This is a genomic window from Streptomyces sp. NPDC014894 (assembly GCF_043080985.1).
Lineage (GTDB): Bacteria > Actinomycetota > Actinomycetes > Streptomycetales > Streptomycetaceae > Streptomyces.
Genome location: NZ_JBIBWD010000005.1, coordinates 1 through 56772, shown reverse-complemented (window position 1 = coordinate 56772; position 56772 = coordinate 1). Strand labels below are relative to the sequence as shown.

The window sequence follows — 56772 nt, the reverse complement described above, 5'->3', positions numbered from 1 at the left end:
GGCCGCCGCGGTCGCCGTCGCGGGCATCATCACCTTCGTGGGGCTGCTCGTACCGCATCTGCTGCGGATGGCGAACGGCCCCGGGCACCGCTTCCTGGTGCCCGGCTCCGCGCTCGGCGGCGCGCTGGTGCTCGCGGTCGGCGATCTCGCCGCCCGCACCGTGGCCGAGCCCGCCGAGCTGCCGCTCGGCGTGCTGACCGCGCTCTTCGGCAGCCCGTTCTTCTTCTGGCTGCTGCGCAGGACCCGTCGTAGGCAAGGTGGTTGGGCGTGAGGACTCTCTTCGGCATCCGCGGGCGCGAACTGCCCGTGCGTCCCTCGCCGGGCGAGGTGCTCGCCGAGGCGGCGGACCTCCATGTCCGGCTCGGGGGCCGCGAAGTGCTCGCCGGGATCGATCTGGCGGCGCGCGCGGGCGAGGTGCTCGCGCTGGTGGGACCCAATGGCGCGGGCAAGTCGACGCTGTTCGCGGCGCTCGCCGCGGATCTCTCGGCGGCGAGCGGCACGGTACGGATCGGGGGCCGCCCCGCCGGGTCGTGGAACGCCGCCGAACTGGCGCTGCGCCGGGCCGTGCTGCCGCAGTCCGCGGCGCTCTCCTTCCCCTTCCCGGTGGAGGAGGTCGTCCGGATGGGCCGGGCTCCCTGGGCCGGGACCGCGCTGGAGGACGAGGACGACGCGGCGGTCGCCGAGGCGATGGCGGCGACCGAGACGGCCGAGTTCGCGGGCCGCCCCTTCTCCGCGCTCTCCGGCGGCGAACGCGCCCGGGTGGCTCTCGCCCGGGCGCTCGCGCAGCGCACCGCGCTGCTGCTGCTGGACGAGCCGACCGCCGCGCTCGACCTGCGCCACCAGGAACTGGTGCTGCGCGTCTGCCGGGAGCGGGCCGGGGCCGGGGACGCGGTGGTGGTCGTCCTCCACGACCTCGGCCTCGCCGCCGCCTACGCGGACCGGGTCGCGGTCCTCCACGAGGGCCGGATCGCGGCGGACGGCCGGCCCGGCGAGGTCTTCGCCGACGAGCTGCTGAGCCGGGTCTACCGGCAGCCGGTGGAGGTCTTCCCGCACCCCCGCTCGGGGGACCCCGTGGTGCTCCCGCGCCGCGACTGACCGGCCCGGGCCGAACCGCGCCGCCCGCCCGGCCGGCGCCGCACCGCGCCGAACCGCCCGGACCGACCCGACGCGCGCCGGACCGGCCCGGGGGCCCGCGCCCGACTCCCCGGGCCGTGCGCGCCGCCGCGGAAATGCCCCCGGAACAGGCGGAGTCCGGCCCTCCGGGGTGATCACGTCCGGTGATCGGCCGGCGGAATGAACCGTCCCGGCGCACGGGCCGTCCTGGTGATCAGTGCTCCGTGCACGGATCACGGGAGAGGGCGGGCGTGTACGACAACTATCTCTTCGGGCTCGGGCAGGGACTTCAGGCCGGGCTCGCCGTCTCCGTCCTGATCGCCTGGCTGACGGGGACCGGCCGGAGGGGCCCGCTCCGGCCGGTGCTCGCCGGTGCGGCCGCCGCGGTCTGCTGGTGGTCGGCGGCCGGGCTCGCGGTCGAGTTCGGCTCGGCGGGGCTGACCGCCCGGGCGGCGGAGCTGGTCGGCGGGGTGACGGCGGTCGCGGCCGCGGCGATGGCGGGCCGGCTGGTGCTGCGGCTCGCGCTGCGCCCGGAGCGGGACCGGCCGGGACGGGACCGGCCGTGGGAGCGGGGCGCGCTCTTCGCGACCGTGTTTCTGCTGGTGGGCCGGGAGGGCCTGGACAGCGCGGTGTTCGGCTGGTCGGCGCTGCGCTCGGCGGCCGACCCGCAGGGCTCGGCCGCCCCGCCGCTGCTGCTGCTGCTCGGCGCGGCGACCGCCGGAGCGCTCTGTCTGCTCGTGCCGCGGGCCGTGACCCGGCTCCCCCGGGCCCGGCTGCTGCCCTGGACCGTGGGGGTGCTGGCGACGGTGACCGCCGGGGTGCTCGGTTCGGGCGTCCGCCGGCTCCAGGAGGCGCGGCTGCTGCCCGGCGCGGAGGAGAGCGCCTTCGACCTCGGCTCCGTACTCCCGGCGGACAGCTGGTACGGCGTGGTGTCGACGGCCGTCCTCGGGACGCCGCCGGACCCGACGGACCTTCAGTTCACGGTGTGGGCGCTCTGCCTGGTCCCGGCGCTCGCGCTGCCGCTCGCCCCGGTAGGCTTCGGGCGGTCAGCCGGGGGCGAGGGGAAGACGACGGATGAGAAGGCCGATTCCGGTGAGAGGTCAGCGAGTACGCGGCGGCCGGGGCCGGACCCGGCGGGCGCTGGTGGCCGCGGTGGCGCTGGGGCTGACGGCGAGCGGCTGTGTGACGGTCCACGGCGAGCGGGCCGTGGTGCCCTCGGCGACGAAGGCTGAAGCGGCCCGCGCCCTCAAGGAGTTCACCGACGCGTACAACGCGGCGGACAAGGCGTACGATCCGGCGCTCTCCGCCCCCCGGGTCACCGGCGCGCTCGGCTCGATCAATCAGGCGGGGCTGAAGTCGCGCGGCGTCACCTACCCGGACGGCAATCCGGAGCACGCGCCGCTGGAGCTGACCGACCCGGCGTTCACGATCCCCAAGAAGGCGGGCTGGCCCCGCTTCTTCGTCGCCGACGTCGACTCCAACCGCGACCGGGACGAGACCGCCGAGGACAACCGCTGGGTGATCGTCTTTCTGCGCAACGGCCCGGACGAGCTGTGGCGGGCGGCCTATCTGACGATTCTCCTGCCCGGCCAGATCCCGGAGCTGCGGACCGACGGGGACGGTTTCGCCGAGGCCGTGCCGGTGAGCACCACCGCGACGGCCCATCCGCCGGGCGGGCTGAGCGGCGCGTACGCCTCGTACATGCAGAAGGGCTCCCCCGCGTCGTTCGCGCAGGGCCCGCACACCTCCGGCTGGCGGGAGTCCCGTGAGAAGGAGTCGCGGCGGCCGGGGCGTTCGACGCAGTACCTGGACGAGCCGCTGGACCGGGGCGACTACGCGCCGCTGGGCCTGGCGACCGAGGACGGCGGGGCGCTGTTCTTCTTCACCGTGCGCAATTTCGAGCGGGAGACGGCCGCGAAGGGCGTGTCGATCAATGTCGCCCCCGATGTGCGGGCGCTGCTCGAAGGCGAGGTGAAGTCCTCCCTCACCAAGGAGCGCGTCTCCAGCCAGGCCGTGGTGGTGCCGTCGGCGGCGGACGGCGGGAAGGTCGAGGTGCTGGGCAGGCTGACGGGGCTGACGTCGGCGAAGGGCGCGTAACGACGCGGTCGGCCGGGGCGGCGGCGGTCCGGTCGGGTCGGGTCCGGGCTGGTCGGGTCGGGTCCGGGCTGGTCCGGGCGGCGGGCATCGGAATCGGTCCGGGGGCGGGCGGCGGCGCGGACCATCGGGCCAGGTCAGGACAGGCCGGGGCGGGCCCGCGGACCCCGCGGTGCGGCGGGGGCCGGAGGCCGTCAGCGGCGGCCCAGGGGCCAGGCGATGCGGTGGTCGGCGTGCTCGGCGCGGTGGGCGTACTCCTCCTCGTCCCGCGCCCGGCTCTCGCCCGCGTAACGGGCACAGGCGTCGGTCAGCGCCTCCAGCAGCGTGAGCGGGTCCGGGAGCGGATGCTCGGGGCCGCGCAGCCAGTGGACGTCGTTCTCGCCGGGGAGGCGGGCGGGCGGCACCAGGACATAGCTGCCCCGGCAGTGCCAGCGCAGGCCCGGGTGCTCGGCCATGGTCTCGGGGCGGCAGTCCAGCTCACAGGGCCACCACTCGTCCTCGTCCTCGGGGGTGCCCCGGGTGGCGGTGAAGAAGAGGGCCCGGCCCTCGTCCCCCGTACCGGTGGACTCGGCGACCGGGCCGATCTCGACGCCCTCGTCGAGCAGGCGCTCCAGGGCGGCGCGGCCGGCCTCCAGGGGGACGTCGAGGACGTCGTGGACCATGCCGGTGGCGGTGATGAAATTCGCCTCGGGATCGCCCTGGGCCCAGCGCAGGATCTGGGCCCGGTCGGTGGTGGACTGGGTCTGCCAGGCGAAGGAGACGGGGTGCCGTCCGGGTGTGGGACAGCCGATGCGCTCACAGGAGCACCGGTAGGCGGCCGGGTGGGCGGCGGGCGCCAGGGGCATTCCGGCCTCGGCGACAGCGAGCAGCAGCGACTCGCGGCGGGAGTCGTCGGCCTCGGTGTCCTTGGGACGCCTGCGCAGCCACTGAGGCAGCCGAGTCTCCCAGGTGAGCCTGTTCTCCGTGCCGCTGTGGCGGCCTTTACCGTCGCCCATCTATCCCCTCACACCTCACGCTCGCCCCAGGTGGTCTCTACCATCGTCCCACCATCCTGCTCTGTGAGCGGCCACGGATCCCCACCGGGGGGCGCACACGGGGGGCGGCCGGGGGCGGGACGGGGGTGGTCAGGAGCGCGGCGCGAGACCGCCGAGGGCGTAGTCGACCAGGGTGTCCGTGTACGCGTGGGTGAGCGGGAGGGTGCGCAGCATCCAGCGGTGGGTGAGCGGACCGACAAAGAGTTCGACGGCGATCCGGTGGTCGAGGCCCGGCCGCAGCCCGCCCGCGGCCTCGGCGGAGCGCAGCCGCTCGGTGTAGAGCCGGAGGGAGGGGTTCAGCAGCTTCTCGACGAACTGGGCCGCGAGGGCGGGGTCGACCACGCCTTCGGCGGTGAGGGCGCGGGTGGGCTCGTCGTAGGCCGGGTCGTTCATCTCGTCGACGGTGGCGCGGAGCACGAGCTTGAGGTCGGCCGCGAGGTCGCCGGTGTCCGGGAAGACGGTCTCCCCGGCCGCCGCCTGCTCGGCGAGGTCGAGGAAGGCCTCCAGGAGGACGGCGGACTTGGAGGGCCACCAGCGGTAGATCGTCTGCTTGCCGACCCCGGCGCGGGCGGCGATTCCCTCGATGGTGGTACGGGCGTATCCGGTCTCGACGACGAGCGCGAGGGCGGCGTCGTAGATGGCGCGGCGGGAGCGTTCGCTGCGGCGGGCGGCGTCGGGGGTCTTCGCGCCGGGGGCCCCCGGGCCCCGGGTGGTCTCGCCCGCGTCGGCGTCCCGCGCCTTGTCGTCGTTCATGGCGCTCAATCTAGCAACGACGGATCCGATACGTTTCGTCTCGATTCGGCCTCGGCCGCCTCCCGCCCCTGCGCGTATCGGCCCTTCCGGCCTCACCATGGCTTCCACGCACGCAGACCGCGTGCTGACTGTCGCAGTCGTCCGTGAGGAGCCCTCATTGCGCTCATCGCCTCATGACGCGTCGCCGCGGCGCTATCTGATGTGCCCACCCGCGCACTTCATGGTGTCGTACTCCATCAATCCGTGGATGGATCCGGCGAAACCCGTGGACCTGCCGCTGGCCATGACCCAGTGGGAGGATCTGCGGGACCGTTACCGCTCGCTCGGCCACACCGTCGAGCTGCTGGAACCGCGCCCCGGCCTGCCCGACATGGTGTACGCCGCGAACGGCGCGACCGTCGTCGACGGCCGGGTCCTGCTCGCCCGCTTCGCCCACCGGGAACGGGAGGCGGAGGCGGCGGCCCACCGGGACTGGTTCCGGTCGGCGGGCTGGACCGAGATCCATGAACCGGTCCACATCAACGAGGGCGAGGGGGACTTCGCGGTCACCTCGTCCTATGTGCTGGCGGGCCGGGGCTTCCGGTCCAGCCCGCTCTCGCACGGCGAGGCCCAGGAGTTCTTCGGCCGGCCGGTGATCGGCCTCGATCTGGTGGATCCGCGCTACTACCACCTGGATACGGCGCTCTCCGTGCTGGACGACGCCTCGGACGAGGTCATGTACTACCCGGGGGCGTTCTCGGCGGGCAGCCGCGCGGTGCTGGCCCGGCTCTTCCCGGACGCGCTGCTCGCCGGGGAGCCGGACGCGGCGGCGTTCGGGCTGAACGCGGTCAGCGACGGACTGCATGTGCTGCTGCCGCAGGCGGCGGTGGGGCTGTTCGGTCCGCTGCGGGACCGGGGGTACGAGCCGATCGGGATGGATCTGGGCGAGCTGCTGAAGGGGGGCGGCAGCGTGAAGTGCTGTACGCAGGAACTGCGGGAGTGAGCGGGGGCGCGGGCCCGGGGCCCGGGTCCGGGTCGCCTGCCCGGGGCCGGGCCCGCGCCGGCCGTCAGCCGTCCTGCGGCGGGGGCCAGGCGTCGCCCCACTCGGCGTCGCGGGCGGCCTTGTAGAGCGCGCCCTGCCGCTTGGTCACCGTCCGCCGGGTGAGGGTCTCGTCCGGCTCGCAGAGGTCCAGCAGCACCAGGCCCTTGCGGATCTGGGGCCTGCGGGTGATCCGCTCGGCGACCGGGGCGACCGGGAAGCGGGTGGCCACGACATAGCTGAACTTCTCGTCCTCGTACGGCAGCGAGCCGCCCTTCACCTGGCGGTGCAGCGAGGAGCGGCTGACGCGGGCCGAGAAGTGGCACCAGTCGGAGCCGGGCACGATGGGGCAGCCGGCGCTGTGGGGGCAGGGGGCGGCGATCGTCATCCCGGCCGCGATCAGCCGGTCGCGGGCGTCGATCACGCGCCGATAGCCGTCGGGGGTGCCGGGCTCGACGATCACCACGGCGCGGGCGGCCCGCGCGGCCTCGGCGACGACGGCGGCGCGGTCGCCCTCGGTCAGCTCCTTGAGGACGTACGAGACGGTGACGAGATCGGTGCTCTCGATCCGGATCGCCGCACTGATACGAGAGCGCTCCCAGCGGGCGGCGCGCAGTCCGGTCGATCCGGACGCCTCGGCCAGCTCCCGTCCGAGCGCGAGCGCCGGCTCGGCCCAGTCCAGCACGGTGGTACGCGGCCCCGCGCCCGCACCGCCGCCCGCGCCGGACCGGCCCGTACCGGAACCGCCCGTACCGGTTTCGTCGCCGTCGGACGGGCTCTCGCCCGCCCAGGCCTCGGCCACGGCCCAGCTCGCCGCGCCGGTGCCGCCGCCGACGTCGGTGTGGGAGCCGGGCGTCCAGCCGGGCGCGGCGTCGCGGAGGGCGGCGAGCGCGGACCGTACGGCCTCGAAGGTCGCGGGCATCCGGTACGCGGCGTACGCGGCCACGTCGGAGCGGTCCCGCAGCACCGGGGCGTCGGTCGGGGTGGTCCCGCGATAGTTCGCGATCAGCCGTTCGACGGCTCGCGCGGCCTGCGTGGGCGGCAGCCCGTCGAGCAGCCCGGAGAGGGCGGCGCGGAGAGCTTCCGAGGTGGGAGGGGTGTTCGACACCCGAAGAGTCTAGGCGTCCCGCCGCATCCGGGACGTCCCCGGCGGCGGGGGCCCGCCGCCGGGCCGCGTCACAGCGCCCGGGACCCCGCGACCCGCCGCCACGGGCGGCACAGCCCCAGGAAGCAGCCGATCGCCGCCAGCGCGCACACCAGCTGCACCACGGCCATCGGCACGGCGGTGTCCTCCCCCGCGACGCCGACCAGGGGCGAGGCGACGGCCCCGATGAGGAACGAGGAGGTGCCCAGCAGCGCGGAGGCGGAACCGGCCGCGTGCGCGGCGCGGGTCAGGGCCAGGGCGTTGGTGTTGGGCAGCCCCAGACCCATCGCGGCCATCAGGACGAAGAGCCCGGCGGCGATGCCGAAGAGCCCGACGTCCCCGAAGACGCCCAGCGTCATCAGCAGCAGCGCGAGCGCCGCGAGGGCGATCACCGTCAGCCCGAGCCCGAGCACCTTGTCCAGGCTGACCCGGCCGACCAGCAGTTTGCCGTTGATCTGCCCGACGATGACCAGCCCGATGGAGTTGACGCCGAAGAGCAGGCTGAACGTCTGCGGCGACGCCCCGTGGATCTCCTGCACGACGAACGGCGAGGCGGCGATGTACGCGAAGAGCGTGGCGAAGGCGAACCCGCCGGTGAGCATGTAGCCGGTGAACGCCCGGTCGGCGAGGAGTCCGCGCATCGTACGGAGGGCCGCGCCGACGCCTCCGCCCTGCCGCCGCTCCGGGGGCAGGGTCTCGGGCAGCCACTTCACCACCACGACGGTGAGCAGCAGGCCGACGGCGGCGAGGACGACGAAGATGCCGCGCCAGTCGGTCAGCCGCAGCACCTGCCCGCCGATCACGGGGGCGATGACGGGCGCGACGCCGGAGATCAGCATCAGCGTGGAGAAGAAGCGGGCCATCTCCACGCCGTCGTACAGGTCGCGGACCACGGCCCGGGCGATGACGATGCCGGCCGCGCCCGCCAGGCCCTGGAGCAGCCGGAAGCCGATGAGCAGTTCGGCGGTGGGGGCGAAGGCGCAGATGAGGGTGGCGACGACATAGACGGCCATACCGATGAGCAGCGGCCTGCGGCGGCCCCATTTGTCGCTCATCGGACCGACGACCAGCTGTCCGAGGGCCATGCCCATGAGGCAGGCGGTGAGGGTGAGCTGGATGGTGGCGGCGGGGGCGGAGAGGGATTCGGTGACGGCGGGGAGTGCCGGGAGGTACATGTCCATGGAGAGCGGCGGGAGCGCGGTGAGCCCGCCGAGGACCAGGGTCACGAGCAGCCCGACCCGGCGGGCGGCGGCCGCCGGGAGCCCGGGGTCGGGGAGCCCGGGCGCGGCGGAGGCGGGGAGCGCGGCGGCTTCGGGCAGCGCGGCGGGCTCGGGGACCTCGGCGGGGCCTGCGGTCTCGGCGGGGCCTGCGGGTCCGGCGGATCCGGCGGGCATGGGGGATCCGGCGGGCATGGCGGATCCGGCGGGCATGGCGGATCCGGCGGGCATGGCGGATCCGGCGGGCATGGCGGATCCGGGGGCCTCGGCCGGCCCGGCGGGCCCGGGGCGGTGACCGGGTCCGGGCCGGCCGGAGGACTCCGGACGACCGGAATGCCCCGGTCGGTCGGAATGCCCCGGGCGGTCGGCGAGCCCGACGCGGGCGGCCGGGATCGGGGGCCGGGCCCCCGGGTCGCCGCCGGACGCCGTCGGGCCCGGGGTCGCCGGACCGGGCGCGCTCGGTATGTGAACTTCTCCGCTGTCCGAGCCGCTCTCCGGCTTCCCCATGACATCTCCGTATCGTTGAATCCTGTCCCATGCTCTCAGTTGACGAAAAAGATCCGGACCGCCCGATCCGATGGGGCGTCCTGGCCACCGGGGGCATCGCCGCCGCCGTCACCGCCGATCTGCTCCGGATGCCGGACGCCGAGGTGGTGGCGGTCGCCTCGCGCACCACGGCCGCCGCCGAGAACTTCGCCGACCGCTTCGGGATCGGCCGGGCGTACGGCGACTGGGCCGCGCTCGCCGCCGACGACGAGGTCGATGTGGTGTACGTCGCCACCCCGCACTCCGCGCACCGGGCCGCCGCCGGTCTTCTCCTGGAGGCCGGGAGGGCGGTGCTGTGCGAGAAGGCGTTCACGCTCAACGCGGCCCAGGCGGCCGAGCTGGTCGCGATCGCCCGGCGCCGCGAGGTCTTTCTGATGGAGGCCATGTGGATGTACTGCAATCCGCTGATCCGCCGGATGACCGCCCTGGTGGCGGACGGCGCGATCGGCGCGATACGGACGGTGCACGCCGACTTCGGGCTGTCGGGCGGCTTCCCGCCGGAGCACCGGCTGCGCGATCCGGCGCTGGGCGGCGGGGCGCTGCTGGACCTCGGGGTCTATCCGGTGTCGTTCGCGCAGCTGCTGCTCGGCGAGCCCGATCACGTCCAGGCGCGGGGGACGCTCTCCCCGGAGGGGGTGGATCTGAACACGGGGATGCTGCTGGGCTGGGATTCGGGCGCGTCGGCGCTGCTGTCGTGCTCGATCGTCGCCGAGAGCCCGATGACGGCGTCGGTGAGCGGCACGGCGGGGCGGATCGAGTTCGACCGGGGCTTCTTCTACCCGGACCGGTTCGTACTGCGCCGCGACGGCCGGGAGCCGGAGGAGTTCGTGATCGAGGGCGACCGGGCCTCGTACCGGCATGAGGCGGCCGAGGTGACGCGCTGTCTGCGGGCGGGCGAGACGCAGTCGCCGCTGGTGCCGCTGGAGGGTTCGCTGGCGGTGATGCGGACGCTCGACGCGGTACGGGAGCGGATCGGCGTCCGCTACCCGGGGGAGGCGAGTGCGGGGGCGGGATCGGGGGCCGGTACGGGTACGGAGGTCTGAGCCGGGCGGCCCGGCGGCCCGCCGGAGCCCGGGGCCCAGTGCCCCGGGCCCACGGCAGCCCGGCCCACGACAGCCCGGCCCACGACAGCCCGGCCCAGGGCGGCCGGGCCCACGGCAGCCCGATCCCCGGCAGCCCCACGGCTCAGACCGGCCGGAGCCCCGGAGCCCCCGCCTCCGTGACGAAGGAGGCGGCCGTGGTGAGCGGCGCGCCGGGCTCGGTGACGGTGGCGACCGTCTTGAAGTCCGCGCGCGCCCGCCGCTCGCCGAGGGTCACGGTGGTGTAGCCCCGGCGGCCGTGGAAGAACCGCAGATGCGGATTGGCGCGGGTGATGCGGTCGTGCCGGGCGGGCCGGTCGGAGCCGTCGCCCCCGCTGCTGATGGAGGTGGTGGCGATCTCGGTGCCGAGGGTGCGGGAGGCGGGGTCGTCCCAGTCCGCCTTGAGGTCGAAGGCGTACGCCACATGCACATCGCCGGTGAGCACCATCAGATTGTCGACCCCGGCGGTGGCCGCCCCGGCGAGCAGCCGCCGCCGGGCGGCCGGATAGCCGTCCCAGGAGTCCATGTCGAGCCGGGCGTCGGCGGCGGGCGCGTCGCGCCGCCGGGCGAAGGTGACCTGCTGCGCCAGCACGTTCCAGGTGGCGGCGGAGTTCTGCCAGCCGTCCAGCAGCCAGCGTTCCTGCTCCGCGCCGGTCATCGTGCGCGCCGGGTCGTCCAGCTCCGGTCCGGGGAGCTGCCAGCCGTCCCCGTACAGCTGGTCCGAGCGGTACTGCCGGGTGTCGAGGACGTCGAACTGCGCGAGCCGCCCGTAGTGCAGCCGCCGGTAGAGCCGCATGTCGGGGCCCTTCGGCTTCTGGGGCAGGCGCAGGGGCTGGTTCTCCCAGTACGCCCGGTAGGCGGCGGCCCGCCGCAGCAGGAACTCCTCCGGCGGGACGCCGCCGCCCTCGGCCCGGCCCGCCGCGTAGTTGTTCTCGGTCTCGTGGTCGTCCCAGGTGAGGACGAAGGGGTGGGCGGCGTGCGCGGCCTGGAGGTCGGCGTCCGAGCGGTAGAGGGCGTAGCGGAGACGGTAGTCCTCCAGGGTGCGGGTCTCGCGGTCGAAGAGCGCGGGCAGGCCCCGGCCTGAGTACGCGCGGGCGCCGCCGGTCTTGTTCACCCGGTGCTCGTAGAGGTAGTCGCCGAGGTGGAGCACGAGGTGGAGGTCCTCGTCGGCGAGATGGCGGTACGCGGTGAAGTAGCCCTCGTGGTACGCCTGGCAGGAGACGGCGGCGAGCCGGACCTCGGTGACGCGCGCGGTGCGGGCGGGGGCGGTGCGGGTGCGTCCGGCGGGGCTGATCCAGTCTCCGGCCCGGAAGCGGTAGTGGTAGACGCGGTCGTTGTCGAGGCCCTTGACCTCCAGATGCACGCTGTGGTCCAGCTCGGAGTGGGCGGTGACCTCGCCGCGCCGGGCGACGCGGCCGAAGCGGGCGTCGTGGGCGATCTCCCACTGGAGCGTGACCCTGCCCTTCGGCAGTCCGCCCCCGGGCTCGTAGGGGCGGGTCGCGAGCCGGGTCCACAGCAGTACGGAGTCGGGCTTCGGGTCCCCGGAGGCGACGCCGAGGGTGAAGGGGTTCACGGTGAACTTCGGGGCCTCGGCGGCCGCGTCGGGGGCGGTGCCGGGGAGGTCGGTGGCGAAGGCGAGCGCGGCGACGGCGGCGGTGACGAGCCTGCGGCGCGGGAGGTACGGGGCCGTCCGCACGCCCCACCCCTCGGTGATGCGGCGGGCGGCGGCGCGCAGTTCGGGGGTGTGGGTCGCCGGGGTCATGGGCGGACTCCGGGGTGCGGGGCCTGCGGGGTGCGGGGGTGCGGTCCGGGGCGGGCCGCGTCCGGGAGCGCGTACGGGTCGAGGGGCGCGTCCGGGTCGGGGAGCGCGTCCGGGTCCGGCGGCGGGTCCTCGTTCACGTACGGGTACGGATGTGCGCATCGGCCGGAGCGTCGCCGTGACGCCGGCGGCGGGCTGGACGGTGTCGCGGTCGGGGTCGCGGTCGGGGTCGCGGTCACGGTCGCGGCCGGGATCACGGCCGGGATCACGGCCGGGATCACGGTCGGGGTCACGGCCGGGGGCACGGCCGGGGGCACGGCCGGGGTCATGACCGGTGCCGGGGCCTGTGCCGAGGCCCGTGTCGGCACCGAGAACACGAGCCGTGTCGGTGCGGGGGCCGAGGGCGTCGGGGCCGGGCCGCAGTGCCGGGGCGCTGGAGGAGACGGCGTCGCCGACCGCCGGGAGGGCCCTCCGCATCCCCACTGATGTGACGTCACCGACCGATGTGAACACGCTTTTTGCACCATTGTGTACGCATTTTGATCGTGTCGAGCTGTTGTTCAACAACGCGGGCGCGTCCGGGCCGCGCGCCCTCGGGGCGAATACGCGGTTCGCGGGGGCGACGGCGGCGGAGACGCCCGGTATCGGCCGGGGTCGGGGGGATCCGGGGCGGCGGCGGCCGTGGGACGCTGGCCGGTATGGATCACATCACCATCGACCCGATCTGGGACACGGTCGACCGCCTCCACACCTGGCTCGACGACCACAGCACCCGCCCGCCCCGGGAAGAACTCCTGCTGCGCGTGCTCAAGCTCTCCGAAGAGGTCGGCGAGGCGGCCCGGGCCGTGATCGGCGCGACCGGCCAGAACCCGCGCAAGGGCGTAACCCACGACTGGGAGGACGTCCAGTCCGAACTGTCGGACGTCATCATCACCGCCATGGTCGCCCTCCGGACCCTGACCCCGGACGCCCCCGCCGTCCTGGAGGACCGGGTGAGCGCGGTCGCGGCCAGGTCCCTGGTCTGAGCCCCGGGGCCGGGGAGGGTGCGGTCCGCCCCGGCCCGGCGCGGCCGACGCCGCCGGGGGGAGCCCGCCGCCGCGCTCCCCCGGCGCACGGATACCTTCACTGGCAAGGCCCCCCGGCACACCCCATCCGCGATCCACCGACGGGAAGGCGTATGAGCCAGCACCACCCCGCCCCCGAGCACCCCGGATCCGCCCCGCCCGGGCCCCGGAAGCAGCGGTTCTCCACGGGCGCGATCCTCGGGACCGTCCTGGTGACCGCCGTCGCCGGCTTCCTCGCCCTCGGCATCCTCGGCGCGGCCCTCAGCGCCGACAACCCCCCGCCGGTCGACCCGTCCGCGCCCGCCGCCCCCTACCCCGACGGCGACTACACCATCGGCAAGACCCTACCGCCCGGCACCTACACCACCCCCGGCGCCAAAAGCTCCCCCTTCGACCTCTGCACCCTCACCACGGACCCCACCCGCGACAAACCCCCACAGCTCAAGACCGCCAACGCGGACGAGCCCCTCGCCATAACCCTCACCGAGGCGGACGGGACGCTGAGGGTGCGCGGCTGCGAGCCGCTGACGCGGGGGGACTGAACACCCGCCGGCCGGGGCGGCCCCGCGGAGCGCGCCTCGACGGCGCGCTCCGGGCGATCGACGCGCTGGGGTGACCCGATCGGGCGCTAGTGCTGTCGGCGGCGAGCCCTTCTCATTTCGCGGTCGACGGCCCAGGCGTCCGCGACACGGCCGAGGTGGCCGAGCTTGTCGGGGTTGCTCACGCCGCGGACGGTCTGGATCCGGCCGTCGAGCACATCGAGGACGAGGACGTTCAGGATCAGGCCGTCCCGGTCGCGGGCGATCACCCCGGGCTGGCCGTTGATCTCGTGGTGCTCGAAGCTCACATCGACCAGGACGAGCCACGGGAAGACCGAGCTGAGCAGCCTGGCCACCTTCTCCGCGCCCGACACCGCGTTGGCCAGCTGCGGGACCTTCCCACCGCCGTCCCCGACGAGCTGGACATCGGCCGCGAGCAGCTCTTGCAGCCCGCCCACATCGCCGTCCTTGAGCGCCTGGAGGAACCGCGTCGCCAGCTCCCGCCGCTCCTCGCGGTCCGCCGCGAACCTCGGCCGCCCCGCCTCCATGTGCCGCCGCGCCCGCACCAGCAGCTGCCGGCACGCCGCCTCCGACCGCCCGACCGCCTCGGCGACCTCGTCGAACCCGAACGCGAACACCTCCCGCAGCAGAAAGACCGCCCGCTCCAGCGGGCTGAGCCGCTCCAGCAGCAGCAGCGCCGCCATCGACACCGAGTCGGCCAGCTCCACCGACCGCGCCGGGTCCTCGTACGGATCGTTCAGCAGCGGCTCCGGGAACCACGGGCCGACGTACTCCTCCCGCCGCACCCGCGCGGAACGCAGCACATCGATCGAGATCCGCGTCACCGTCGCCGACAGAAACGCCTTCGCCGACGCGGGCCGGGTCGCCGAGCCGTCGAAACGCAGCCAGGACTCCTGCACCGCGTCCTCGGCCTCGCTCACACTGCCCAGAATCCGGTACGCGATCGAGAACAGCAGCGGCCGCAGCTCTTCAAAATCCTCGACCTTGCTCACACCGGCACCTCTCCTCACACCCTTTCCGGAGGCCCGGAGCCCGCCCACCGGGCCCCGAGCCCCTCCGACGATCCCGCTCAGTGGAACTGTCCGGCCTTGTAGTTCCCCGCCGGCTGCTGGGCGATGACGTTCATCCGGTTCACCGCGTTCATGAACGAAACCAGCATCGCCAGAGCGATGAGCTGCTCCTCGTCATAGTGCTTCGCGGCCCTCGCCCACACCTCCTCGCTCACCCCTCCCGCCGCGTCCGCGACCCTCGTCCCCTCCTCCGCCAGCTCCAGCGCCGCCCTCTCCGCCTCCGTGAACACCGTGGCCTCCCGCCACGCCGCCACCAGATTCAGCCGCACCGCCGTCTCCCCCGCGGCCGCCGCCTCCTTCGTATGCATGTCGATGCACACGGCACACCCATTGATCTGACTCACCCTCAACGACACCAACTCCTGTGTCACCGCCGACAGCTCCGACTCCCGAAACGCCTTTCCCGCCGCCTTGATATGCGTGATGACCTTGTCGGCGGTCGGGCTCGTGAAGTAGTTCAGCCGCGCCTGCATGGGGTGTCCCTCCGTGGTCGTCATTGCCTACACCCCTGAGACGAGACAGCCCTCGCCCCTGTGACACGGCCGGGTGTGACCTGCGTCCCTGCGGCAACCCCGGAAGCAGGGGGGCGGGGGCGCGCCGCGAGCCACAGTGACGGTACGAATGGGGTACGGGGGCGAGTGGCTGCCCGCGCGAACGGCACCACGGATCCACCTCAGCCACGGTACGAGGCTTGTGCCCGAACCTCGGGGAGTGAGCAAGAATCGCCCGGGCGCCGATTGAAGCCCCGGGCCGGGCGGCGTGGTCCCCGCGCGGGCGGGGGTGGCCCCATGATCGCGCCGGTGTTGTCCTGGATGACGGCGTGGTCCCCGCGCACGCGGGGGTGGTCCCGAGCCGACGCCCGGCTACCCGCGGTGGCCCCCCAGCTCCCCGCCCACGCGGGGCTCGCCCCGCAGCACCCCCACCGCCACCCGCACCAGCACCTCGTCCGTCTCCGCCGAAGGCGTCCCCGCGATGCCTGAGCGGAGGAGGGAGCTGCCTTCCATGAGGGCGATGAAGACCTCGGCGCGGGCGTGGCGTTGGGCCGGGGAGAGGTCGGGGGCGTGGGTGGTGATGTGGGCGGTGATGAGGGCAGCGTATTGGCGGTAGAAGGAGCGGAGGGTGGCGGCGGTGGCCTCGTCGTGGGCGGCGAGGGCCCAGAGTTCGACGAAGACGCGGACGAGTTGTTCGTCGGTCTGCTGGGAGAGGAGGAGTTGGACGGTGTCGTCGAGGCGGGCGGAGGGGATCTCGGTGACGCGGTCGAGGGAGCGCTGGAGGATACGGGCGAGGACTTCGGCGACGAGGCTGTCGCGGGTGGGGAAGTAGTACTGGAGGTGGCCGAGCCGGACGCCGGCCGTGTCGGCGACGGCGCGGAGGGAGAGGGCGGTGTGGCCGCCGGTGGCGAGGGTGGTCTCGGCGGCGTCGAGAAGGGCGGCCCGGCGCGCGGCGCCTTTCGCGGTGGTCATGCGGCGACCCCGCCGCCGACCCCGCCGGAACCGGAACCAGAACCGGAACCGGAGACAGACCCGGACCCGGCCCCGGAGACAGAGCCCGAGACCTCGACCACCACCCCCAACGCCCCCAGCGCCGCCCCCACCGCCCCCGGCAGCGGGTGCGACTCCGGGAAGACGACCCCGGCCCGCGCGGCCGGCGCGCCGTCGTCGCCGAGTACGCGCCGGAGCCCGAGGAGCCCGCCGACGGCGGTCATGTGCGCCTGGCCGAGCGGGTCGGTGACGGTGGCGGTCAGGGCGCCGCGCGGGCCGCGCACCTCGATGCGGAGGGCGGCGGTCCCGCCCTCGCCGGGCGAGTGGAGGAGGCGGCGGCGGACGGGCCGCCAGCGGTCGCCCCGGGCGTGCCGGAAGAAGCCGGCGCGGCCGAGGGCGATCAGGGCGGAGGTGGAGGAGGCGCTGCTGAAGCCGATGCGGGTGGTGACGGTACGGGCCCCGAGGGTCAGCGGGAGGGTGAACTGCTCGGGGGTGTCGATACGCGCGACCTTGGTGCGGTCGCGGCCGACGGCGACCGTACGCGTCCCGGTGAGCGGGCTCACCACCTTGCCCCGGCCCTCTTCCAGCACCTCGAAGTCGACCCCGAGCCGGTCCATGAACTCGACGGAGTCCGCCCCGGACCGGTCGGCCAGGTCGTAGCGGATCGCGGTGTCGACGCTGTCCGCGCCGCCGAGCCGTTCGGCGAGGGCGGCGGCCGCCAGCGGGACCACCCCGCCCATCCACCCGGAGGAGAGCAGGACGGGCGCGGTCGGCGGGCGCAGGGAGGCGAGGGCGACCGCGCGCTGCATCCGGGCCGTCCAGCGGGTGACGTCGACATACGGGATCCCGGCGTCGAGGGCCGCCCGCAGCACCCGGTCCTCCGGGTCGTTGACGAGGCTCACCACGGCCCGTGCGGAGGCGGCGAACGGCTCCGGGTCCGCGAGGTCCCACCGCCGGGCCTCGACGGCGGCCCCGCCGGACAGCTCCTCGCACAGCCCGGCCGCCTTCCCCGGCGACCGCCCGGCCAGCAGCAGCGGCCACCGCCCGCCCGCCGCCCGCGCCAGTTCGGCGCCCACCGTCCCGTACCCGCCGACGAGCAGAACCGGCCCCTCGGGGTCGTGCACCAGCTGATCACTGTTCATGGATCCCACTATAGGTCAGGCGACCTAGAAACGGCCCCGACGCCCGCCGCAGACGCCCCGGGCCCGCACCGACCACCCCTCCCCCGCATCACGTGATATCACCACAGTGATCACGTCAATTTCATTTGAATCAAAGTCAACACGCTGTTAACTTCACTGCATCATTCCCCGCCGTACGGCACCGGACCGACCACCGTCCCGGCAATCCCCGACACCATCGGGGCCCACCGCAGCCAGCACCAGACGGAGAATTCGATCGCCATCGCGCGAAAAAGCATAAAAAGTGTCAACGCAAAAAGAGTCATGCTCACCAGGACTTCAGCAACGGGGGATCTCCTGTGACATCCACAATTCCACGCGCCAAGAGGCGTGCCGCCATGAGCGCCCTGACGTGCGGCTCGCTCGCCGTCGTCATCGCCGCCACCGGCACCGCGCCGGCCCACGCCACCTACTACTCGGGCGGAATGCCGAAGGCGAAGTTCAGCGTCGAGCCCGTCGGCGTGAACAAAGAGTGGGTCAAATTCCTGGACACCGGGCGCAGCAATTGGAACAAGAGCAAGTCCGGCGCTTCCATAGGACGCAAGAAGAAAATCAAGCAGGATTTCACCGCCGATCGCTACAACGCGAGCTGGCTCGGTATGTACGCTCCCGGCGGCTCCCGCAAGAAGCGCACCTTCGACATCTACATCAATGCGAAGAGCCTGTACGACATCACGGGCGGCGGGGCGAAGTACGACCGCTGGGTGCGCAGCACGATCACCCATGAGCTGGGGCACGCGCTGAGCCTCAAGGACAACCCGGGCACCAAGAAGTCGTCGCTCATGAAGCACAGCCGCGACCGCTCCAAGGTCCAGAAGCCGACGGCGTACGACGTCTCCGAAGTGAAGAGGATTTACTGATGACCTCGCGACGGACCACACTCGCCCTGTCCGCCGTCCTCGTCGCGGCGCTCGGCGCGGCCGGCTGCTCCGGAGATTCCGGCAAGGACGGCGACAAGGACCGGAGCCGGTCCGGGGCCGAGAAGGCGGGCGGCTCCAAGGTCGTCTCGTACCACGCGGACTACCCGGAGTACGGCTCGCTCGACGCGATCGCCGGGGAGGCCGATCTGGTCGTCACCGGACAGGTCGTCGCCAGCCGCTCGGAGCTGCTCAAGCCGGCCGCTCCGGCCGGAAAGGACCCGGCGGCCAACCCTCGGGCGGGCGCGCCGGCGGCGGCTCCCGGGGAGACCGACCCGCTGGTCGTCACCGTCTCCACGGTGAAGGTGGCCAAGTCCATCGCGGGCGGGGTCAAGGCGGGCGACACCATCGAGGTGAGCCAGCTGGGCGGCACCTACAAGGGTGTGACGTACAAGGAGGAGAGCACGAAGCATCTCGCCAAGGGCGGCGGGCAGTACGCGCTGATGCTCGCCTCGCACGGCAAGGGCGCGCCGTACGACCTGCTCAACCCGGGTCAGGCGATGTACACCGTCGGCAAGGGCAGCGCGGTCCAGCCGGTGACCGGGGAGGGCTTCGCCGACGTCGGCACGGTCGACAAGCTGGCCAAGACGGTCACGCGGGCCAAGCAGAAGTAGCCGTCGCGCCTCGGGCGGGGGCGGGCGTACCCGGTGCGGGTACGCCCGCCCCCGCTCCGTTGCGCCCGTCCCGGTACGCCGCCCCCGTACGCCCGCTCCGGTACGCCGTCCCCGTACGCCCGCCCTCGTACGCCCGCCCCGCCCGCGCGTCAGCCCTTCAGGCCGAGCGCCTTGAGCACGCCGTCGCTCAGCCGCACCGGGTTGTCCCCGGCGGCCTCGGCCCGGCCGCTCCCGACCGCGTACACCCCCTGGGTGCTGCTGACCAGGGTGTACCGGCCGTCGTCCTGACGGTCGAGCAGCAGGACGTACTCCTTGCCCGCCTTCAGATCGGTGGTCTCGGGACCCGTGCCCGGGGTGGTGTGCGCGATCGTGAGGGCATTCCCGTCGACCTTCCCCTTGCCCGTCGCGAGCACCCATGAGGCCGTGAGGCTGATGGGCGGCCCTTGCGCGTCGGTCGCGTCCCCCTTGCCCGCGCGGGCCCGGACGATCACATCGGCCGCGTCCTCCAGTTGGGCGGTGGAGTCGTAGAAGGGCTCGTCGGCGAGTCCCGCCGGGGGCTCCTTCACCTCGCCGCCCGGGTCCGCGACCGTCACCCGCGGCTTCTCGGCGGCGCCGTCGTCGAGCGCGACCACCGTGACGGCGGCGACCGCCGCGGCCGCCCCGAGCGCCAGGCCCGTGACCAGCATCCCCCGCCGCCTCGGCGGTACGCGCCGGACCGCCGGCGGGTCGGGGACGGCGGAGGCGGCGGCCGCCTCCGGGCCGACCACGGACGCGAGTCCTTCGCGCAGGCTCTCGGGGCTCTCCCGGAAGACCGGCTCCGGGGCCGGGTTCGCCTGCTGGATCAGGGGCTTCACACGCTTCATGCCGACTCCAGGATGGTGGTGGTGGTGGTCGAGTCCGTGTAGAGATCGCGAAACGCCTTCCGGGCGCGGTGCAGCCGAACCCAGACCGTGGACGCGCGGCACCCCAGCACCTCGCCGACCTCGGTGGCGCTCAGCCCGTCCCAGTAGGTCATCATCAGCACCTCGCGATGCCGCTCCGGCAGGCGTTCGAGGGTGTCGACGACGGCCGGCTCCTGTGCGGAGGCCGACGCGCGGCCCAGCTCGATGCCGATCCGCCGGTGCAGTTCGCCGAGGCGGGCCGAGGCCCGGTGATGGTTCGCGAGGAGATTGCGCGCGGTGACGAACAGCTGGGCCGGGGTGGCCTCCTCGCCGTCGGCCGTACGCTCCCAGAGGATCCGGAACGCGTCCGCGCTCAGCTCCTCCGCGGTGGCCCGGTCGCCCACCCTCCGGTACACGAAGGCGACCACGCGGGAGTGCTCACGGACGTACAGGTCCGTGAACCTCTCGGCGCGGTCGGGGCGGTTCATTCTCTGGAAGGTCTCCACGGCCGGTATATGTCCTGGGCCGGTCGAATCCTTACACGCCCCCGAAACTTTCTTCGCCGGAGGCGTTTCGAGCGGTACGGGGCCCCCTGACCAGGCCGTCCCGCTCCGTGCCGGGAGCCCCGACGCGAACGCGAACGGTGGCCCCCGCCCGAAGGCGGAGGCCACCGTCACACACCGGCCGTGCTGTCGCGCGGTTTAGAAGACGCTCAGGCCGTAGAGGCCGAGCGGACGGGTCACGGGCTCGTAGAAGGTGATGCCGCCCGAGGTGCAGTTGCCGCTGCCGCCGGAGAGGAGGCCGTGCGCGGTGTTGCCGCTGAACAGCGGGCCGCCGCTGTCGCCCGGCTGGCCGCAGACGTTGGTCTGGATGGTGCCGTAGACCAGCTGGCCGCCGCCGTAGTTCACGGTCGCGTTGAGCGCGGTCACCGAGCCGTTGCGCCAGCCGGTGGTGGAGCCGCTGCGCTCGACGCGCTGCCCGACGCTCGGGTTGGCGGCGTTGACGATGTCACGGTACGTGCCGTTGTGCAGGTAGACCCGGCCGTCCGCGTTCGCGTTGTTCGCGTGGCGGATGATGCCGTAGTCGTACGTCGGGAACTGGCCCGCGTACACATTGCCGAGCGTGCCGCCGGAGAAGGTCCAGCTCGGACGACCGTTGGTGCAGTGGCCCGCGGTGAGGGCGTAGTACGTGTTGCCGCTGCGGACGTTGAAGCCCAGCGAACAACGGGCGCCCGCGCCGTAGATGGCCTCGCCGCCCGCGATCATGCGGGTGAACTTGCCCGGGGTGTGCTTGATCTGGAGCGCGCCGGCCTGGTCGCCCGCGGTCTTCTTGATCTTGGCTATCTCCGACTTCGAGACCGTGCTGTCGACCGTGACGACGACCTTGCCGGACGCCTTGTCCGTGTACCAGGAGGTACCGGCGATGTCCGCGCCGAGCACGGCGTCACTCGCCTTCGCGAGCTGAGTGGCGCTGGGCGTGGCGGTCGCGTGCGAATCGGCCACCGCGGCGGGGACGGCGAGCGCGGAGACGGTGACCAGGCTGGCTGCGACGGCGAGCAGTCGTGCACGCCTGGCGAACTTCGTGGTCTTCACAAAACCTCCAGAATCTGGGGCCCGTTCGGTGTTCGGACCCACAGCGAATCAGGCGACGGCCCGGTGGTCATGGGCCTGTCAAGCGGCGTGATACGGATCCTGGGCCCCGCGAGCCGTCGCGACAAGCTCGCCTTTTGGCCGCACTACGCGCGTCCCGATGGCGAAGCGGGCGGGGTGGCGAAATAGGGACCCCGCCCGGCCCGGGTGCGCGCGCTAGCACGAGCAACCGGAACAAGGACGACACCCGGTCATCGAATGGACTTTTGCCGGATTCCGGCGAATGTCCGCGCCCCGGCCATCGCCGGGTGATACGTGAAGATGTCGTGCAGTCCCCACAAGGGCGCACTCCGGTGGGACCGGCTGTTCACGGCCCACTTGACAGCGCGGGCGCAGTCGACTCGTGCCAACCGGCCGGCCGCGCGCCCACCCGCCGAGCGCACGTTCCACGCCATTCCGGAACGTGTCATGGGCATGTCGCACGCAGGGTGGCGAACGGTTCCTGAGCGTCGGCTGTGCGGTGCCGGGGAGATTGGGCCGCCCGGGGCCGCTCCTGGCCGGATGCCGGTACGGAAAGCGCTCACCCGAAACAGCCGACCCTCGGCCTATGAACCGATTGTCCCTCTTCGATCACCGGGGGCGCGTGTCTGGTTTATGCACAGCGCACATGCTCAGTCGCACAACCGGAACCGATTATCTGACCGCGTATCAGTTATCGGCCAACGAAACGGGCCACCTCGCCGCGGTACGACGGGGTGGCCCGAGGGTGAAGCGGTACGGCCGCTAGAGATCGCCGAACTTGAGAGAGGTGACGAAGCCCGCCCACGCGGAGCCCTCGAAGACGAAGGCGGGGCCGTCAGGGGACTTGGAGTCGCGGACGGCTATCGCGTTGGGGAACTTGGCCGCCTCGACGCACTCGCCGCCTTGGTCGTTGCTGTAGCTGGACGTGAACCAACGGGCCCCGTCGAGCTGTGCCACCTCGACGCACTCACCTCCCTGGTTGTTGCTGTAGCTGGAGGTGAACCAACGGGCCTCGGCCAGTAGTTCATTGATCATCTGCTCAATGCTCCTTTATTGCTTCTCGGATCATGCTCAGGGATTCCTGTGGCCCCAGAGCATCGGCTTGCAGGTCCGTGAACGCTCGCTCGTACTGGTCCACATCCGGTGCACTACGGATCACCTGGGCATCTCCCAGATTCTCCAAGTAGACGATGGGTTTCAGGGCGTCTCCCTCCCGGAAGCTCAGGATGGTGAAGGCCCCGTTCATGCCCGTGTGCGCGCCGCTCTTGAAGGGGATCACCTGAACCCGGACCGCCGGGAGTGACGACGCGACCTCGGCAATGTGCTCCAGCTGCGCCCTCGCCACCGACGGTCCGCCCACCTCGCGGTAGAGCACCGCCTCGTTGACAACTGCGGTGAATCGGAGGGGAAGCTCGTTCCGGCGTAGCACCTCCTGCCGAGCCATGCGCACGGCCACGTGCTTGTCGATCTCAGCGGCATCGCGATTCTCGTGCGCGACCTGATAGATCGCTCTGACGTACTCCTCGGTCTGAAGCAGACCGGGTACATACTCCGCCTCGTACTTGTGCATTGAGGCAGCGGTCTCTTCCAGCCCCAGGTACGCCTTGAACGTCGGACTTATGGCCGGCCGATACTCCGCCGTCTGCCACCAGTCCCGCTTCGTCTTCGTCACCACCGCGTACGCCGTCAGCAGCGATCTCTTCTCGGCGTCCGCTCCGTACATGTCACAGAGCGCGATGACATCCGACGGCTCGACCGTCGCGTTCTCCCCGGTCTCCAGCCTCGTCAGCTTGGAAGGGCTCCAGATCAGCCTTCTCACGACCTGGTTGGCCTTCAGGCCGGCGGCCTGGCGCAACTGCCTTAACTCCGTACCCAAGTGCAGACGGCACAGAGCGGGCGTGGCCGACTCGATGTCCGTGATCATCTGCTGTCCTTCCTGCGCGCGTTACCCAGTGTGTCGGCGATGGTTCCACCCGTGCAAGAAACGTTCTGCGCCACAGCAGGAGATTCTGCTGTGCGGCGAACGACCCGCGAAATAGAAGTAGTTCTCATAGAACTTTGATTTCAGAAGCCCCCTGAGACGGCTCCTACAGTAGCCGTTCCGGTGCCATCCTGGACGCAGATTCTCACGTATCGCAGCGAATCCAGCGCTGTGCGTGAGCGCGGCGATCCCCCCACGGCTTCTCCCCCGCCGTGGAGTCCAACGAGGCACCCAGCAAAAGGATTCGCGATGCCCGCATCCTCCAACGCACGTATCCGACGGACGAGTTCGGCCACCGGAGGGGCATGGCCGGGCGACGGCTCCGATTCGGCGCGTATTCAACGAATCGAGGTCTCATTCCCGCCACAGGCCGAGTGCGTCGCCCGGGTCAGACATCTGGCCGCCGGAATTCTGTATCGCAACGGGCTGACGGATCCCGATCTCCTGGACACCGTGCAGCTGCTCGTGAGCGAGATCGTCACCAATGCCATTACGCACGGGGGCGGCGGCGAGGTGAGCTTCGCGCTGGAATGCGATCCGCCGAGGGAGATCCGTATCGAGGTCGACGACCACGGGCGCGGCACGCCGACGGTGCGCCACCCCGGGCCGGAGGCGGAAAGCGGGCGCGGGATGGCGCTGGTCGAGCTGCTCGCACGATCGTGGGGAAGAAAGGGCTCTTGTACGTGGTGCACCGTGCCGACACAAGAAGTAGCGGTCTGAACGCCAGCGGAATATCGAATCGTCGGACGATCCGGTCGGACGAAGCAGGAAAGCGGGGCACTCATGCCTGTCGCGGACAGCGACATCGTGAAGGCACTCACGGGTTATATGCATCAGCATCCCGCGGAGACAGGGGCGCTCATGCCGCTGTACGACGCGATCCGCGATCACTCGGCGCAGGGCGGGTGCCGCCATGAGAACCGGTGCCCGCTGGTGAAGGCGGCGGCGCTGGTGGTGGACGAGCAGGAGCGGGTGCTCGCCTTCAGCCATCGGACGTGGTGGGCGCTGGCGGAGGGGCCGCCGCACCCCCATGACGAGTCGCTGGGGGCGGCGGCGCTGCGGGTGCTCAGCGAGTTCGCCGGCATCGAGGGAGTGTGGGCGGTGCCGGGCGCGGAGGACCCGATCGCGGTGGACGTGATCTGGGCGGCGCCGGAGGAGGGGCATCGGCTGAGAGTGGGGTTCCGGTATCTGTTCCGGGCGCACTCGCGGGCGCTGCCGTCGTGGCTGGCGGCGAGCGGGCGGGCCAGATGGGTGCCGATGACGGAGATCGCGCCCCGGCTGGCGGAGCGGCTGCTCTCGCGGATGGCGGTTCCGCTGTGAGTCCGCGGGCCGAGCAGATCGCGTACATCCTCTCGGTGCTCGCGCTGACGGGCGCGCTGGCGTGGGCGGTATTGGGGGGCGCGCGCTGAGCGGCGCACGCCGGGCAGGACGAGCCACGCCACGCCGTGAAGTAGCCATTCGGTCACCCAACGTGGAGTGATCCGTTTGTGCGCGACGGTCTCGGGCAGCGCTTGGCGGGGATCTTGGGTCTCCGGCGCGGGTCCCCGACAGGGCCCGCGCCCACCGACGCTGAGGAGTCGACGCAGATGACCGAGCAGTCCAGTGTGCGCGGGGAGCCCACTCACGAGGAGCGGGTCGCCTTCCAGCTGTCCGTCTACGCCAATCTGGTCACCGGCGTGAAGGACGACGATCTGGAGGGTCTGCTGCGGCAGCGCATCCAGCACTACCTGGACCTCAACAAGGAGGTCATCGGCGGCTGGGAGATCGTCTGGGGGCCGGGCGTCAAGCAGTTCCGGACCGATCTCTACGCCGTCAACGCGCTGTACCTGGCGCGGAGCGTGGACGATCCGACGCGCTATGTCGTCGCGATCGCCGGGACGAACGGGAGCGAGCCGTTCGAGTGGCTCTTCGAGAATCTGCTGGTGCGGACGGTCGCCTGGCATCCCGCGAAGCCGTTCACCCGGGTCAATCTGGGGACGGCGATCGGGCTGAACGTGCTGAAGGAGATCACGCCCTCCGGCGACCGGCCCGGCGCGGGTACGACGCTGCGGCAGTTCCTCAAGCGGCTGCCCGACAAGAACATCTCGCTGACCGTCACCGGCCACAGTCTGGGCGGGGTGCTCGCACCGGCGCTGGCCGTGTGGCTGCGGGACACGCAGAAGGTGCTCGGCGGGCTCTCCCCCGCCGGGTGGGACTTCCAGGAGCGGGCGAAGATCTCGACCCTGTCGACCGCGGGCCCGACCCCGGGCAACGTCCGCTTCGCGGCCTACGCCGCCGAGCGGCTGGAGTCGGTGCGGCGGTACGCCAACGGGCTGGACCTGGCCCCGTCGCTGTGGACCCACGACACCATCGAGGGGGCCGAGAAGTTCTACGACGCGGACGGGGTGGCCGGGCCCGGGGAGTGGCTCTTCGACCTGGCCAAGGCGTGGGGCACGGGCGACTTCCGGGGGCATGTGGACCCGGGCCCGGCCGCGTTCGAGGGGCCCTTCGAACCGGAGCTGTTCGACCCGTCGGCGTCGGCCTGCGCCAACTTCGCCGCGCAGGCGCTGCACCAGCACGAGACCGCGTACCAGCCGTACTTCCATCTGGAGGGGGTGGAGTGGCCGAGCATCCGGCCCGAGGGCGCGCCGGCCACCGTCTGGACGCCGGGGCTGCGGCGGCTCTTCGAGGAGGCGGGGCACACCCTCCCGGACGGGCTGGCCGGGGCTCCGGAGCGGTCGGGGCCGACGACGGCCCCGGTCAGCGGGCAGCCGGTGGCGCTGCCCGGCGGGGCCGACAGCGCGGAGGCGGAGGAGCTGGCGTCCTGGGTGGAGGCGGAACTCGACTACGCGACGGACGCCGACTGAGCGACCGGGCGACCGGGCCGTCGGGCGACCGGTCGCCCGGGGCGCCGCTGACGCGCCCGTCCCGGGGCGGCCGGGTGCGACCGGTCGCCCCTCCGGCGGGCGCGGGCCGGGCCCGGACCACACGGTCCGGGCCCGGCCCTTCGTACACCGCGTCGGCGGTCAGACGTGCGCCCCGCTCCCCTTGCCCGGGGCGACGGCCTCCTCCGGGCCGGGGGCCGGGTCCCCGGCCTCGTCCATGTGCAGCTCCGGGGGCTTGCGGGTGAAGAAGCGGGTGGAGATCGCGAGCAGGACCACGCCGACCGCCATCCACACCAGGCCGACGACGAAGGTCTCGCCGGTCAGACTGGTCCAGAGCCAGACCGTGCTGGCGAAGCCCAGACCCGGCAGCAGACCGTTGACCAGGAGCGAACGGGCTCCGAGGGTGCGGCCCCGGCCGAAGAGATAGTGCTTGATCACGCTCAGGTTGACCATGGAGAAGGCGGCCAGCGCACCGAAGTTGATCATCACAACGGCCTGGTCGAGCGTGAGGACCGTGGAGAGCAGGGCCACCGCCGAGACCGCGATCAGCGCGCCCACGGGGGTGCCGAATCTCGGGTTCAGCCGGCCGAAGAGCCGGTTCGGCAGCAGTCCGTCGCGGCCCATGGAGAAGATGATCCGCGAGACGCTGGCCTGCGAGACCATCGCGGAGCCGAAGCAGCCGAGCACGTACACCGCCGTGAACGCGCCGCTCAGCGCGCTGCCGCCGACGCTCTCCATCAGCTCGGCGCCCGCCGAGTCGGGATTGCTGAAGTCGTTGTCCGGGCGGACGAGCGAGCCGATCCAGGCCACCAGGATGAAGAGGCCGCCGCCGATCGCGGTGGTGAGGATGATGCCGAGCGGGATCGTCCGGCGCGGATTGTGGGCCTCCTCGGCGAGCGTGGAGACCGCGTCGAAGCCCAGGAAGCTCAGCGCCAGAATCGCCGCGCCGCCCGCCAGCAGGGACCACTGACCCGATGCGGGGACGAAGGACTGGAACGCCTCCCCGGCCGACACCTGGGACTCGATGCCGCCCAGCGTCACAAAGGTGATCAGGAGAAGCGCCGTGACGCCCATGACGATCGCGGTGATCCGGCTGACGAACTTCACCCCGAGGATGTTGAACGCCAGCACCACCAGCAGCACCAGGACGCTCCAGACGCCCTGGGGCACTCCCGGGAACTGCGCGTGCAGATAGATGCCCGCGAGCAGGAAGGACACCATCGGGAGGAAGAGATAGTCCAGCATCAGCGTCCAGCCGGTCAGAAACCCGACATGGCCGCCGAACACCTTCTGTGAATACTTGTACGCAGAACCGGCCGCCGGAAAACTGCGGACCATACGGCCGTAGCTGTGCGCGGTCAGCATCATCACGGCGAGTGCCAGCACATACGCGGCCGGCAGATGTCCCGCCGTCTCGTCGTTGACGATCCCGTACGTCGTGAACACCGCGACGGGCGACATATAGGTGAGGCCGAAGAGCACGATCGCGGGCAGCCGCAGCACTCGCGTCAGCTGGGGTGCTTTCTCAGTTTCGCTACTGGACACCGGCTTGATTCCTCTCCGCGCCCGTCGGTTCAACGGGGGTTCCATCGATGCCCGAAGAGTGACAAACACCGGCGGTGACCGACATACGCATCTGTACGTACGGAAGAGCCGCGCACTCCGGACGGAAGCCGGTGACGCGGCCGCCGACCACGGCCGATACGTAATCTTACGGAGTTCGCAAAACGATCCCGCTCGTTAACGTGTTCCTCGATCCCGCACGGAGAGAGGACCACATATGTGGCCAGCAGGCTATAGGGCGGCTTTGGCGCTGACGGTCGACTTCGACGCCGAGGAATTGTGGCTCGCCGAGGACCCCGCGAACGCCGTCCGTCCCGGAGTTCTCTCCCAGGCCCGGTACGGGGCCGAGGTCGCCGTCCCGCAGCTGCTGGAGATGCTCGACCGGCTCGCCATACCGGCCACTTTCTTCGTCTGCGGCGGCGACGCCGAAAGATATCCCTCGGTCCTGGAGTCCGTGGTCGAGCGGGGGCATGAAATCGGCCATCACGGCTTCTCGCACCGCTCCCCGCATCTCATGGAGCGGGACGAGGAGGCCGGGGAGCTGGCGCGCGGACTGGCGGTGCTGCGGGAGTTCACCGACCGGGTCGAGGGCTATCGCTCGCCGTCCTGGGACATCAGCCCGAACACCCTGGACCTGCTGGCCGAGCACGGGTTCCGCTATGCGTCCAACATGATGGACGCGATCATTCCGTACCCGCATCCCCGGCACGACCTCATCGAGATCCCCGTCCACTGGTCGCTGGACGACGCGCCGCACTTCTGGTTCGACGCCACGAGCTGGCACAAGACCATGCGCTCCTCGCGCGAGGTGGCCGAGCTGTGGGGCGAGGAGACCAGTGCGATCCACGAAGTCGGAGGGCTGGTGACGCTCACCGTCCATCCGCAGATCATCGGGCGGCCGGGGCGGCTGCGGATGCTGGAGACGTTTCTGACCGGAGTGCGGGACGCGCGGGAGGAGCGGGGCGAGATCTGGTTCGCGACCTGCGGCGAGGTGGCGAAGGCGGCCCGGACGAGCGCGGCGGGGGTGCGGTCATGAGCGCCCGTACGCCCGCTGTCTCCACCGGGGCCGCCGAGGCCGCCGAAGCCGTGGAGCGGGGGCCCGGGGGCGGGCGGCGGACCGCCGTCGTCACCGGGGCCGCGCGCGGGATCGGGCACAGCATCGCCCGGCGGCTGGTCGCGGAGGGCTGGAACGTCCTGCTGTCGGACGTGGACCGGTCCGTCACGGCCGCCGCGCGGGCGCTCGACGGCTCCGGGCTGCGGACGGCGGCCGTCGTCGCCGACGTCTCCCGGCCGCGCGACGCCGCGCGCATGGCGGAGGCCGCCGTGGACGCCTTCGGAGGCGTCGACGCGCTGGTCGCGAACGCCGCCGTGGGCGGGCCCGACACCCCGCTGCTCGACACCGACGACGACGCGATCCGCCGGGTCTTCGAGGTCAACTTCTTCGGCGTGCTGCACTGTGTGCAGGCCGTCCGGCCGCTGCTCGCCGACGAGGGCTCCCGGGGCCGGATCGTCGTCATCGGATCCCTCTTCGCCCAGCAGCCCACCCCCGGCGCGGGGGCCTACAGCGCCTCCAAGGCCGCCGTGCACTCCCTCATGCGGACGCTCTCCCTGGAACTGGCCCCGCACTGCACGGTCAACGCGGTCGCGCCCGGCTATGTGATGACCGAGATGCACCGCGAGGAACTCGACTCCCGGGCCCGGCGCGCCGGGCGCTCCTTCGAACAGGAGCGGGACGGGCTCGCCGCCCAAGTGCCCCTGCGACGGCACGGCGCGGGCTCCGACATCGCCGACGCCGTGCACTATCTGCTCTCGGGCGCGGACTACGTCACCGGCCAGACGCTCAACGTCAACGGAGGAGTGCTCACCTCATGAATCACCAGGCAAGCCCCGGCGGCACCGGCAGCTCCGGCGATGCGGCCGGCGCCGACCGCGCCCGGCCGCGCAGACTCCTCGTCAGCGGGGCCGGTTCGGGCATCGGCCGCGCCGCCGCCGCCCTCGCGACCGCGCGCGGCTGGTCGGTCGTCGGGCTCGACCTCGCCGAGGGCGAGGGGCTCGTACGGTGCGACATCACCGACGAGGAGTCCGTGCGCGACGCCTTCCGCCGGGTGGACGACCTGTGGGACGGGCTCGCCCCGCACGCCCTCGTCCACAGCGCCGGGGTCTATCGCTTCAAGCCCGCCTTCGCCACCGGCGCCGCCGAGTGGGACTCGGTGATGAACATCAACGCGCGGGGCTCGCTGCTGGTGGCCTCCGCCGCCGCCGAGCGGATGGCCGAGAGCGGCGAGGGCGGCAGCGTCACCCTGCTCTCGTCGATCGCCGCCGTGCGCGGGGACGCGGGCGAGCCGAGCGCCGCGTACAGCGCCAGCAAGGGCGCGGTGGTGTCGCTCGCCCGTCAGCTGGCCGTCGAGTGGGGGCCGTACGGGATCCGGTGCAACGCCGTCGCGCCCGGGGTGATCGACACCCCGATGACGACCGTCGCGCACACCCCCGACGTCTTCGAGGAGGTCCTCCGGCGGATCCCCGCGCGCCGGCTGGGCACGGCCGAGGAGGTCGCGCGGGTCTGTCTCTTCCTCGCCTCCGAGGAATCCGCCTATGTGAGCGGCGCCGTCATCGCCGTGGACGGGGGCCAGAGCGCGTCATGAGCCTCATGGGGAACGCCGACCCGCTGATCGTCCGGGCCTCCGGCGGCCCGCGCGAGCGCGGCCGGCAGTACGGGAGCGCCGCCCGGGAGCGGGTGCTGCTCTCGCTGGAGAACTACGAGCGGGTGTACGAGACCTTCGCCGGGCTGCCGTGGGAGGGGGCGACCGCGCTGGCCGAGACCTTCGTACCGGCCGTCGCCCGGGTCCAGCCGGACGCGCTGGAGGAGATGGAGGGCATCGCGCTCGGCGCGGGCGTCGCCTTCGAGGACGTCCTCGCGCTGAATCTGCGGACCGAGATCCTCTTCTCGGGCAAGGCGCGGAAGATCGCGGCGGCGGGCGGCGGGGCCGCCCCCGGGAGCGCGGCGCGGGCCCCCGGAAGCAGTGCGGGGGTCCCCGGCGAGTGCACCTCGTTCTGCGATCTGCGCGGGCCCGAGCCGGTCGTGGGGCAGAACTGGGACTGGATCCCCTTCTCGCACCGGACGGTGGTGGTGCTGGAGGCCGCGCCCGAGCGCGGGCCCCGCTGGGTGTCGGTGGTCGAGGCCGGGCTGCTGGCCAAGTTCGGCATGAACGCGGCCGGGGTGACCGTGCTGACCAACGCGCTGGTCACCTCGCTGGACCGGGGCGCGCCGGGGATGCCGTACCACCTGCTGCTGCGGTCGCTGCTGGAGTCGGAGTCCGTCGACGCGGCCGTGGACACGCTGCGGACGGTCACCCGGTCCTCGTCGGCGAACTATCTGATCGTGGGCGGCGGGCGCGGCGTCGACGTCGAGGCGCGGCCCGGCGGGGCGGACGATCTGAGTCTGCGGCGGGTGGAGCGCGGCGGATATCTCATCCACGCCAATCACTTCCTCGGCGGCGACGAGGAGTTCGCGTCGACCGGCGCGGACCACGGGCCCCGGGTCATGCCCGACACGCTGTTCCGGAGCGAGCGGGCGACCGCGCTGGCGGAACTCATGCCGCGACCGTCGGTGGCCGGCTGGCACGAGGTGCTCAGCGATCACGCGAACTACCCGGACTCGCTCTGCTGCCACCCCAATCCGCGCGAGGGGGAGCTGGAGCAGGGCTCGACGGTGGCGAGCGCGGTGATCGAGCCGGAGCGGGGGCTGATGCACCTGGTGCTGGGGCATCCGTGCGCGGAACCCCGGGTGACGTACGACTACCGGGACTTCTTCGGGGTGCGGGGCTGAGGGCGGTCCCGGCGCGGGGGCGTTGAGGCTCCGGGGCCGCCGGGCTCGCGGGTCGGCGGGCCTTCCGGCTCGCGGGGTCCGTGGGCCTTCCGGCTCGCGGGCCTCGCGGGCTCACGGGCTCGGCCGTGGTTCAGGCGAGGGTCAGGATCTGCTGGCCCTCGCCCGAGAGGCGGTAGGTGAGGGTGGGCTGCGAGAGGCTCGCGTCGACCGTGTCGTACGGATAGCCGGACACCGACTGTCCGGGCTCGGCGAAGAGATACGCGCCGTTGATGCCCCGGTAGGCCGACTCCCGCAGATAGCCGCCGACGGCCCTCGGGCTGAACGAGCCGGTGACCGAGAACGCCGCGTGCACCATGCGCACCTGGTCGTACGCCGCGCTGGCCTGGCTGCGGCCCGGCGGGGAGCCGTACGCCCGCGCGTACGCCTCGGTGAAGCGGCGGCCCAGCGGGTCGTCCGGGCGGCCGGTGACCGTGGACCAGATGACCTGGCCGCCGGAGTGCTCGATCCGGCGGGCGAACCCCGGCACCGACGGGGTGTAGATGTGGTACGTCAGCTGGGCCGGGCTGTGCGCGGTGATCGCGTTCTGGAGCGCGGCGGCGGTCTCCACGCCGAGGTGGGAGACGACGACGATCTGCGGGCGGTCGGCCAGCACGCCCGCGATCAGCTCGTCCATGTGCTCGACGGTCAGCCCGACGCGATGGGTGGAGGCGACCGTCCAGCCGATCTCCCGGGCCCGCGCCTCGAAGGTGTCGTCCGTGATCGCGCAGCCGTAGCCGTCGAGTTCGATCACCGCGAGCCGGGGCGCGGCCCCGCCCGCGCCCGTCGCCGACGAGCCCTTGAGATAGGCGAGCAGCGCCGACTGATAGGCGGTCTCGGAGGGGCAGGTCTGGAAGACGTGGCCGAGGCGGCGCGGGTCCTCGCGGACCGCGTCGACGCTGCGCGTCCAGGTGTTGGTGTGGAGGAAGGGCCGGCCGAAGTCGGCGGCGAAGTCGAAGACCCCGGGGCTGAGCGCGCTGGCGTAGCTGCTGGTGATCGCGTCGACGTCGGCGTCGGCGAGCGCGGCGAGACCCTCCCGTACGGACGTCTCGTCCAGCGGGTCGACCTGGACCAGGACATGTTCGACGGAGCGTCCGTCGTCGTGGAGCAGGGCGTTGATGTCGCGGACGGCGAGCGCCGCGCCCTGGGCGGTCTCGCGGCCGTCGGCGGCGAAGGCCCCGGCGACGGCGATGGTGCCGATGCGGACGGTGTCGCGGCCCGCCGGGCGGGCGCGGCGGGCGGCCGGGACGGCGACGGCGGAGGCGGTGGCGGAGTGGCGTTCGATGTCCAGGACGCGGATGCCGGAGCGCTGCTCCACGCCGCCGGGGATCGGCAGCCGGATGAGGTCGCGGTCGACGGCGAGGGCGCTGAGCCCGGCGCGGGAGTCCTGGTCCAGCTTCTTCAGCAGCCGTTCGACCTGGGTGGTCACCGTGCGGATGCTGGTGCCGAGCCGGCTGGATATCTCCCGGTTCGAGAGGCCCATGGCGACCAGCGAGATGATGTCGATCTCGCGGGCGGTGAGCCCGGCGGGCGGGCCGTCGATGGGGCTCAGCCCGAGTGCGACGACGGGGCGGGCGGGGTGGCGCAGCTCCAGCCGGCACCAGGCCCAGTGGCCGTCCTCGCACCAGAGGAAGCGGGCGGAGCGCAGGCCGGAGGCGTGGAATCCGGCGACGCGGCGGAGGAGGAGGGGGCTGACTCCGGTGCCGGTGCCGGTGCTGGTGCCTGTGCCGGTGCCTGTGCCGGTCGGGTCGCGGAGGTCCTCCGGGGCGGCGGGTTCCGTCTCGGGGGATCCGGGCGCGTGCTCTTCGGAGGCTTCGGGTGCTTGGGGGGCTTGGGGGGCTTCCGGCGCTCCGGGCGCGGGGGCTTCGGCGGGGGTGAGGGTGACGTCCCACTGGGTGGCGGCGCGCGTCGGGAAGCCGGGGGCGTCGAGGGTCTCGGGGCGGGGGTGCGACGACCGCAAGGCGACTCCTCCATTCGTCGGGACGGGTCGGACCGACCCGTCCGCGCGACGGAACCCCCGCATTCCGCACGATAGCCGCGATCGACACCAGGGGGAATACCAGCCATGGCGCGAAATCGCTTGGGATCATTGTTTCCCCTGGTGGAGCGGGGTGCGCAACAAACCCGGAGCGGCGAAAGCTGGTCTCGAACAGCGGCGAGACCTCCGGCAGAGCCCGGTCGAGCCGACAGCAACGCACCACCACGAGGGGCAGTACCGATGAACCGACACCTGAGCGCCACGATCGCCACCGCAGTGCTCGCCGGAGGTCTGACGGCGATCTCGACGCCCGCCCAGGCGGCTCCCGTCCCCGGCTGCGTCGACGCCGGGCAGACCTTCCGTACGATCAGCGCGAAGTCGACGAAGTGGGTGCCCACCAACGTCCACAGCGACTGGGCCCGGCCCGGGGTGACCATCACGTACAGCAAGAACAAGACGGGCTCCTGGACCCTCACCGGCTCGGTCGGCGCACAGGCCGAGCTGAAGGCCGTGCTCGCCAAGGCGAGCGCATCCTTCAACGTCTCCCTCGCCAAGACCTGGACCAAGTCGGACACCTGGACGTACGCGGCCACCGTGAAGAAGAAGCGCGGCACGACCAAGGGCCGGCTGATGATGTTCCACGAGGCGAAGCGGTTCACCGCGAAGAAGACCCTCGTCTACAACAAGAACGGCCGCTGCGCGACGAAGACCGTCTACAAGAAGACGATCACCGCGCCGGTCAAGCGGAACAACAATGTGTGGGGCATTCAGTACCGCTGACCGCTCACCCTCACAACGAACCGTTACGGCCCCGGGCGTGAGCCCCCGTGGGCCCGGACCGAGCGTCGGGGGGCGCTGCGGCACGGGCGGGGGCACGGGGGCCACCGGGGGGCCGGGGGCACGTCCGGGTCGTGCGGTTCGTTCAGCTCGTACAGCTCGCCGTAGGGCTGCGTACAGCTCGGCGTACAGCTCGTTCCGGTTCGTTCAGCAGGTCTCGCGGTAGGGCAGTTCGGGGAGGTGGTCCCGCCACTCCGTGCGGGAGAGTCCGGAGCCCGCGCGCTCGCACACGGCGGCGGCCATCCGCCCGGGGTCGAGATCGTAGGTCTCCGCCCCCGAGTGGACGCCCGCCGAGCGCAGGGTGCGGCCGTCCGCGCCGAAGGCGAGGGAGAGGACCGCGTCGCCCGGGGTGGGGAGGGGGGACCCCAGCCGGCGGCTGGACGCGACGTCCCAGAGCTGGACGCTGCCCCAGCCGTCGCCGACGGCGAGGGTCGTCCCGTCCGGGGAGAAGGCGAGGGCGGTGACTCCCCCCTCGTTCGGCCGTCGCGACACGACGGCGGGCTCGGCGACGTCGTCCGGCGCGTCCCCGTCGACGCCGTTCTCGACGCCCTGGAAGATCGCCAGGCGCTTGACCGCCCGCCCGTCCCAGATCGTGACCCGACCCCGGTTGTCGCCCACGGCGAGACGGGACCCGTCGGGGCTGAAGATCTGCGTCTGGGCCCCGTTCTCGTACATGCCCCGGGACGACGGCCGCCCGGCGCGGAGGTCGGCGTACCCGCCCCCGGCTCCGGCGAGGCCGGTCTCGTCGCGCCGAAGGGCCAGCGGCGGGCCGCCGATCCCGGGGACCGTCGCCGTCTTGCGGCCCCGGCCGGCCCGGGACACGTCCCAGACCTCCACCAGCTCCCGGTCCTCCTCCGCCCGCGCCGTGTAGGCCCGCCGGCCGTCCGCGCTCAGCTCGAAGTCGTTGACGCCGGACAGGCCGTCGTCGCCGGGGTCCGGACGGACGCTCGCGTGCGTCCGGCGGGCCGCCACGTCCCAGATCACCAGCCGGTCGGACGCGGAGTCCCAGTAGGCGTAGTACCGGCCGTCGGCGCTGAAGACGGAGTGGCCGTCGCAGTGCATCGCGACCGTCCCGCCGTGCGAGGCGTCCTCGGGCACGCACGGCCGCCCGGGAGGCTCGCCGACGGTCCGGCCGCTGCCCGCGTCCACCAGCCGGAACCCGTCCCCGGTGATGGTGGCGGAGACCAGCGCGAGCGTACGGCCGTCCGGGGAGAGCCGCTTGTCGAGACTGCCCTCCCGCGACCACTCGTCCGTCGTCGCCCGCCCCGGGCGCAGCGACCGCACGATCAGCTCATTGCCGTCCAGGTAGCGGAGCGAGCCGTCGGCCGGGTCGAGGGCGAACTCCTCGACCTCCTCATTGGCCAGCGCGTGGTGGAAGACCGAGGCCCCGGGGGACGACAGCCGCCACAGCCGCAGTTCGCCCGGACCGGAGGCGGTCAGGAAGGCTCCGTCCGCACTGAACCGGACCACGCGCGCGCGGCCGCCCACCAGCCGGGGCAGCTCACGGCCGGAGCCGAGATCCCATCTGCGGACGCCCTCGCCGGTGGCGACGGCCACCGAGCGGCCGTCCGGCGCGAGGGCGGCCTCCCCCCACGCGCAGTCGGGGCGGCCCGCCTTCGTCCAGGGCCCGTCGAGCCGCTCGCGCGTGGTCACGTCCCAGATCTGGAGCGGGCCCCGGTCCAGGCACAGGGCCAGTTTCCGGCCGTCCCGGCTCAGCGTCATCTCCGTGGCGCTCGGCGCGTCGTACGTGCTCGCCACGGTCAGCCGCCGACGGCGGTCGCCGACGTCCCAGACCTCCACGTCCCCGTGGTCGGTCATCACCGCCAGCGAGGCGCCGTCCAGACCGAGAGCGAGGTCCGTCGTCCCCTTCACCGGAATCCGCCCGGCCGCCCGGCCGGCCCGGACGTCCCACATCAGTACGCTGCCGTCCTCGCTCTGGAGCGCCATGCTGCGGCCGTCCGAGGCGATCACCGCGCCCCAGCCGGACTGTGAGCCCGGACCGGGATGGACGCGGGTCCGGCGGGGATCGCGCAGGTCCCAGCTCTGGACGCGGTCCGGTCCCGCGGCGATCAGCGTGCGGCCGTCCCCCGTCAGCAGCAGCCCCTCGCTGGTGTCCGTGTCCCGTTCGGAGACGGTGAACACGTCCTCCTCGCGCTGCGCCATCGCCCCGGTCAGCGCCGAGCGGGTCTCGGTGGTGTCGGCGAGCCGCCAGGCGGCGACGCTGAGACGCATGGCGCGCTGGGGGTCGGCGTGGCGGAGGGCGTCGGCGACGGAGGCGATACGGCGGGCCTCGGCCTCGGTGTGGCGGCGGTCGCCGGTGGCGTTCTGCTGCCAGGCGATGACGCCGGCGACGAGCGCGACGGCCAGCACGAGGACGAGGGAGGACAGCAGGGCGCGGCGGCGGCGGCGCACGGCGGCGGAGGTGGTGCGGCTGGCCCGGAGGAAGGCCTGTTCGGGCGCGGTGAGGGCGGCGGCGTACTCGGGGCGGGTGAAGTGCTGCTCGGCGGCGGTGAGCTGGGCGCCCCAGTAGAGCGCTCCGGTGTCCTGGCCGAGATCGCACCAGATCTGGGCGGCCTCGGTGAGACGGCGGTGGGCGCGTATGCGCTCGCGGTCCTCCTCGATCCAGGCGCTCAGCCGTGGCCAGGCGGTGATGAGGGCCTCGTGGGCGAGGTCGGCGGCCTCGTCCCGCAGCGTCAGCAGCCGGGCGCGGACGAGGCGTTCGACGATGAGCGCCGTCTCGGCGGAGTCGCCGAAGCAGAGTTCGTCGCAGGGCACGGGACGGCGGGTGTCGGGAGCGCCGTCGCCGGGGGTGATCAGGCGCAGCAGGACGAGCCGGGCGAGTTCGCGCTGCTCGGCGGAGAGGTCGGCGTACGCCTCCTCGGCGGTATGGGCGATCGCGCCGTGGGCGCCGCCGGTGGCCTCGTAGGCGGCCATGGTGAGGGTGCGGCCGCGGCGGCGCCGCCAGGTCTCGCGCAGGGCGTGGGAGAGGAGCGGCAGGCCGCCGGGCTCGCCGTCCACATCGGCGATCAGCCGGGCGGTCAGCTCGCGTTCGACGATCAGCCCGGCAGCCTGGGCGGGGCCGATGACGGTCTCGCGCAGTTCGGCCTGGGTCATGGGGCCGACCAGCAGGGAGGCGTCGGCGAGGGCGTCCGCGAGGGAGCGGTTTCCCGCGCAGCGGGCGTAGAAGTCGGCGCGTACGGCGATGACGACGCGCAGCCGGGAGCCGGGCTCCCGGGCGGCGAGGAGGCGTTCGACGAACTCGGCGCGTTCGGCCGGGTCGGCGCAGAGGGTGAAGACCTCCTCGAACTGGTCGACCACCACCAGGGTGTCGCCGCCGCCGTCCTTGGGGATCAGCGCGTCGGCGTGGGCGCGCATCGGGTGCGGGCCGGGGGTGAGGACGCGGATGGCGGCGAGTTCGCCGGCCCGGTCGCGAAGGACGGGGATGAGGCCGGCGCGCAGCAGGGACGATTTGCCGCTGCCCGACGGGCCGAAGACGGCGGCGAAGCGTTTGCCGAGGACGAGGTCGCGGGCCGCGTCGATGAGCGGTCCGCGTCCGAAGAACCGTTCGTGGTCGCCGGGTTCGAAGCGGGCCAGGCCCTGGTACGGGGAGTCGGCGGCCGCGCCGTCGTCGGCGAGGTCCCGCGCGGTCGCCTCGCCGGACGCGGCGCGCCAGCGCTCCTCCCACTCCGCCTGCTCGTCCTCGTCGCAGCCGCACGCCCGGACGTAGGCCAGCACGACGGGCAGCGAGGGGAGCTGCTCCCCGGCGGCGGCGCGGGAGAGCGTGGTCACCGAGTACGGGACGGTGCGGGCCATCGCCCGGTAGGTCAGGCCGTCGGTCTCCTGCCTCAGCTTTCGCAGCTCGTACGCGAACCGCTCCACCGGCCCCGCCGCCGGATCCACCGGCACCTCACGCCGCCCCACCCTTCGGCCCCGCCCTTCCGGGCGCTTCCCCGCCCCCACCACCGCCGTCGTCGCCGTCGTCGTCGTTTCGGACGTGTCCGGATAGCGCTTGTCGTTTTGGCGTCAACCTACCGTGGGGGGTGGGGGTGGTCCTCAGGGGCGGCGCGGGGCAGCGCGGGGCGGGGGCAGAGACGGTGGGCGCGGGGCGAGGGCAGATCGGGGCGGGGCAGAGACGGTCGGCGCGGGGCGGGGGCAGAGACGGTGGGCGCGGGGCGGGGTCAAGCGGGGTCGGGGCCGGGCGGGGTCAGGGTGAGGTCGGGCAGTGCGGAGAGGGTGCGCAGGCCCTCGATGAATCCCGCGCGATCGCGGGGCGACAGGGCGGCGAGCAGACGCTCCTCGCCGTCCTGAACGGCGGATTGGACCTCGTCCCGCAGCCGCCGCCCCTCGGCGGTGAGGGACAGCAGGCGCACTCGCCGGTCGCCGGGGTCGGGCAGACGGCGGATCAGTCCGCGCGTCTCCAGATCGTCGAGGACGGCGATGATGCGGGTCTTGTCCGCCCGGACGGCCTCGGCCAGGGCGGCCTGGGTGCGGATCGGCGTCTCGTCGAGGTGCAGCAGCACGGTGTACGCCCACATGGACAGCGCGTGGGCGTCGAGAATCGGCCGCTCCGCGTCCATCAGGGCGCGGCCCAACGGCACCATCATCGCCGCGAGATCGGGACGGGTGGACCGCGCTTCCGACGCGCTGCCGCCCTGGGCGGCGTTCTCAGCCATGTCACGAAAATACCCGTTGACAATTAATAAGCACACGCACATCGTAAGCACATGCATACAGTCATGGAGCTGGTGGAGTTCGAACGGCTGCGACGGCTCGACGAGCGGGCGATCCGGAGCACGGTGATCCTGGCGCGCGGGGTGACCCGGGAGGATCTGTCCCGCCCCACGCCCTGCGCGGGGTGGACGCTGGCCGATCTGCTCGCGCACATGGCGGCCCAGCACCGGGGGTTCGCGGCGGCGGCGAGGGGGTTCGGCGCGGATCCGGCGCAGTGGGTGGTTCGGCCGCGCGCCGCTGAGGCGGTCGGGGACACCGAGGCCGTGGGGGAGGCCGGGGCGGTCGGGCGCGACGAGGCGGTCGAGGAGGTCGAGGCCATGGGGGAGGTCAGGGCAGACGGGGAGGTCGGGGCAGACGGGGCGGTCCGGGTCGACGAGACCGTCAGGGCCGCCGGGCGCGACAAAGCAGTCGGGCAGGTCGGGGCGGTCGGGCGCGACGAGGCCGTCAGGGTTGCCGAGACCGCCGGGATCCTCGGGGAGTACGCGGCCGCGGCCGAGCGGGTCATCACCGCCTTCGCTGCCCTGGCCGACCCGGACCGCCCCTTCGCCCTGCCGGAGATCACCACCGCCCGGACGTTCCCGGCCTTACGGGCCGTCGCCTTCCACCTCACGGACTGCGTGGCGCACAGCTGGGACATCGCCCGCGCTCTGGACCTCCCCCACGATCCCGACCCCGATCTGGTGCGCGCCGCGATGCCGACGGCCCGCGCGATCCCGGACGGCGACTCGCGGCTCGCTCCGGGCAGCCCCTTCGGACCGAGGCTGCTCCCGGGCCACCGCGCGAGCCGACTGGAGCATCTGCTCACGGCGCTGGGCAGATCCCCGGAGTGGCGGAGCCCGGCGCCGGCCGCCGCCGGCGGCCCGATCCGCCCCGGGGCCGAGCGGGGCACGGCATGCTGAGGTCCTCATGGACTCCGGGCGCGGACCACGGCCTGGGCGGCCCGGTCCTGGTCAGCGTCACCGACTTCACCCTCGACAGAATCACGGACCTGCCCGGCGTCCACCGCGCGGCCCGCCGTCTCACGGCGCGCTGGCAGGAACTGGAGGGAGCACACGGAGTCTGGCTGTGGACCTCCCCCACCGCCCGCCGCTGCGGCGCCGTCGCCGTCTGGCGCGACGCGGTCGCCCTCCACCGCTTCGTCATCTGGCCGCCCCACACCACGATCGTGCGCCGCTACCGCACCCGCGGCACCCTCACCTCAACCACCTGGCCCTCCCCCCACTTCGACCCCACAACCACCTGGACCCGCGCCCGCGCGATCCTCCGCCCCGGGGGCGCCCCATGAACCGACGACCCTCGGCGCGGCGCCCGGGCCGCTGACGTCGCCGAGCCCGGAGCGGCAGGGCGGTTCAGAGGTTCTCGGGGATCTCGATCTTCAGGGACTTGTCGGCCTCGGCCTGCTCGATGCGGACGTTGTACTCGGTGAGCAACTCGCGTATGCGGTCGCGGACGGCGGCCTTGCCGAAGCCCGCCACTTCCTCGATGTTGGTGCCCACGAAGTCCTCGATGGACTGGATGGCGACCCGGTCGGCCAGGCCGAGATCCTGGGCGATCTGGGTGGCGCCGACGACGCGATTGTCGGGGACGAGGACCCTGGGCCGGTAGCCGTGGCGCAGATTGTGGGCGCAGCGCTCCGTGAAGACCTTCTCGCCGGGAGACATCGTGACGTGGATGGCCGTGTCGCCGATCTGGAAGTCGCCCGCGCGGCCGGTCTGTACGTCCGCGGTGGTGTAGCTCTCGACGTTGACGTCCTCGTCAGGGAAGCGGATCTTCAGCTTGGCGCCGACGAGATGCTGGGCGACGGCTCCCGCCGTGTTGCCGCCGCGCTGGCGGCCCGCCTCGATGAGCGCGGCGACGGCCGTGCGCACCGGGTTGTCGGGGTTGATCTCAGCCTCGATCCTCCTGCGGCCGAAGTAGTCCTCCCGGACCCGGCCCACGAACCAGGCCTGGAGCAGGGAGGCCAGGGCGGTGCGCTCCGCGAGCGTCCATCCGGCCAGCCCCGTCTCGGAGCCCTTCTCGTTGAGGAGGTCCGCGACGGCGCGGGCGTGCCGGATCGTGGCCCGCGATGTGCGGCCGCCTTCGCTGGTGAACGTACGGGTCTCGCCGTGATGGGCGAGCAGTCTTTGCACCTGTGGGCCGCCGGCCGTCTTCACCTGCGAGGGCGCCAGATAGTGATCGGGTTCGAGCGGGTAGTGCTGGGCGAGGAACTCCGTCACGTACAGGCCGGCGCACATGACGTTGGCGTTCACGGCGCCCTTGGCGTCGCGATTCCCCTCGTACCAGGTCCGCAGGGTGTCGACGAGCACGCCCGCGGCGTCCTCGACCTCGGCCGTGACGTCCTCGGGGTGCGGGGCGACCATGTGTTCCTCCTGGGTGCGGGGCGATTCGAGGCAGGCGTGCGGGCGGGACGGCGCCGGGGCGCCGGGGCTGCGGTTCGGAATCGCGGCGGTCCGCCGAGAGGGTTCGGTGCGGCTATCGCTCTTCGGCCGGGCGCGGGTCGGGCAGCCGGCGGCCGGCGAGCGTGCCGGCGAGCAGAGGCTGAAGGTAGTGCTTGGCCAGCCACTTGACCGCGTCGACGCTGACGGCGTCGCCGAACCCCATGATCGACTGATTGCGGTTGGGCGGCAGCCGGTACCCGGGGGCGCCCATGAGCTTGGCGTACTCGCGTGCGGTCATCCAGCGGACGGCCATCGGTTCGCCCTTCTGCATGCGCACCACGGCCTGCTTGGACGAGCCTCCGCGTGCGGTGCGCAGGCAGCCGGCCACGTCGTCGGCACGGATCTCCCAGGCGGGGACTCCATTGCGCGTCCGGCGGTACGCGGTGCGGTAGGAGGCCTCCGGCTCTCGGCTCAGCAGCTCGACACGGCCGAGGTTGATCTCGGAGAGCTGGGCGGAGAATTTGGCGACGCGGCCGGCGTCCCACCACTCCACATGGGGATCGTTGTCCGGGTCCACCAGGGCGGTCCACCCTTCGGTTCGCATCCCGGGCGGCTCGGGGAGAAAAGTGCGGTGGGTCCGCAGGCTCTCGTCGTCGAGGACTGCGTCCAGCCAGGAGGGGCGCAGCTGGGTGTTGCGGCTCTCGTCGGAGGGAGGCGTCTCCAGGGTGCTGGCGATCACGAAAAGACGCGGTCTGGACTGGGGCACGAAACGGCGCGCGTCCAGCGTGACGACGTCCGCCCAGTAGCCGAGCTGGTTCAGACGCTCGACGGCCGCCTTCAGATCGGCGCCCTTGTGGCTGGTGGCGAAGCCGTTCACATTCTCGATCGCGACCACGGGGGGCACGGCGCCGTCGCGGTCGCGCATCGCCTCGACGACCGCGGTGAAGTCCCAGAAGGTGCTGGAGTGCTCGCCCGCCAGCCCGGAGCGGCCGCCTGCCAAAGAAAGATCGGTGCAGGGGAAGGAGGCCCAGGCGAGCTGCACGCGGCCGGGGGCGGTGCCGGAGGCCATGTCGCCCGCGATCTCCCGTACGTCCCGCAGCACGTAGTGATCTTTCGTGTCCGGGAAGTGCCTCGCGTACATGTCCTGCTTCTGCGGGTCGAGGTCATTGGCCCAGGTGACCTCGAAGCCGACTTCAGCGCGCTCCAGCCCCAGGCGGGCCAGCCCGATTCCGGCGAAGAACTCGGCCACCTCGAATCGCGCCGCACCCTCCGGCTCGGCGGAGGCGGCGGATGTCTCGGAGTCGGGGGGAAGCGCTAGAGTCACCCGGCCGATGTTACGGGAGTGGGCAGGCGGCAAGAGGGAGGACCTGGAGGTCGGCGCCCCGGAACACGTCTACCGTATCCCCCATGGCTGGGAGTACCGGGGCCGCGTCAGGCGCGGGCCGAGCGAACAGGGCCGCCGAGAAGACCGAGCGCGCGGAGAGGTCCGCGGCGTCGTGGGCCTCTTCGGACGGTTCGCGCGCCAGCATGCGCGCGAACCGGAGCCGGGACACCGGGCCTGAGCTGGCGCTGAGGCGTGCCGTGCACAGCCGCGGCATGCGGTATCGGGTCGCCGCGCGCCCGATCAAGGAATTGCGGCGCACGGCCGATCTGGTCTTCACCCGTGCCAAGGTCGCCGTCTTCCTGGACGGCTGTTTCTGGCACGGGTGCCCCGAGCATCACACCGTCGCCGTCCGCAACGGCGCGTACTGGGCCGCGAAGGTCGAACGGAACCGGACGCGCGATCTGGACACGAACCAGCGGCTGACGGAGGCGGGCTGGGCGGTCGTACGCGTCTGGGAGCACGAGGACCCCGTCGAGGCGGCGGCCCGGGTCGAGGCCGCGGTGAGCGCAGCGCGGCGGAAGGGCCCGGGCCGCTCACCGAAGGCGACCGACTGACAGCGGAGCGCGCCCGGCGTCCTCGCCGGACGCCGGATCGCCCGGGCCGTCCGGGCCGTCCGGGCCGTCCGGGCCGTCCGGGCGGTCGCGGCGGCGACCCGCGCCGGAGGAGCGGCGCGCTCCGGATCTCCGCGCCCGACGCCCCGCCGTCGGTCCGGCCAGGGCGCATGCGTCCGGGGCGGCGAGACGGCTCGCGAACGGAAACGGGCACAGCCTCCGCGAGGGCTCATCGATCCGACGCGCCGGTCTCCCCGGCCCCGCGGTCTCGCGGCGGCCGGGAGGAGCCCCTCCGTCGGCCCCCGGCCGAGGCTCCAGCGCATGCCCCGTCGGAGGCGCCTGCCGCGGGCCGGACGGCCGCGGACAGCACTGTCAGACCCATGACATAGCCTCGCTGAAGCTCGGGCGCCCGTGAGGCGACTTCGGCGCCCGGCCGGTTTCTTCCCCTGTCGATCGACGTACCCGAGGACGACGATTCATGGCCGCGCACTCCGTGCCCAAACGTTTCGCCCTGGCCGCTCCGCAGGTCCAGGACTTCCGGAAGCTGCTGACGCAGGCAATGAGCGAGAAGGACCCCCAAGGGCGCACATGGGCCGACGCCCGGTGGGGCTGTTACGCCTTCTACGACTACGACGGGGAGCCCATCTATGTGGGCCAGACCAACGAGAAGCTGCGCACGCGGATCGGTCGTCACCTGACCAACCAGCGCAGCGATGCGGTGGCGATGCGCATTCTCGACATCTTCGAGGTCGCCGAGATGGAGCTCTGGCCGCTCTGGGATCTTCAGGACACCCCGAAGAAGGACGAGGCCGCCCGGGAACAGCTCGACACCCTGGAGTACTCGGCCTATCTCCACGCGATCGACGGCAGCAGGTTCAACGCGATCCTGAACGAGAAGATCCCTCCGCTCTCCGAGCCGGCGGCACTCCCCCCGTCGCGGCGGTTCAAGCTGATCAGCGACGCGACCCGCAGGGAGCGGGGGCACCCGGACGTCCGTATAGCCCGGCGCGCCGAGACCCTGTCCCGGCTCACCGCCGTGGCACACGAGAGGGGCGTGGTCTCGGCCGGGCTGCGCAGGGTGATCGTGATCCAGGCGGTCAGACTGGCGCACCTCGCGGCGTCCCGGTTCGCGCACGCTCAAGGCCTGCCGGCCCCCTCCGCCGACGCGATCAGCATCGAAGCCCTGGTCGGCACCGTCCTCCAGGAGCACGCCGGCTCTCAGTCGGCCGTCGACGATCCCGACGCCGAAGGCTCGGATTCGGACACCGACTGAGGCGGGGCCTGCGGACCGCAGCGCCGCGAACCGCCGCGCTGCGGTCCGCCGCCTGAAGCGGTTTCGTCCAAGGCCCCCTTCGCGATCGTCGACGCGATGCGGTCGATCGAACGGTCGGCCCCCGGCTCCCCTCAGGGGCCGGGCCCGGGCCCGGCGGCTTCCGCTTTCAGGGGCGGCTTTCCGCGTTCGCGAAGCCCGGCCGGACGAAGCAGGGATCCGGTCGCAGCGCGCTCGGCCGCCAGGAGTCCGGCGGCGGAGCGATGAGCGCCGATTCCTCCCACCGGAACTCGGGAGAGTCCGGGGGCACGAGGTCCCTCAGCACCGAGGCGGGCAGCTCGCGGATACAGCTGACGTCCGCGGCCGTGATCGGGTCGGCGACGAACGCGCTCGCCGCGAACACCACCTGGACGAGACGCCAGGCGTCGCCCTGCCGGACGCTCGTGTCGAACTCGTGGCGGGAGAGATGGAAGCGCGACAGGGTCTTCGGCCCGGCCGACTTCACCTCGAGGAACCGGACGGGTCCCTCGCAGACGTCCACGTCGTACCCATGGGCGTCGGAGACGAGAGCGACGTGCACGGGCTCCTTGCCCGCCGCGCGCAGCGCCGCCACGACGATCTCCTCCGCGGCGTCGCCGATCGCCTTGGACAGATCGGCGCCGTCGGGATCGCCGACGAGTCGGCGGGCCTCCGCCAGGACGTCGTCGAGGGCCTCCTCCAGCCAGCTCAGAGCCTCGAGATCCGGCTGCGGGATGTAGGCGCGCTCGACGCCCTCCGCGTTGACCGCGACCCGCAGCCACGCCGGAGGCTGGGAGGCCAGCAGCGCGACCGCCGCATGACGCATCGCGTGCCGGGCTCCTCCTCTCGGCGCCGCCGCGGCGGCGAGCGAACGCGCCACTCTTATCTCGCCCTCGTCGCCCACCGACGCGAGCCCGGCCCGGACCAGCGCCCGCGCCGGCGACCGGAGGTCCGTCGCCGCGGTCATGTAGGAGCCGTGGCCCAGCGCGGCGCTCACCCACTCGTCCACGCCCGTGCGCGGCGCGAGTCCCGCCACCCGGGCGAGATGCAGCACGGCGAAGACGACGCCGTGCCGGGGGAGCAGATCCACAGGCCCTCCTCAGCCCCGCAGCATGGCCGAGACGACCTGCATGTCGTCGTCCGCGGCGGCCGCTCCCTCGACGTGCTCGTCGGGCTCGGGAAGCGACACGCGGACCAGCCCCGGGTCGTTCATCAGCTTCGCCATGGCCTCGATCTTCTCCCGCAGCCGTCCGTCCACGGTCTCGTCGATCGTGCCCCGGCTGAGCAGCAGCGTGAACCGGGTGAGAGTCCCTTCCGCGAGGCCGATGCGGTGGATGCGGTCCTGGCTCTGCAGATAGTGACCGGCGTTGAACGTCCGGTCCAGGTAGACCGCGTGGTGGCACCAGTGCTGGAGGCTGACGCCCTCGCCGCACGCGGCCGGGTTGGCCAGCAGGACCTTGCAGGCCGGGTCGTTGCGGAACCGGTCGAACTCGGCCTCCCGCGTCACCGCGTTCGCCGGCGGATTCCCGTCCGCGGACGGTACGCCGCCGTGCACCACCGCGGGCTCGTACTCCTTCAGGAAGGAGCGAAGGATCTTCAGATTCCGGACGAACGTCGACCAGACGAGGACCTTCTGGCCCCGCGCCGCCTCCTCCGCGACGATCTCCCGGACGCGGTCGTACTTCCACGGCACCTCGTGCGCCTGGTACCGCTGGAGCAGCCGTATCAAGGGCTCGTCGCCCTTCACGCGCAACGGCGGGTGGACGAAGCCCTCTTCGTCGTCCTTGTCGGAGCCGGCCACGAGCAGCGCCGGGTTGGTGGCCGCTTCCAGCAGATACATCACGATCCGGCCGAGCCGGTCGAAGTCCCGGCGCTCCTTGACGGCCAGCGCGAACTCTCCCCGATACCGGCCGACGAGCGCCTCGTAGATCGCCGCCTGGATCGGCCGCATCTCCCTCGACTCAGAGATGATCTTCGTCGCCGGCAGTCCCAGCCGCGCCTTCGGCGTACGGACGAAGTACTTCGCGATGGCTTCGCCCGTGTCGCGGACCACGTCCTCGTCCCGGCCGTTGCGCTCGTTGTAGGCGCTCTCCGGGAGGATCTTGCGGTCCTGGCCCGGATAGAGGAAGCGGACCGGGGCCACGAGGTCGTGCGCGCCCTGCGGCGCGGGCGTCCCGGTGAGCACATCGCGGCGGCGCGCGGCGTACGCCAGATCGAGCACGGCGCGCCCGTGCACGCCGCCCGAACCGCGCTTGATGCGGTGCGCCTCGTCCAGGACGACCTGGGTGGGACGACGCACCACGTAGTCCCTGATCCGGTCGTAGTCGCTCGCCGCCCGGTTGTAGTTCGTCAGCAGGATCCGCGTGCTCATGAAGATCGGCGAGCCGGAGCCGTGGTGGACGACGAGTCTCGGCGCCGGATCGAGACAGGCCTCGACCTCTTCCTTCCAGGAGGGGAAGGCGGCGATGGGCGCGATCACCAACAGCTGTTCGACCTGTCCCGTGGCCCGCGCCACGGAATGGTTCGCCAGCGCCACCGTCGTCTTGCCCGCCCCGGGCACCGAGAAGTCCGCGGCGTGCGGCAGCCGCACGATCCGCGCCAGGTTCTCCAGCTGGAACGGCTTCAGCGTCCGGATGAAGCCCGCGGCCGCCAGCTGTCGTTCCAGGCCCGAGAGGGAGACGGAGGTCACGGGCGCGTCCAGCGCGGCCTGCCGCCGCTTCTGATCCGCCGCCAGCGCCTGGATCTGCGCCCGCAGGGCCGGGCCGAGATCGACCTTCTGGGCGTAGCGCCTGCGGACCGCTCCGATCACGTTCAGCTCTGCCAGAAACACCTCGACCCGTACCTCGGTCCGGTCGCTGGAGCCGCCGACGATGCCCCGGGCGAGCGCCTCCTGAATGCTCGCCCACGCCCCGAGGCCGGCCCCGGGGCGCTTCTCGAGAACGACGACCGGTCTCGGTTCCTGGTACAGCTCGGCGTGGATCAAGACGACGACCCCTTGGCCGTTCGCAGGAGCCGCTCGAGCCTCTCGACCCTCGCGGAGAACTCCCTCTCGTCCCAGTCTTCATAACGGCGGGCTCTCGGCAGAGCGTCGATCATGCGCGTCAGCTCGGCCGCGGCCTTCTCCGCGCGGTCCAGCGGAGCGGTGACTTCCCTGCGGTCCTGTGTGTCCTCCGCCGCCTCCTGGGCAGCGCTCTTGACCACGTCGCGCAGGCTCTTCAGCAGGTCGGTCATCTCGATCGACCCGCCGTCCGCGATCTGGACGATCTCCTCCGGCCCCTTCGTGGCGGCCAGGCGGAGGATGTTCTCCAGCGGCTCGGACGCGGCCGGCTCCTCTTCGAGGAACGAGTCCAGGAGGTCGTCGTCCTCCGAGGCCGACGCGGAAGCCGAGGCTCCGGAGCCGGCGTCGAGCAGCGGAGCCAGGGTGGCGTTGGTCCGGAGTTCGCTGACGACCAGATCCGCCGCGTCCGGCCGGCGCAGGTGGCGCAGGTTCCGGTACTCCACGCCGGCCAGCGTGCCGAGGAAGTACACGTCCTTGACGGCCTTCGCCTCGGACTCGGACTTGTTCTTGATGTGCTTCGCCAGCTCGGCGAACGCCGACTCGTTGGGGATGAAGTCGACGTACTCCCGCGTCCCCTCGGAGAGAGCCACCAGCTGGTGCACCTGCTGGATCTTCTCGTAGTAGTCGCGCACCTCGTCCGGCTTGCGGTGCACGCGCTCCGCGACGCGCTTGAAGTCCTTGTTCTCCCGCTCGTAGAGCTCCTCGATGAGCAGAGCCTCGTTGATCCACGAGTAGTCCTGCTTGAAGTCCTTCGCGACCTGCAGCTCCGTCTCCAGGTCGACCATCTCGGCGGCGGTCGCGTCCGCCGGGAGCACCAGGCACTTGACGTAGTGGGCGCCGCGCACGTCGTCGTCGACGAACAGCGAGCGCATCGCCGCCGACCGCCGGTTGCCGTTGATCAGGACTCCGTCGGCGGTGACGATCGCGGGCTCCTGCTGGCCCCGGCTCCTGAGATCGCTCTTCAGGTCTTCGAAGCCGTCCTGTCCGCGCAGAATCGCGTACTGGGCGCTCTGCGCCTCCCCGCCGAGCGGATCCCGGCTGAAGAGGTCGTCACGGCCCGCCTTGCGCTGCTCGCGGATCTGCTCGGCCTTGGTGCGGTGGTTGATGACCGAGAACCGCACCCAGGCGACCTCCAGCTCGACGACCGGCAGCTCCTTCTCGGAACGCGGCCAGGCGGGGACCGGCATGGACTTCCGCGCCCCGCTCAGGCGTGCCGCGATGAACTGGGACCGGTCCGGGTCGAGAGAAGAGAAGTGCATGCGGGTCAGCTCCTGTGCGAGGTCCTGCGTCCGAGGCCGTAACTCGAGACGACGTTGGTCTTGCGCTTGCCGCCCACGAGGCGGTAGCCGATGTCACCGACGAAGAGCGACGCCTGTTCCTCCGCGATGCCGAAAGCCTTCATGAGCACAGTCGGGAACGCGCGCTTCTGACCGCCGTTCCAGTTCCACTCGTTGACGGAGGGATCCCGGTCGGGCATCACGTAGACGCAGGGCGGCGGCGTCTCCCGCCCCTCGATCACGACGGCGTGGTCCATCTTCGGGCACAGGCGCCGGGATCCGCCGCAGAGATCGCTGTGGAAGATCACTCCGGCGATCTGGTCCGGCTGGTCGTCGGTGAAGCGCTGGAAGAGCCTCTGGACGCCCTTGTGGACATGCGCGCCCGGGTGGTAGTTCATGCTGCCGCACACCCACCACAGATACGCTTCGCCGGCCCAGTCGGGCACCGACCATCTCAGACTGCTGTGCGCGCCGTCGGGGCATCCCTTCTGGATGACGGCCACATCCTCGGCCATGCCGGGGACCGACAGGCGATAGACGGTGTCGTCGCCGTACTGAGGTTCCCCGACGTGGTCGACCAGCCCGGCGGAGACCAGATGGTCCAGCATGCCCCGCATGAACTGCCGCCGGTCGGAGACGCCGGCGCTCGAGCTGCCGCGCATCTTCTCGATCGTCGGCCCCAAGGCCTCGCGGAACTCCCCCGCGGTGATGCCGTGGCGGGTGAGCAGGTCCTCCTCGGCCCCGAGACTCCGGATCAGCTGCGAGACCCTCTCGACGACATCGGCCGGAGGAGCTCCAGCGTGACGGCACGGCGCGGACTCCTCTGCCCCCATGCGCGGCTTCCCCGTTCCCCTGGCGAGTTGGACGTACCCGGTCCCCGCACTCTGCGTCGCGCGCAGGTCGGCCCGCACATCCGTCTTTTCAGAGAGCAAGGGGAGAATCGTAGCAACGGGGTCAGACAGTGTCCTCCGGACCAAGAGCTCCGCTGCTGGAAATCGGTCTCGCGCCGCCTCGTGGGGCGTTGTGGCGTTCAGCGCCCGGAGCCTTCGCCCGCTTCGCCGTCCGCCCCCCTTCCCGGGTGCGCACTCCGTCCGTGTCCGATGTCGGCGACCGCCGCACATCGGTCGGCCATTCGCACGGCTTCGAAGTGAATGCTCCGGAGCGCCGGTCCGCCGAGGTGCGGCAGCGGAAGTCGTCGGTCGCGGTCTTTCGCCGTCGTGAGAATCGGCGAAGTCGCCTCGCCACGCGCCGATCCGCGCCTTTCCAGCCAATCCCTGACGACGGGGAACGTATCGAAACATCGGCCGCAGACCGTCGGCATCCTCTTCCCGGCAGGCCAGAACTGGTCATACACCGGGCGTCTTCGAGGTAAACAAGGATGAACAAACAATAGACATTCAGCCCTTCTGCCTACCGCACGAAGAATCAGTTCGTCGTGCGGATAGAGGTCGGCGAAGGGACCCCGGAATCCGGAGAAGCAGCGAATGCTCGCCGAGCCTTGAGAGGCTCGGCGAGCCGGTCCGTCCCATCAAGCCCGGCCGGCGGCGGGCCCTTGCCCGGAGGGGCCCCCTCCCGGCGGCGAGACACGGCCATCCGGGCGGTGGGCGGCCCGGTGAGGGGGCGCTGGGGGCGGGGTGGCCGAGAATCGGTGTCGGGCGCGGGGGTGAGGGCGGGGCGTGGAGTGCGGGGGTGCGGTGGGTGGGAGGGGTGCGGGCGGGGTGTCGTCGTCGCTTTTTGCCCGCGCAGGCCATAAAGGGGCCCATGGGGTGTCCGAATGCCATCCATGGACCTTCTGTCCAAACGTCCGGCCGGCCCGCTGTGCCATCGGTCGGCACGCTAATGTGTGGCTTGCGAGGTTACGCGCGTGTTACGCGTGTGGCGCTCGGTCGACGGACCCGCCGAGGTCCCGGCGGCCGGGGCCGCGAGTGAGGGCGGTCACACCCGCTTCAATGGCCGTGGCCGAAGCGGCCGGTCGGCCGGTGGCCGAAAGCGGTAAGCCGCTCACCGGCATTGCGAGGCGGCGTGCGGCAGCCCTTCCGTCGGCATTGCGACGCAATTCGGCGGACGAATGACCGGTCAATGACTGAGCGATGGCCGAACGGTGCGCAGACCTGGCTAGTTTCCGAACGGAAAGCCCGTTTCCCCACGGGCACAACCGGTTCGGAGGAACGCATGACTGATCGCCAGCAGACGGCCGAAGTCCTGGAACAGGTCCGCGCGGCCGCCCCCGTGATAGCCGCACACGGCGCGGAGGCGGAGGAACGCGGACAGGTGCCACGGGAGACCCTCCGGGTACTCGACCAGGCCGGAGTGTTCCGCATGGCGGTCCCCGAGCGCTTCGGCGGTCTGGGGCTTCCGCTCGCCCGGCAGGCGGAGGTCGTCAGCGAGGTGGCCCGCTCCTGCCCCTCGACCGGCTGGAACATGACCGTCTGGCTCACCGGCGCGGTCCTGGCGGGCCTGTTCCCGGACGAGACGCAGAAGGAGGTGTTCGACAGCGGTTCGGTCCGGGTGTCGCTCGGATTCGCCCCGACCGGCCGGCTCACCCCCGCCGAGGACGGATACCGGCTCAACGGCCGGTGGAACTACAACTCGGGCTGCCACAACGCCGACTGGGACTGCGTGGCCTCCGTACTGGAGGGCGCCGACGGCTCCGACGAGGTGGTCTTCGCCCTCGTCCCCCTGCGGGAGCTGTCCATCGTCGACGACTGGGACGTCTCCGCGGGCCGGGGCACCGGCAGCGCCACCGTCGTCGCCGAGGACGTCTTCGTCCCCGCCCAGCGGCTGGTCTCGTACGAGGGGGCCACGGCGGGCGAGACCGGCGAGCGCTGGAACGCGGAGGTCCCCGGGCGGGGCTACGGCATCGTCTCGTTCATCATGTCGCTGTACGCCGCGATGGCCACCGGCATCGCCCGGGGCGCGTACCAGCTCTTCCTGGAGCGGATCCCGGGGCGCGGCATCACCTACACCTCGTGGGACGACCAGCGGCAGCACCCGCTGACACAGCAGCAGGTCGCCGCGGCCGCCAACCGCATCGAGGCCGGGGCCGCGCTCAACGACCGGGTCATCTCGCTGCTCCAGGAGCGCACCGACGCCGGAGGCCGCCCCACCGACGCCGAGAAGGCGCAGGTCCGCGGGCAGACCGCGTTCGCGGCGGATCTGGCGAAGGAAGCCGTGGAGCTGCTGTACGCGCTCAGCGGCGCTTCGGTGATCAAGCGCAGTGTGCCGTTCCAGCGGCACCACCGCGACCTTCTCGGCTTCTCGCTGCACGCGCTGGCCCAGGTGCACACCAATCTGGAGGTGCAGGGCCGGGTGCTGCTGGGACTCGACCCGGGCAGCGACATCCTCTGACCGGACCGGCAGGCGGGGAACGGGCCGCCGGCCGCACCCGAGGGTGCGGCCGGCGGCCCGTTCCCGTACGACCTAGGCCTCTTCCGCCGTCCGGGGCGGGGGCGGGAAGTGGCCCTCCGCCACGAAGAACTCGACGTACTTGGCGAAGAGTTCCCCGGTCAGCGGCGGGCAGCTGATCCCGGTCCCGGCGAGCGCCGCCTCCGTGTCCCCGGTGTCCAGCGCCGGGTAGAAGGCGTCGGTGTCCGAGGTCATCAGCTCGAAGGCGTGCAGCAGCGGCAGCAGGGCGTTGTCCCGGTCCGCCCGCACCGCCTCGCGCCAGCGCTCCGGCTCCGCCTCCCCCAGCCGGTAGCCGAGCCTCCGCAGCTCGGTCACGCACTCCGCCAGGCTCAGCGAGCTGCGGTTGAAGAGGTGGTACGTGCCTCCGGCGCCCTCCGGGCGGGTGGAGACGCCCAGGATCGCGGCGCTGACATAGTCGACGGGCAGCAGATGGAACCGGCCGCCGGCCCCCGACGGCACCAGCCCCGCCTGGATCAGGCCCTTGAGGCCGAGCCAGACGAAGTCCCGGGTCTGGCAGGCGCCGTTGTCGCGGTCGCCGGAGATGACGTCGACCCGGTAGACGGAGACGGGCAGACCCCGCTCCCTGGCCGCCTCGACCACCTGCTCGGCGACCCACTTGCTGCGCAGATAGCCGCTGGGCAGCGCCTCGGCCGGCCCGGTCGGGTCGGTCGTCCTCAGTGGTACGCCGGGGGTGACGGGCCCCTCGAACACGCCGACGGTGGACACATGGTGCACGGGGACCGTGCGGTGCCGGGCCGCGAGCCGGAGGATCTCCGCCGTGCCCCGGACATTCGCGTCGCGCAGCGCCCGGTACGGCTTGAGCCAGTGGACCGAGGCCCCCGCGTGGTACACCGCGTCGACCGTGCGGGCCAGCGCGTCGTACCGCTCCTCGTCCAGGCCGAGCCGCTCCTCGGCGAGATCGCCGACCACGACGGTGAGCCGGTCCTCGTCGACGGCGTCCCAGACCCGGTACCACTCCAGGCTGCCGCGCAGCCGCTCGTACGCCGCCTTCTCGTCGGCGCCGCGCACCAGGCAGTGGACACGGGCCTCGGTGGTGCGCATGAGGTCGCGCAGCAGGAACGCGCCGAGGAAGCCGCTGGCCCCGGTGAGCAGCAGTTCCCCCGGGTCGGCGACCGTGCGGACCACTTCGCGGGCCGGGCGGATGTCGTCGTCGAGACGGATGTCGGCCGTGTGGTCGACGGCGTCGGCGGCGGCAGGTCCAAAGGCGTCGGCGCCGCCCGGGTCCAGCTCGGTCAGCAGATACGCGGCCAGGGCCCGCGGGGTCGCGTGGTCGAACACCACGGTGGCGGGCAGGTCGAGACCCGTGCGCGCGGCGACCCGGTTGCGCAGTTCGACCGAGGTGAGCGAGTCGAGTCCCAGCTCGGGGAAGAACCGGTCCGGGGTGATCCCCTCGGGGCCGGAGCGCCCCAGCACCCGGGCCGTCTCGTCCAGCAGGGCGGCCAGGATCTCGGCGTGCCGCTCCTCCGGGCCGTCCAGGGCGGCGAGCCGGTCGGCGAGGGACGGTCCCGTACCGGCGGGGTCGTGGGCGACGGTCCGGGCCGGGACCCGGGCCAGCGCGCCGAGCAGCGCGGGGACGCGGGGCTGGGCGCGGATCGCGGCCAGGTCCAGAGGGGTGGCCACCGCGTCGGGCCGGCCGGATCGCAGGGCGAGGTCGAACAGGGCGAGTCCGCGCTCGGTCGCGACCGGGAGGAAGCCGCTGCGGGCGATGCGCCGGAGGTCGGCCTCGGTGAGTTCGCCGGTCAGCTCGGAGGACTGGGCCCACAGGCCCCAGGCGATGGAGGTGGCGGGCGACGAATGGGCCGCCCGGTGCCGGCCCAGGGCGTCGAGGAAGCCGTTCGCGGCGGCGTAGGTGGACTGGCCCGGGCCGCCGACGACCGCGGCGACGGACGAGAACATGACGAAGGCGGTCAGATCGAGGTCCCGGGTCAGATCGTGCAGATGCCAGGCCGCGTCGGCCTTCGGCCGCAGCACCCGCGCGAGCCGGCCGGCCGTCTGGGCGGCGATCACCCCGTCGTCCAGGACGCCCGCGGTGTGCACCACGCCCCGCAGCGGGCGCTCGGCGGGCGCCTTCGCCAGTACCTCGGCGAGGGACTCCCGGTCGGAGACGTCACAGGCCGCGACGGTGACCGAGGCCCCCAGGGCGGCCAGTTCGTCGCACAGCTCCCGTGCGCCGGGGGCGTCCGCGCCGCGCCGGCTGACCAGCAGCAGGCTCCGTATCCCGTGCTCGCTCACCAGGCGGCGGGCGAACAGCCCGCCGAGGGAGCCCGTACCGCCGGTGATCAGGACGGTGCCCTCGGGGTCCCAGACCGGTCCGGCGGCGTCGCCCGCCGCCCGGTCCTGGCGCACCAGCCGGGGCGCCAGCACCCGGGGGCCGGAGTCGGCGGCGGGCCCGGCGTCCCGCAGGGCGGCCTGGGGTTCGCCGGAGGCCACCAGGGCGGACAGGGCGGCGTCCAGACCGGGCGCGCCCGGGTCGGGGACGTCGGCCAGGACGATCCGGCCGGGCGACTCGGACTGCGCCGAGCGCAGCAGTCCCCAGGCCGCGGCCGCGCCCAGGTCGCCGATGTCCTCGCCGTCGGCGGTGGACACCGCGCCGCTGGTGAGCACGGTCAGCGGGACGCCGCTGAGCGCGTCCTCGGCCAGCCACCGCTGGGCCAGTTCCAGGGCCCGGCCCACCGTGGCGTGGAGGGACTCGGGGGGTGTGGCGCCGGGCGGCGAGGCGAGGCGTACGCGGACGGCGTCGATCTCCGCACCGGCGGCGACGGCGGCGGCCAGGGCGGACACGCCCGACCGGCCCCGGTACGGGCCGCCCGCACCCGGCTCGTCCCGGTCCGGGCCGGCGCTCGCATGAGGCCCGTCCCCGTACGGGCCGTCCCCGTACGGCCCGTCCCCGTACGGCCCGTCCCCGTCCGGCCCGTCCCCGTCCGGCGCACCGCCGTCCAGGACGAGTTCCGCCCAGCGCAGGGTCGCGGGCGCGAGCCCGCGCGGGCTCCAGTCGACGCGGAACAGCGCGTCGTGGTCCCGGTCCCGGGCGGCGGCGAGCGCCTCGGGCGCGAGGGGCCCGAGCGTGACGGCGTCCACGTCGGCGACCGGTTCGCCGGCCGGGTCGGTCAGCCGAAGCGCGTAGGTCGCGGTCTCCGGGAGGGGGGTGATCCTGACCCGCACCTCCCGCGCGCCGGTGGCGTACAGGCGTACGCCCCGCCACCGCGAGACCGCGGGCAGCGGGCCGAGCACCGGTCGCAGGGCGGCGTCCAGCAGCGCCGGATGGACGCCGAAGGCGTCGGCCCGCTCGACGGCCTCGTCCGACAGCCGCACCTCGGCGGAGATCCCGCCGTCGTGCCACCACACCCCGGTCAGCACGGCCGGGCCGGGGCCGTAGGTCACTCCCCCGGCGCTCAGCCGTTTGTACAGGCCGTCGATGTCGACGGGCTCGGCGCCGGCGGGCGGCCACGATCCGGGCGAGACCGGCGCGAGCGGGGTGAGCGGGCCGGCGGCGAGGGTGCCGTGGGCATGGCGTATCCAGGAGGCCCCGGCGTCGCCGGGACGGGAGTGGACGGTCAGCGCGCGCCGGCCCTCGTGATCGGCCGCGCCCACCTTGACCTGGAGATTCAGCGCGCCGTCGCCGGGCGGCAGCACCAGCGGCTCGTCCAGGGCCAGTTCCTCCAGCACGCCGCAGCCCGTCTCGTCGCCCGCGCGGATCGCCAGTTCGGCGAGGACCGCGTCCGGTACGACGGCGTCCCCGGCCACCGCGCGCTCCGCGAGCCAGCGGTGGGCGCGCGCCGACAGACTGCCCGTGAGCAGCGTCTCGTCACTGTCGCCGAGCGGCAGAGCCGTGCCCAGGAAGGGGTGTACGACCGGGTCGAGACCGAGTCCGGCGGCGTCGGCGGACGCGGCGGCGGCCTCGACCCAGTAGCGCCGGCGCTGGAAGGCGTACGAGGGCAGGGGCACCGTACGGGCGCCCGTGTCGGCGAAGAACGCCTCCCAGTCCACGCGGACGCCGGTGAGGCCCAGGTCCGCGATGCCTTCGACCAGGGCGCGGGGCTCGGCGCGGCCGCCGCGCTGGAGCGCGACGGAGCGGGTGCCGGGGCGGGCGCCGGGGCGGTCGGCGAGGATGCTCCGGTTGAGCGCGGTGAGTACGGAGCCGGGGCCGATCTCCACGAACGTACACACCCCCTGCTCCTCCATCACCCCCACCGCATCCGCGTACCGCACCGCCTCACGCACCTGCCGCACCCAATAATCCGCACACCGCCACTCCTCACCCACCACCACCCCACCCGACAACGTCGACACCACACCCACCCCCGGCACACCGAACTCCACCCCCTTCAACACCGTCCGAAACTCCTCCAACATCCCCTCGATAAGCGGCGAATGAAACGCATGCGACACCGACAACCGCCGCACCCGACGACCCAACCCCGCGAAATACCCCGCCACCCCCTCCACCGCACCCACATCA

49 protein-coding genes (1 of these 49 only partly in view) are annotated in these 56772 nt (G+C 72.7%); 23 read left to right on the top strand and 26 right to left on the bottom strand.

Going from position 1 to position 56772, the window contains the following annotated elements:
• The 4 genes from ACF089_RS13950 to ACF089_RS13935 form a co-directional block, all read left to right on the top strand.
• On the top strand, positions 1-271 hold the 3' portion of the coding sequence (locus ACF089_RS13950) for a FecCD family ABC transporter permease (protein WP_392025838.1). The gene continues 977 nt to the left of window position 1, outside the view; the window shows 271 of its 1248 coding nt (coding positions 978-1248); the start codon falls outside the window, past its left edge; the stop codon is at positions 269-271.
• Complete coding sequence (locus ACF089_RS13945) at positions 262-1095, top strand: heme ABC transporter ATP-binding protein (RefSeq protein ID WP_392025836.1); 834 nt, start codon at positions 262-264, stop codon at positions 1093-1095. Before ACF089_RS13950 ends, ACF089_RS13945 begins: the two co-directional genes overlap by 10 nt.
• Positions 1096-1364: 269 nt before the next feature.
• Positions 1365-2345, top strand: coding sequence for an FTR1 family protein (locus ACF089_RS13940; RefSeq protein ID WP_392025834.1), 981 nt, complete (start codon positions 1365-1367; stop codon positions 2343-2345).
• Positions 2266-3210: a hypothetical protein gene (locus ACF089_RS13935; RefSeq protein WP_392025832.1), complete on the top strand. Its 945-nt coding sequence runs from the start codon at positions 2266-2268 to the stop codon at positions 3208-3210. Before ACF089_RS13940 ends, ACF089_RS13935 begins: the two co-directional genes overlap by 80 nt.
• A gap of 191 nt (positions 3211-3401) precedes the next feature.
• Here ACF089_RS13935 and ACF089_RS13930 read toward each other — a convergent pair whose 3' ends face one another.
• Positions 3402-4202 carry a bifunctional DNA primase/polymerase gene (locus ACF089_RS13930; RefSeq protein ID WP_392025831.1) on the bottom strand — a complete coding sequence of 267 codons (801 nt, stop codon included), beginning with the start codon at positions 4200-4202 and terminating at the stop codon, positions 3402-3404.
• 129 nt (positions 4203-4331) lie between these two features.
• Positions 4332-4994 (bottom strand): TetR/AcrR family transcriptional regulator, encoded by a 663-nt coding sequence (locus ACF089_RS13925; RefSeq protein WP_392025829.1) that lies wholly within the window; start codon positions 4992-4994, stop codon positions 4332-4334.
• Between the two features lie 157 nt (positions 4995-5151).
• Between ACF089_RS13925 and ddaH the strand changes: the two genes are divergently transcribed.
• Positions 5152-5976 (top strand): dimethylargininase, encoded by an 825-nt coding sequence (ddaH, locus tag ACF089_RS13920; RefSeq protein ID WP_392026436.1) that lies wholly within the window; start codon positions 5152-5154, stop codon positions 5974-5976.
• Positions 5977-6040: 64 nt separating this feature from the next.
• Here ddaH and ACF089_RS13915 read toward each other — a convergent pair whose 3' ends face one another.
• Positions 6041-7120 (bottom strand): small ribosomal subunit Rsm22 family protein, encoded by a 1080-nt coding sequence (locus tag ACF089_RS13915; RefSeq protein ID WP_392025827.1) that lies wholly within the window; start codon positions 7118-7120, stop codon positions 6041-6043.
• A gap of 68 nt (positions 7121-7188) precedes the next feature.
• Positions 7189-8550, bottom strand: coding sequence for a multidrug effflux MFS transporter (locus tag ACF089_RS13910; RefSeq protein WP_392026434.1), 1362 nt, complete (start codon positions 8548-8550; stop codon positions 7189-7191).
• 359 nt (positions 8551-8909) lie between these two features.
• Here ACF089_RS13910 and ACF089_RS13905 point away from each other — a divergent pair, with 359 nt between their 5' ends.
• Positions 8910-9962, top strand: a complete 1053-nt coding sequence (locus ACF089_RS13905; RefSeq protein WP_392025825.1) for a Gfo/Idh/MocA family protein — start codon at positions 8910-8912, stop codon at positions 9960-9962.
• A gap of 142 nt (positions 9963-10104) precedes the next feature.
• Here the strand turns inward: ACF089_RS13905 and ACF089_RS13900 are convergent, their stop codons facing one another.
• Positions 10105-11760, bottom strand: coding sequence for an alkaline phosphatase D family protein (locus ACF089_RS13900; protein WP_392025823.1), 1656 nt, complete (start codon positions 11758-11760; stop codon positions 10105-10107).
• Complete coding sequence (locus ACF089_RS13895) at positions 11757-11897, bottom strand: hypothetical protein (protein WP_392025822.1); 141 nt, start codon at positions 11895-11897, stop codon at positions 11757-11759. Before ACF089_RS13895 ends, ACF089_RS13900 begins: the two co-directional genes overlap by 4 nt.
• Positions 11898-12455: 558 nt before the next feature.
• Between ACF089_RS13895 and ACF089_RS13890 the strand changes: the two genes are divergently transcribed.
• A complete protein-coding gene (locus tag ACF089_RS13890) occupies positions 12456-12782 on the top strand; it encodes a MazG-like family protein (protein WP_392025820.1) in 327 nt (108 codons plus the stop codon).
• A 152-nt stretch (positions 12783-12934) separates the two neighbouring features.
• Positions 12935-13363: a hypothetical protein gene (locus ACF089_RS13885; RefSeq protein WP_392025818.1), complete on the top strand. Its 429-nt coding sequence runs from the start codon at positions 12935-12937 to the stop codon at positions 13361-13363.
• An 86-nt stretch (positions 13364-13449) separates the two neighbouring features.
• On the opposite strand, the gene ACF089_RS13880 is transcribed toward ACF089_RS13885, so the two are convergent.
• From ACF089_RS13880 to ACF089_RS13865, 4 genes are all read right to left on the bottom strand, one after another.
• Positions 13450-14373, bottom strand: coding sequence for an RNA polymerase sigma-70 factor (locus tag ACF089_RS13880; protein ID WP_392025817.1), 924 nt, complete (start codon positions 14371-14373; stop codon positions 13450-13452).
• A 77-nt stretch (positions 14374-14450) separates the two neighbouring features.
• A complete protein-coding gene (locus ACF089_RS13875) occupies positions 14451-14924 on the bottom strand; it encodes a carboxymuconolactone decarboxylase family protein (RefSeq protein ID WP_392026432.1) in 474 nt (157 codons plus the stop codon).
• 390 nt (positions 14925-15314) lie between these two features.
• Complete coding sequence (locus ACF089_RS13870) at positions 15315-15914, bottom strand: TetR/AcrR family transcriptional regulator (RefSeq protein ID WP_392025815.1); 600 nt, start codon at positions 15912-15914, stop codon at positions 15315-15317.
• Positions 15911-17074, bottom strand: a complete 1164-nt coding sequence (locus ACF089_RS13865; protein WP_392025813.1) for a saccharopine dehydrogenase — start codon at positions 17072-17074, stop codon at positions 15911-15913. Before ACF089_RS13865 ends, ACF089_RS13870 begins: the two co-directional genes overlap by 4 nt.
• A 377-nt stretch (positions 17075-17451) precedes the next feature.
• Here ACF089_RS13865 and ACF089_RS13860 point away from each other — a divergent pair, with 377 nt between their 5' ends.
• Positions 17452-17973 carry a hypothetical protein gene (locus ACF089_RS13860; protein ID WP_392025811.1) on the top strand — a complete coding sequence of 174 codons (522 nt, stop codon included), beginning with the start codon at positions 17452-17454 and terminating at the stop codon, positions 17971-17973.
• The gene (locus ACF089_RS13855) at positions 17973-18644 is read left to right on the top strand and encodes a hypothetical protein (protein ID WP_392025809.1); all 672 of its coding nucleotides are present in this window, start codon (positions 17973-17975) and stop codon (positions 18642-18644) included. Before ACF089_RS13860 ends, ACF089_RS13855 begins: the two co-directional genes overlap by 1 nt.
• Before the next feature lie 149 nt (positions 18645-18793).
• Here the strand turns inward: ACF089_RS13855 and ACF089_RS13850 are convergent, their stop codons facing one another.
• From ACF089_RS13850 to ACF089_RS13830, 5 genes are all read right to left on the bottom strand, one after another.
• On the bottom strand, positions 18794-19507 hold the full coding sequence (locus tag ACF089_RS13850; protein ID WP_392025808.1) for a hypothetical protein: 714 nt from the start codon (positions 19505-19507) through the stop codon (positions 18794-18796).
• Positions 19504-20013 (bottom strand): RNA polymerase sigma factor, encoded by a 510-nt coding sequence (locus ACF089_RS13845; protein WP_392025806.1) that lies wholly within the window; start codon positions 20011-20013, stop codon positions 19504-19506. The genes ACF089_RS13850 and ACF089_RS13845 overlap by 4 nt, the downstream gene beginning before the upstream one ends.
• Positions 20014-20226: 213 nt before the next feature.
• On the bottom strand, positions 20227-21117 hold the full coding sequence (locus ACF089_RS13840) for a S1 family peptidase (RefSeq protein WP_392025804.1): 891 nt from the start codon (positions 21115-21117) through the stop codon (positions 20227-20229).
• Positions 21118-21897: 780 nt separating this feature from the next.
• Entirely contained in the window at positions 21898-22170 is a 273-nt protein-coding gene (locus tag ACF089_RS13835; RefSeq protein ID WP_392025802.1) for a DUF397 domain-containing protein, read from the bottom strand.
• Positions 22171-22174: 4 nt separating this feature from the next.
• A complete protein-coding gene (locus ACF089_RS13830; protein ID WP_392025800.1) occupies positions 22175-23059 on the bottom strand; it encodes a helix-turn-helix domain-containing protein in 885 nt (294 codons plus the stop codon).
• Between the two features lie 306 nt (positions 23060-23365).
• On the opposite strand from ACF089_RS13830, the gene ACF089_RS13825 reads away from it, so the two are divergent.
• The 3 genes from ACF089_RS13825 to ACF089_RS13815 all read left to right on the top strand — a co-directional run bounded on the left by ACF089_RS13825 (position 23366) and on the right by ACF089_RS13815 (position 25962).
• A complete protein-coding gene (locus ACF089_RS13825; RefSeq protein ID WP_392025798.1) occupies positions 23366-23836 on the top strand; it encodes an ATP-binding protein in 471 nt (156 codons plus the stop codon).
• Between the two features lie 63 nt (positions 23837-23899).
• Entirely contained in the window at positions 23900-24436 is a 537-nt protein-coding gene (locus ACF089_RS13820) for an NUDIX hydrolase (protein ID WP_392025796.1), read from the top strand.
• 266 nt (positions 24437-24702) lie between these two features.
• Entirely contained in the window at positions 24703-25962 is a 1260-nt protein-coding gene (locus ACF089_RS13815; protein WP_392025794.1) for a hypothetical protein, read from the top strand.
• Between the two features lie 159 nt (positions 25963-26121).
• On the opposite strand, the gene ACF089_RS13810 is transcribed toward ACF089_RS13815, so the two are convergent.
• Positions 26122-27525 carry an APC family permease gene (locus tag ACF089_RS13810; RefSeq protein ID WP_392025792.1) on the bottom strand — a complete coding sequence of 468 codons (1404 nt, stop codon included), beginning with the start codon at positions 27523-27525 and terminating at the stop codon, positions 26122-26124.
• 262 nt (positions 27526-27787) lie between these two features.
• Between ACF089_RS13810 and ACF089_RS13805 the strand changes: the two genes are divergently transcribed.
• Genes ACF089_RS13805 through ACF089_RS13790 form a run of 4 tightly spaced genes read left to right on the top strand, consistent with a single transcriptional unit; the run spans position 27788 to position 31369 of the window.
• Complete coding sequence (locus tag ACF089_RS13805) at positions 27788-28579, top strand: polysaccharide deacetylase (RefSeq protein ID WP_392025791.1); 792 nt, start codon at positions 27788-27790, stop codon at positions 28577-28579.
• On the top strand, positions 28576-29415 hold the full coding sequence (locus ACF089_RS13800) for an SDR family NAD(P)-dependent oxidoreductase (protein ID WP_392025789.1): 840 nt from the start codon (positions 28576-28578) through the stop codon (positions 29413-29415). The genes ACF089_RS13805 and ACF089_RS13800 overlap by 4 nt, the downstream gene beginning before the upstream one ends.
• Entirely contained in the window at positions 29412-30185 is a 774-nt protein-coding gene (locus ACF089_RS13795; protein ID WP_392025787.1) for an SDR family NAD(P)-dependent oxidoreductase, read from the top strand. Before ACF089_RS13800 ends, ACF089_RS13795 begins: the two co-directional genes overlap by 4 nt.
• Positions 30182-31369 (top strand): C45 family autoproteolytic acyltransferase/hydolase, encoded by a 1188-nt coding sequence (locus tag ACF089_RS13790; RefSeq protein ID WP_392025785.1) that lies wholly within the window; start codon positions 30182-30184, stop codon positions 31367-31369. The genes ACF089_RS13795 and ACF089_RS13790 overlap by 4 nt, the downstream gene beginning before the upstream one ends.
• Before the next feature lie 130 nt (positions 31370-31499).
• Here ACF089_RS13790 and ACF089_RS13785 read toward each other — a convergent pair whose 3' ends face one another.
• Positions 31500-33365: an ABC transporter substrate-binding protein gene (locus ACF089_RS13785; protein WP_392025783.1), complete on the bottom strand. Its 1866-nt coding sequence runs from the start codon at positions 33363-33365 to the stop codon at positions 31500-31502.
• A 258-nt stretch (positions 33366-33623) separates the two neighbouring features.
• On the opposite strand from ACF089_RS13785, the gene ACF089_RS13780 reads away from it, so the two are divergent.
• Positions 33624-34163, top strand: a complete 540-nt coding sequence (locus ACF089_RS13780) for a hypothetical protein (RefSeq protein ID WP_392025782.1) — start codon at positions 33624-33626, stop codon at positions 34161-34163.
• A gap of 204 nt (positions 34164-34367) precedes the next feature.
• Here ACF089_RS13780 and ACF089_RS13775 read toward each other — a convergent pair whose 3' ends face one another.
• Both ACF089_RS13775 and ACF089_RS13770 read right to left on the bottom strand, forming a co-directional pair.
• Positions 34368-38126: a helix-turn-helix domain-containing protein gene (locus ACF089_RS13775; protein WP_392025780.1), complete on the bottom strand. Its 3759-nt coding sequence runs from the start codon at positions 38124-38126 to the stop codon at positions 34368-34370.
• Positions 38127-38398: 272 nt separating this feature from the next.
• A complete protein-coding gene (locus ACF089_RS13770; RefSeq protein ID WP_392025778.1) occupies positions 38399-38893 on the bottom strand; it encodes a MarR family winged helix-turn-helix transcriptional regulator in 495 nt (164 codons plus the stop codon).
• Between the two features lie 51 nt (positions 38894-38944).
• Here ACF089_RS13770 and ACF089_RS13765 point away from each other — a divergent pair, with 51 nt between their 5' ends.
• Together ACF089_RS13765 and ACF089_RS13760 are read left to right on the top strand one after the other, a co-directional pair.
• Positions 38945-39850 carry a maleylpyruvate isomerase N-terminal domain-containing protein gene (locus ACF089_RS13765; protein WP_392025777.1) on the top strand — a complete coding sequence of 302 codons (906 nt, stop codon included), beginning with the start codon at positions 38945-38947 and terminating at the stop codon, positions 39848-39850.
• Entirely contained in the window at positions 39844-40236 is a 393-nt protein-coding gene (locus ACF089_RS13760; RefSeq protein WP_392025775.1) for a hypothetical protein, read from the top strand. Before ACF089_RS13765 ends, ACF089_RS13760 begins: the two co-directional genes overlap by 7 nt.
• A 64-nt stretch (positions 40237-40300) precedes the next feature.
• Here ACF089_RS13760 and ACF089_RS13755 read toward each other — a convergent pair whose 3' ends face one another.
• Together ACF089_RS13755 and ACF089_RS13750 are read right to left on the bottom strand one after the other, a co-directional pair.
• A complete protein-coding gene (locus tag ACF089_RS13755) occupies positions 40301-41311 on the bottom strand; it encodes a DUF4928 family protein (protein WP_392025773.1) in 1011 nt (336 codons plus the stop codon).
• Between the two features lie 112 nt (positions 41312-41423).
• Positions 41424-42653 carry a DNA cytosine methyltransferase gene (locus tag ACF089_RS13750; RefSeq protein WP_392025771.1) on the bottom strand — a complete coding sequence of 410 codons (1230 nt, stop codon included), beginning with the start codon at positions 42651-42653 and terminating at the stop codon, positions 41424-41426.
• Here ACF089_RS13750 and ACF089_RS13745 point away from each other — a divergent pair.
• Both ACF089_RS13745 and ACF089_RS13740 read left to right on the top strand, forming a co-directional pair.
• The gene (locus tag ACF089_RS13745) at positions 42620-43267 is read left to right on the top strand and encodes a very short patch repair endonuclease (protein ID WP_392025769.1); all 648 of its coding nucleotides are present in this window, start codon (positions 42620-42622) and stop codon (positions 43265-43267) included. The two genes, ACF089_RS13750 and ACF089_RS13745, sit on opposite strands and share 34 nt — an antisense overlap.
• Positions 43268-43742: 475 nt before the next feature.
• Entirely contained in the window at positions 43743-44537 is a 795-nt protein-coding gene (locus tag ACF089_RS13740) for a GIY-YIG nuclease family protein (RefSeq protein ID WP_392025768.1), read from the top strand.
• Positions 44538-44703: 166 nt separating this feature from the next.
• On the opposite strand, the gene ACF089_RS13735 is transcribed toward ACF089_RS13740, so the two are convergent.
• The 4 genes from ACF089_RS13735 to ACF089_RS13720 are packed head-to-tail and all read right to left on the bottom strand — an operon-like array spanning position 44704 to position 49819.
• Positions 44704-45642, bottom strand: coding sequence for a DUF3883 domain-containing protein (locus ACF089_RS13735; protein ID WP_392025766.1), 939 nt, complete (start codon positions 45640-45642; stop codon positions 44704-44706).
• Positions 45643-45651: 9 nt separating this feature from the next.
• A complete protein-coding gene (locus ACF089_RS13730; protein WP_392025765.1) occupies positions 45652-47535 on the bottom strand; it encodes a DEAD/DEAH box helicase in 1884 nt (627 codons plus the stop codon).
• Positions 47532-48869 (bottom strand): ParB N-terminal domain-containing protein, encoded by a 1338-nt coding sequence (locus tag ACF089_RS13725; RefSeq protein ID WP_392025763.1) that lies wholly within the window; start codon positions 48867-48869, stop codon positions 47532-47534. Before ACF089_RS13725 ends, ACF089_RS13730 begins: the two co-directional genes overlap by 4 nt.
• Before the next feature lie 5 nt (positions 48870-48874).
• Positions 48875-49819 (bottom strand): hypothetical protein, encoded by a 945-nt coding sequence (locus tag ACF089_RS13720; protein ID WP_392025761.1) that lies wholly within the window; start codon positions 49817-49819, stop codon positions 48875-48877.
• 1240 nt (positions 49820-51059) lie between these two features.
• On the opposite strand from ACF089_RS13720, the gene ACF089_RS13715 reads away from it, so the two are divergent.
• On the top strand, positions 51060-52235 hold the full coding sequence (locus ACF089_RS13715) for an acyl-CoA dehydrogenase family protein (RefSeq protein WP_392025759.1): 1176 nt from the start codon (positions 51060-51062) through the stop codon (positions 52233-52235).
• A gap of 72 nt (positions 52236-52307) precedes the next feature.
• Here the strand turns inward: ACF089_RS13715 and ACF089_RS13710 are convergent, their stop codons facing one another.
• On the bottom strand, positions 52308-56645 hold the full coding sequence (locus ACF089_RS13710) for a thioester reductase domain-containing protein (protein WP_392025757.1): 4338 nt from the start codon (positions 56643-56645) through the stop codon (positions 52308-52310).
• Positions 56646-56772 lie beyond the last annotated feature (127 nt).

Bases quoted from the DNA above. Each gene is read 5' to 3' on its own strand.
- ACF089_RS13780 (WP_392025782.1), top strand. From the start codon at position 33,624: ATGAACCGACACCTGAGCGCCACGATCGCCACCGCAGTGCTCGCCGGA.
- ACF089_RS13815 (WP_392025794.1), top strand. From the start codon at position 24,703: ATGACCGAGCAGTCCAGTGTGCGCGGGGAGCCCACTCACGAGGAGCGG.
- ACF089_RS13760 (WP_392025775.1), top strand. From the start codon at position 39,844: ATGCTGAGGTCCTCATGGACTCCGGGCGCGGACCACGGCCTGGGCGGC.
- ACF089_RS13800 (WP_392025789.1), top strand. From the start codon at position 28,576: ATGAGCGCCCGTACGCCCGCTGTCTCCACCGGGGCCGCCGAGGCCGCC.
- ACF089_RS13790 (WP_392025785.1), top strand. From the start codon at position 30,182: ATGAGCCTCATGGGGAACGCCGACCCGCTGATCGTCCGGGCCTCCGGC.
- ACF089_RS13870 (WP_392025815.1), bottom strand. From the start codon at position 15,914: ATGACCACCGCGAAAGGCGCCGCGCGCCGGGCCGCCCTTCTCGACGCC.
- ACF089_RS13770 (WP_392025778.1), bottom strand. From the start codon at position 38,893: ATGGCTGAGAACGCCGCCCAGGGCGGCAGCGCGTCGGAAGCGCGGTCC.
- ACF089_RS13890 (WP_392025820.1), top strand. From the start codon at position 12,456: ATGGATCACATCACCATCGACCCGATCTGGGACACGGTCGACCGCCTC.
- ACF089_RS13910 (WP_392026434.1), bottom strand. From the start codon at position 8,550: ATGCCCGCCGGATCCGCCGGACCCGCAGGCCCCGCCGAGACCGCAGGC.
- ACF089_RS13865 (WP_392025813.1), bottom strand. From the start codon at position 17,074: ATGAACAGTGATCAGCTGGTGCACGACCCCGAGGGGCCGGTTCTGCTC.
- ACF089_RS13740 (WP_392025768.1), top strand. From the start codon at position 43,743: ATGGCCGCGCACTCCGTGCCCAAACGTTTCGCCCTGGCCGCTCCGCAG.
- ACF089_RS13835 (WP_392025802.1), bottom strand. From the start codon at position 22,170: ATGATCAATGAACTACTGGCCGAGGCCCGTTGGTTCACCTCCAGCTAC.
- ACF089_RS13900 (WP_392025823.1), bottom strand. From the start codon at position 11,760: ATGACCCCGGCGACCCACACCCCCGAACTGCGCGCCGCCGCCCGCCGC.
- ACF089_RS13875 (WP_392026432.1), bottom strand. From the start codon at position 14,924: ATGCAGGCGCGGCTGAACTACTTCACGAGCCCGACCGCCGACAAGGTC.
- ACF089_RS13845 (WP_392025806.1), bottom strand. From the start codon at position 20,013: ATGAACCGCCCCGACCGCGCCGAGAGGTTCACGGACCTGTACGTCCGT.
- ACF089_RS13860 (WP_392025811.1), top strand. From the start codon at position 17,452: ATGAGCGCCCTGACGTGCGGCTCGCTCGCCGTCGTCATCGCCGCCACC.
- ACF089_RS13850 (WP_392025808.1), bottom strand. From the start codon at position 19,507: ATGAAGCGTGTGAAGCCCCTGATCCAGCAGGCGAACCCGGCCCCGGAG.
- ACF089_RS13885 (WP_392025818.1), top strand. From the start codon at position 12,935: ATGAGCCAGCACCACCCCGCCCCCGAGCACCCCGGATCCGCCCCGCCC.
- ACF089_RS13905 (WP_392025825.1), top strand. From the start codon at position 8,910: ATGCTCTCAGTTGACGAAAAAGATCCGGACCGCCCGATCCGATGGGGC.
- ACF089_RS13725 (WP_392025763.1), bottom strand. From the start codon at position 48,869: ATGCACTTCTCTTCTCTCGACCCGGACCGGTCCCAGTTCATCGCGGCA.
- ACF089_RS13795 (WP_392025787.1), top strand. From the start codon at position 29,412: ATGAATCACCAGGCAAGCCCCGGCGGCACCGGCAGCTCCGGCGATGCG.
- ACF089_RS13755 (WP_392025773.1), bottom strand. From the start codon at position 41,311: ATGGTCGCCCCGCACCCCGAGGACGTCACGGCCGAGGTCGAGGACGCC.
- ACF089_RS13830 (WP_392025800.1), bottom strand. From the start codon at position 23,059: ATGATCACGGACATCGAGTCGGCCACGCCCGCTCTGTGCCGTCTGCAC.
- ACF089_RS13930 (WP_392025831.1), bottom strand. From the start codon at position 4,202: ATGGGCGACGGTAAAGGCCGCCACAGCGGCACGGAGAACAGGCTCACC.
- ACF089_RS13745 (WP_392025769.1), top strand. From the start codon at position 42,620: ATGTCTCGGAGTCGGGGGGAAGCGCTAGAGTCACCCGGCCGATGTTAC.
- ACF089_RS13765 (WP_392025777.1), top strand. From the start codon at position 38,945: ATGCATACAGTCATGGAGCTGGTGGAGTTCGAACGGCTGCGACGGCTC.
- ACF089_RS13715 (WP_392025759.1), top strand. From the start codon at position 51,060: ATGACTGATCGCCAGCAGACGGCCGAAGTCCTGGAACAGGTCCGCGCG.
- ACF089_RS13820 (WP_392025796.1), top strand. From the start codon at position 23,900: ATGCCTGTCGCGGACAGCGACATCGTGAAGGCACTCACGGGTTATATG.
- ACF089_RS13855 (WP_392025809.1), top strand. From the start codon at position 17,973: ATGACCTCGCGACGGACCACACTCGCCCTGTCCGCCGTCCTCGTCGCG.
- ACF089_RS13825 (WP_392025798.1), top strand. From the start codon at position 23,366: ATGCCCGCATCCTCCAACGCACGTATCCGACGGACGAGTTCGGCCACC.
- ACF089_RS13925 (WP_392025829.1), bottom strand. From the start codon at position 4,994: ATGAACGACGACAAGGCGCGGGACGCCGACGCGGGCGAGACCACCCGG.